Here is a 56,331-nt window from a genome sequence, read left to right as displayed (position 1 = left end):
CGCCGTCCCTCGACACCCAGCGATAGCTGACCTCCGCAGGCAACCGCCCCACGGTGAACGTCGCCGTGAAGGCGGGCGCTTGGCTCTGCGGCGGCGGACAGGCGCCGGAGTACTCGGTGTTCGCGCCCGCCAGCGTCACCCGCACGGACTGCGGCGCCGGAGCGGTCGTACGGCTCTTGCTCGGGCTGGGCGTCGGGCTGGTGGCCTCGTCGGTCTCCTTGTCGCTCGGCGTGGGTGACGTCTGCGCGCCCGTCTGACTCGTGGTGTCCCCCGAGCCCGCCTCCCGGTCGTTGTCCCCGCGGTTGAGCAGGGCGTACGTCAGTCCCGCCACGGCCAGGGCGAGGGCGGCGATGCCCGCGACCAGCGCCAGGGCGGCGCGGCGGTTGCGGGCGGGGCGGACGGGAGCCGTGGTCGAGGCGGGGGTGCCACTGCCGCTGCCGGTGACGGGCCGGGTCGGTGCGGGCGGCGGGACCGGGGCCGTCGGGGCGGTGTGCGACGGTGCCGGGAACGCCGCGACGGTCGGGGCGTACGGGCCCGTCTGCACGGCGTCCGCGCGAGGCGTGCCTCCCGCCCCGATGATCCGCAGGTCCTGCTCGGCCCGGTCGGCCGGCAGGCGCTCGGCCGGGTCCTTGCGCAGCAGCCCCTCGATGACGGGGGCGAGGGGACCCGCCCGGTGCGGCGGAGGGAGCTCGTCGTCCACGATGGCGCGCAGGGTGCTCAGCGGGGTGTCCTGGCGGAACGGGGAGTTGCCCTCCACGGCCGCGTAGAGGAGCACGCCGAGCGACCACAGGTCGGACTCCGGTCCGGGCGTGCGGCCCAGCGCCCGCTCCGGGGCCAGGAACTCCGGGGAACCGATCACCTCGCCGGTCATCGTCAGCGCGGAGCTGCCCTCGACCATGGCGATGCCGAAGTCCGTCAGGACGACCCGGCCGTCGTTCGACATCAGCACGTTGGCCGGCTTCACGTCCCGGTGCAGCACCCCCGCCTCGTGCGCGGCCCGCAACGCGGCCAGCACCTCGGCACCGACGTGCGCCGCGCGCTGCGGGCTCAGCGGGCCCTCGGCGTCCAGCAGCTCGGCCAGCGAGATGCCGCGGACCAGCTCCATGACGATCCAGGGCCGGCCGTCCTGCGTGGCCACGTCGTACACCGTGACGACATTGCGGTTGGCGACCCGCGCCGCCGCCCATGCCTCGCGCTCCAGCCGGGCGTACATCCGCTCGACCTCCGGCAGTGGCAGCCCGTGCGGGGCGCGCACCTCCTTGACGGCGACCTCGCGGTGCAGCAGCTCGTCGCGGGCCCGCCACACGGTGCCCATGCCGCCCTCGCCGAGCGGGGACAGGAGGCGGTAGCGGCCCGCGATCACACGTTCACTGCCGTGTTCTTCGGACACGGGCGTCCCCCATTCGCATCCGTGCGCATTCTCCACAAAAGTAGCTCAGCCGAGTGCGGATGCCGCCCCCTGGAGAACCAATCCGGCCCCGATCAGGACGACGAGCACCGCGGATGCCAGGGGCGTCGTCCTGCGGACGAAGGCCGCCATGGGGTGGGCCGTCCAGCGGGGACGTCGTTCCAGCACCCGGGTTACTCCTGTACCCAGCCGCACCACGGCGAACCCGGCCGCGGTGAGGGTGAGGGCGAGCCCGACGCCGTACGCCACGACGAGCAACAGCCCGAACCACGCCTTGCCGAGTGCCGCCGCGCCGACGAGCACGACGACCGCGGAGGGACTGGGCACGAGACCGCCGGCGAAGCCGAGGAGGATCGTGCCGCGGAGGGTGGGGGCGGTGGGGTGGGTGTGGGTGACGCCGCCGTGGGTGTGGGTGTGACTGTGACTGTGACTGTGACTGTGTGGCTGGCTGTGGTCGTGGCCGTGGTGGTGGTCTGCGGGCGCGGGGGCGGTGGAGGTGGGGGATTCCGTCACGGTGTGGGTGTGTGCCGAGACCAGGACCGGTTGGCGCTCGAGGTCGTCGCCGCTTTCGTGAGTGTGGGTGTGCCCGTGCGTATGCCCGTGCCCGCGGCCGTGCCAGGCCCGGCGTACGAGCGTCGCGCCCGCCAGGATCACCAGGGCGCCGCTCGCGATGCCCAGCCAGGTGATCACTGACGGTGCCGCCGCCGAGCCGGCCGTGACCAGGAGACCCAGGGCGACCACGCCCAAGGTGTGGGTGACCGTCACCGAGGCGGCCAGGGGCATGACGTCCTTGAGGCGTGCCTGCCCGCCGCGTGCCGTCGCGACCGCGGCCATGATGGTCTTGCCGTGGCCCGGGGCGAGCGCGTGCATCGCGCCGAGGAAGACGGCGACGACCAGAGCGAGGGCGGCGAAGCCGAGGGTGAGGTCGTGCCGGGCGACCAGGCCGTCCAGGGCACGCGTCCAGCGGTCGGCGCCGCGCGGCAGGACGGAGGAGGCGGGCGCGTCCCGCTCCGCCTCGGCGAGGGCCGGCCCGCCGGAGCGCACACGCAGGGACGCGGCGTCGGTGTCGGCCGGGGAGGAGAGCAACTCCTGGGGATACTCGGTCAGTTCGCGGGAGACCGACTCCTCGGACACGTCCGAGGCGGTGAGTGTCATACGGTCGCCGCGCGCCGTGATCTCCCGCCAGCCGGGGCCGGACTCCGCGCCCGCGCCGCGGAAGCCGAGGGCGAGGGTGGAGTCCTCGGAGCGCTCGGGGAGCGGTGCCGTCAGCCGGCACTCCACGCGGAGCGTGTCCAGCCCCGCCTGACCGGGCCGCACGCGCGCGTGGCTGCTGTTCAGCGTCAGCTCGACCGTACGGCCGTCGACGGTGACCTCGCTGCCCTGCGCGGCCTCCTCGCAGCGCTGCCGGGCCCACTGGGTCATGCCCGCCTTCTCGATGTCCGGCTTCGCCTGCGTCGCCGGGATCTCGGCGAGGTCCTCCACATGGTGGACGCGCAGTTCGCCGGGAGCGGCGACCAGGCCGTCGTAGCGGTTGACGGTGAAGTTGCCGAGGGGGTGCGCGCTCGCGGACGACGAGGGGAACAGTGCGAGCGCGCAGGCCGCCGTGAGGACGGCGGCGGACGAGGCGAACAGCCGACGGGGGGTCACTTGGCCGCCTCCAGGTCCTTGAGTGCCGTACGGGCTTCCCGCGCGCCCAGCGGTGAGAAGCCGGGGTTCAGCTTCAGTGCGGCTCGCAGGTGCTCACGGGCGTCCTCGGCATGGCCTGTGGCGCGCTCGATGACTCCGCGGTGGTAGAGGAACGCCGCGCTGCGGTAGCCGGTGGCCGTGGCCCTGCGGGCGTAGGGCAGGGCTTCCTCGTCCTTGCCGTTCACGTGCAGCGCCCAGGCGAGCGCGTCCGCGGTGTGCACGGTGTGGCGGCGGTTCCACTCGGCGCGGGCGGCGCGCAGGGCGGAGGCCTTGTCGCCGTGGTCGGCGGCGGCGAGGGCGGTGTCCAGGTCGGCGTTGACGCCGTTGGCGCGGGCGAGGGCCGTCCAGGCGTCGACGAGGGCGTACTGGTCGTCGGCCTTCGCCCGGTCGCCGGCCGCCTCGTACAGCTCGCCCAGCTCGACGAGCGGGCCGGGGAGCGGGTACCGGGCGACGACGTCCGCCAGGCCCTTCGTCGCGGCGCCCCGTTCTCCGCTCGCGGCCTGGGCGCGGGCGCGCCCTTCGAGGGCGGGGAGGTAGGTGTCGTCGGCGGCGAGCGCGCGGGCGTAGTGGGTGAGGGCCGTGTCGTAGTCGCCCTGGTTCCACGCGAGGTGGCCGAGCTGGGTGGCGACGTAGGCGATGTCGCCGGGGGTCACCGCGGAGGAGAGGGCCCGTTCCAGTACCCGCTGGGCCGTCCGTACGTCGCCGCGCAGCTCGCGTACGTACGCGTACCGCGTGAAGACCGGGATGCCCGGGCGGCGGTCGTCGGCGGTGTCGGCGGCCTTGGCGGCGTCGGCGTAGCGGCCGAGTTCGACGAGGGCGTCGATGCGGGTGCACAGGGCGCGTTCGCTGTACGGGTTCACCTTCAGGGCCTGGTCGGCGTACTTCAGGGCGTCCTCGAAGTCGTGCCGGGCGGCGGCGAGGGCGGCGCGGCCGGCGAGGGCCTGGTCGTTGTCGGCCTTCAGTGCGAGCGATCGCTTGAAGGCCTGCTCGGCCTGGGGGTAGCGGGAGGGGTCGCCCTTGGTGCGGGCCTGTTCGACGTAGGCGAGGCCGAGGGTGGCCCAGCCGGTGAAGTCCCTCGGCTGGGTGCGGAGGTGGGACTGGAGGGAGGAGATGCCCGCGTCCAGGTCGCCGGTTGCGAGGAGGCCCGGGGAGACGGCGGCTGACGCGGGGGTGACGGCTGTGGGGCCGTTGTCGCGTGCGGCGCCGAGTGCTATGGATCCGGCGGTGAGTGCTACGGCCAGGAGGGCGGCGCAGCCGGCGAGGTGGAGGGCGCGGCTGCGGTGTGCGGCAGCGGCGGCGCGGCGTACGGCGGCGATGCGCTGGTCGCCGGTTTCCTCGCCCCCGCCGCCCCTACCCTTCCCGTCCTCCAGGGGCTCCGCCCCTTCGACCCCGCTGGGGGCTGCCGCCCCCAGACCCCCGCTTCGGCCCTGAAGGGGCCTCGTCCTCAAGCGCCGGACGGGCTGGATGCCGCGCACCCGCCTCACAGCCGCAACGCGGTCGTTCTCCGGTGCGTCGTCGTTCGTACGCGGGGCCATGCCTCTCCTCAGTCGGATTCTCGCGGCGAAAGTAGGGGGCGGGGGGCGGCGCGGCCCGCGCCGTGGGGGATGAGTACTGCGCGGGCCGCGCCAGTCAGGGGCGGTTCAGCAACGTCCTTAGGGGCGCGGGGAACTGCGCGACCAGCCACGACCGACCCGCAGACGATCGACGGCATATCGCGGCAGCCCCCGCGCAGCGCCTAGTACGCCCGTTCCCGCGTCCGGCGCCACCAGGCCAGGGCCGCGCCGATCAGCAGGACTCCGATCGCGCCGGCGCCCGCCGACCCGGCGATCAGGGTGGTGTTGTCGGTGCCGCCGGAGGCGCCGGCCGGCTGCAGGGCGTCGCCGAGCTGGCTGCGGACGTCGGTCTGGCCGTCCGTGCCCTTGGCGAGCGGGCCGCGGGAACCCTCGGTCGGCAGGGCGACGTACGGGAAGGCCTTCTCGAAGTCCTTGTCGTTCTTGTCGACCGCGTCGCCCAAGTCGTTCTTCGCGCCGAGGAGTTCACCCTCGACGACCTGCAGCGAGGCGTCGATCACGTCGTCGGTGAGGCGACGGCCGTTCGGGAAGCCCGCGGTGTCGCCGTCGAGGACGCCGAGCCGCTTGGGTTCGGCGGCCGGCTTGATCGACGTGTTCAGGCGCAGCTGCTCCGACGGGGTCACGTGCGGCGGCTGGTTGAGGTCCTTGACGCCCTTGAGGAAGACGTCGACGAGATCGTTGCGGGGCTCCTTGGGCGCCGGGATCTTGTAGATCGCCTCGATGAGCTTCGGCAGCTCGGGGTTGGTGACGTTCTTCAGGAACTGGGCGTCGTCCCAGGGCGAGGACGCGTTGAACTTGTCCTTGTCCTTGAGGGGGTTGACTACCTCGTTGACCAGGGGGCTGCCCAGGCGCGAGACCTGTTCGTAGTAGCCCTTGGCGTTCTGCCGCTGGGTCGTCGACCAGATCCCGACGATCGGCTGGTGGGCCGACTCCGTGATCATGTGGGTCGGCACCTGGAGGGCTATGGAGTTGACGTTGTAGCCCTTGAGCGTGTCGTTGCCGACCTCGGAGAGGTTCCCGCCGTACAGCAGGTCGAAGACGCGCAGGTCCAGGAAGAACGGGTCGTCGGCCTGGCCGGCGAACGTCGTCGTGCCGCCGTACAGCTTGTGGACGGCCTGGTCGCGCAGCTTGGCGTAGTCCGGCATCGACGCCTTGCCGACGTTCGAGGGCGCCACCGGCACGTCGTTGGCGATCTTCGTCTTCGACACCAGCTTCTGGTGCTTCAGCTTGATCAGCTCGATGTCGTACGTCTGCGTGACGTTGAGGTCGGGGTCGTCGAGGCTCTCGACCGGGCCCGTGTTGTACAGGAACGTCTTCTTGTTCTTGGTGTGCGTGTCGAACGTGAAGCGGTAGAGCAGCTCGCCCTGCGCGTCGCCGTTGTTGTCGATGTGGATGTCGTACTGCGCGTCCTCGGCGAACGGGAAGAAGTTCGGGCCGCCGGCCGGCTCCTCGAACGGGATCCAGTTCGCGATGATCGTCGTCGTGTCCGGCTTGTCCGGGCTGACGAACGCGTACACGTCCGTGTTGTCGTACTGCGGCGTCCCCGAGATCAGCGGGGCCTCCCGGTGGCTGGAGGCGGAGGCCGCCCCCGGCTCCAGCGCGGCGACGCCGGCGGCTGCGAGCCCCCCGGCGGCCAGCGCACCACATACGAGGGTCGCGAGGCCCCTGCGTCCCGCACCGCTCCTGGAATTAGGTGTCATGCCGTCCGTCCTCAGTGCCAACTTGCCTGACGAACCCGATTCGGAGCCGTCGCCAGGGTGGATTGGTTCGAATCCCAAGCGTTCTTACGGCGGAACCGGAAAGTTGTTTCATCGGCCGGCCACCCGCGTTTTCGGCGCGCTGATCCGTAACCCCATCCGGAGGTGGGTTCGTTGCGAATGCCTCGTGGGACAAGACGGCCGCGCTGCGGTCTGGCCGGAGGGGGAGACGAGTTGGAGGCGGACGAGCTGCTGGTGCTCGTGGCGGGCGGTGACCAGAAGGCGTTCGAAGATCTGTACGGGCTGGTCTCCGGGCCGGTGTACGGGCTGGTACGACGCGTGGTGCGCGACCCCGCCCAGTCCGAGGAGGTGGCCCAGGAAGTGCTGCTCGAACTGTGGCGGTCCGCCGCGAGGTTCGACCCCGGCCGGGGCAGCGCCCTGTCCTGGGTCCTCACGCTGGCCCACCGCCGCGCCGTCGACCGGGTGCGCAGCGCCCGCGCGGCCGGCGAGCGCGAGCAGCGCGAGGCGATGCGCGCGAACCACCCGGCCTTCGACCATGTCGCCGAGGAGGTCGAGGCAGGCCTCGAGCGGGAGTGGGTGCGCCGCTGCCTCGACCGCCTCACCGCGCTGCAGCGCCAGTCCGTCACCCTCGCCTACTACGAGGGCTACACGTACCGTGAAGTGGCCGAGCGGCTCTCCCTGCCGCTGGGCACGGTCAAGACCCGTATGCGCGACGGACTCACCCAGCTGCGCAAGTGTCTGGGAGGTGTGGCGTGAGCTTCGTCGACCGTCTGCTGCGGCGCGGGGACCTGCACTCCCTTGCCGCGCCCTACGCCCTCGACGCCCTGGAACCCGCCGAGCGGATCCGCTTCGAGAAGCATCTGAAGACCTGTGACGGCTGTGCCGCCGAGGTGCGGGCCCTGTCGGAGGACGCCGTCCGCCTCGCCTGGTCGACCGCCGCCCCGGCACCGGCCGCGATGCGCGACCGGGTCCTGGCCGCCGTACGGACGACTGCGCAGGAGCCCGCCGGGCGGGAGGCGGCACACGCACGTGCGCCGCAGTTGCCGCCGCATGTGTGGGGCACCCAGCCGCCGCCGCGTTCCCGGGCGACGAGGCCGCGCCCGCTGCTGGTGCCGTTCGCCACGGCCACGGCCGCCGCGGCCCTCGTCGTCGCCTCCCTCTTCGCCGTCCAGGCGAACAAGACGCAGGATCAGCTGGACGCCCAGCGGGACCGGTCACGTGAGATCGCTAACGTTCTGGCGGCACCCGACGCCCGGGCGACCGCCGGCGAGGACGCTCAGGGCCGCACCATCGGAGTGGTCGCCTCCGTTTCGGAGGGGCGCGCCGTCGTCACTCTGAGCGGATACGACGAGCTGCCGAGCGGCCGAGTGCACCAGCTCTGGGCCATGCGCCCCGACGTGCAACCGCGCTCCCTCGGGCTTTTCGACGGCGACACGCCCTTGGTCGCGTCCGATCTCGACAAGTCGGCGACGTCACTGGCTGTGACCGTCGAGCCGGACGGGGGCTCACCGCAGCCCACCAGCCAGCCCGTTGTCCAACTCGCCCTGAAATCGGTTGGATTCGGAGAGTAATCGCGGACGAGTCGTCAACACCCTTACGGGGAAGGTGAATCCTGTGACCGCGATACACGCGTGCCCCACCGGGGCGATAGGGTTAACCTGCCCGGGCCGGGTGGACTCGTACGGGTGGGGAGTGACATGGATCAGATAACAGTGCGCAGCAGGGCCAGGGTCCCTGCGATCACCTGCGGGAGCAGCGCGACCAGTTCGCGCCTCGACCGCCATCTCTCGGTGCTGGCAGGCCCCGCCGTACCGCAGACGGAGGCGGCCGAAGCGACCTCGCTGATGCGTGAACTGACCACTCGTGACACCACGCACGAGCGCAGCGACCGCGGTGCCCGCGTTCGCCGCGTCTCGCTCTTCGCCCCGCTGCGTCGGCTCCGCCGTTCGCTGTTCGGCGGGCGCTGACTCGTACCGGCGTTCTTCGAACGACTTCCAGGCCCGCGCCCGTCAGCTCTCACCGTCTCCGGCGCCGTACCGCGTCGCCGCCGCCGTCATCCCCACGGCACGCGGCGGCGCCGCGGAGTGCTACCCGGGCGCGGGCACGTCCCCCAACTCCCGTCGGCCTTCCGGCTTCACCGCTCGCCGCGCGCGTACCGCCGTACGGCGAGCGGTGCGAACACCGCCAGCAGTACCACGCACCACGCCAGCGACCCGGCGACCGGGTGGGCGACCGGCCAGGCGGCCCCGTCCGGCACGGGTGCGTTGCCGAAGAGGTCCCGCAGGGCCGTGGTGACCGCGCTGATCGGATTCCACTCGGCGAGCGTGCGCAGCCAGCCCGGCAGACCGTCGGTCGGGATGTACGCGTTGGACAGCAGCGGCAGCATGAAGGTCGCCCCGCCCAGCTGACCGGCTGCCTCCTCGTTGCGGGTGAGCAGCCCGAGGAAGATCCCGACCCAGGCCGTCGCGAACCGGAACAGCAGCAACAGGCCCAAGGCGCCCGCCGCTTCGAGCACGGACCCCTCCATCCGCCAGCCCACCGCGAGCCCCACCAGCAGGAACGGCACCGTACCCGCGGCCGTCACCACCAGGTCGGCGGCCGCCTGCCCCAGCGGTACGGCGGCCCGGCTCATCGGCAGCGTCCGGAAGCGGTCCGTCACACCCCGGTGCGTGTCCTGGGCGGCCTGGAACATGCCGGTCATGAGCCCGTTGGCGGCGGTCGCCACCAGTAGCCCGGGGACGAGGAAGGAGCGGTACTCCGTGCCGGGCATCGCCAGCGCGCTGCCGAAGACATAGCCGAAGAACAGCAGCATGGTGATCGGCATGGTCTGGGTCAGGATGAGCAGCCCCGGGTTGTTCCGGATGCGTCGCAGCTGCCGGCCCAGCATCGCCCCGCCGTCGTACGCCAGCGCGTTCATGCCGCACGCTCCTCGGTGAGTCGCAGGAACACATCGTCGAGAGACGGTGGTTCGAGTCGTACGTCGAGCAACGGCACGCCCGCCGCGTCGAGTTCGCGCACCAGGCGGGGGAGGGTGAGCGTCAGGTCCCGGGTGACCGCGCCCACGGCGTGCCGCTCATGGTCGAACGACGGTTCGGCGCCGGTGAGTTGATCGAGTACGGCCGCCGCCTTCGCCATGACGTCGGCGTCGGTGACGACGACCTCGACATGCGCGCCGATCACCGCCTTGAACTGGCTGGGCGACCCCGTGTGCGCGACCCGGCCCCGGTCCACCAGCGCGATGCTGTCGGCGAGTTGGTCGGCCTCCTCCAGATACTGCGTGGTCAGCAGCACGGTCGTGCCGTCGGCGGTCAGCTCCCGTACGGCGTCCCAGATCCGGTTGCGGCTGGCCGGGTCGAGGCCGGTGGTGGGCTCGTCCAGGAACAGCACGTCGGGGCGGCGGACGAGGCTCGCCGCGAGGTCGAGGCGGCGCCGCATCCCGCCCGAGTACGTGGACGCCGGCCGGTCGGCCGCCTCGGTCAGCCCGAAGCGGTCCAGCAGCTCGCCGGCCCGCTCGGCCGGCCCGCGCACCCGGTGCAGCCGGGCGAACAGCCGGAGGTTCTCGCGGCCGGTGAGATCGCCGTCGACGGAGGCGTACTGACCGGTGACGCCGATGCGGCGGCGGACGGCGGCCGGCTCCCGCAGCAGGTCGTGCCCGGCGATGCGGGCCGAGCCGGCGTCCGGGCGCAGCAGGGTCGTCAGCAGGCGTACGGCCGTCGTCTTGCCCGCGCCATTGGGGCCGAGGAGCCCGCAGACGGTGCCCTGTGCGACGGCCAGATCCAGCCCGCGCAGGGCGCGGACCTCGCCGAAGCGCTTCTCCAGACCTTCACTAAGTACAGCGTACGTAGAAGTCATGGGTCGACCATAGCGCACTACGTACGCTGTACGTAACTAGGATGGTGGCCGAGGTGATGATCGATGGCGGGCAAGGCGGCCGAACCCCAAGTGATCTGGGCGCGTCCCGAGCGGACCGGGCGGGGTCCCAGGCCCGCGTTCACGCGTGCGGACATCGCGGCCGCGGCGGTGCGCGTCGCCGACGCCGGCGGGCTGGACGCCGTGTCCATGCGTCATGTCGCGGCCGAGCTGGGCTGCGGGACCATGTCGCTGTACAACTACGTCCCCCGCAAGGAGGACCTGTACGAGCTGATGATCGACGCGGTGGGCGCCGAGCACGAGATCCGCGAACCCTCGGGTGACTGGCGCGCCGACATGGTCCGCAACGCGCTGGAGACCCGCGCCATCATGCACCGGCACACCTGGGTGCCGAGGCTGATGTCAGGGGTGTACGGCTTCAGCCCCAACACCCTGCGCTACCTGGAGCACTGCCTGGCCTGTCTCGAACCGCTCGACGTGCCGTACAGCGTGAAGATGGAGCTGGTCGCGCTGCTCAACGGCGTCGTGACGACGTACACCGCGAACGAGATCGCCACCGCCGAGCGCACCCGTTCCATGCCCTGGTCCGAGGAGGAGGAGAACGCGGTCCGCATCGCCTACCTCGGCAGCCAGGTCGCCACCGGCGCCTATCCGCGACTGGCCGCGGCCTTCATGGAGAACAGCGGGCCGATCGATCTGGAGGCGGTGTTCCGGCGGGCGCTCGAAAGGGTGCTGGACGCCTTCGACCCGGACCGGCGTTGAATCGGGGGCGCGTTGCGCCTCAGATCAGCGCGAGCTGCCCTTCCGGCCCCTCCTCGTGCCCGTCCAGCACCGAGGCCGGCCTGCGGGCCGACTCCGGGACCGGCAGAACCCCGGCCTTTCGGAGGTCGGCGGCCGTGATGGCGGACGTCAACTGCTGGTCGAACGGCTGGAGTTCCGCCAGCAAGGCCAGGACCGTGATCAGCTCCAGCAGTTCCGAGGTCCATGCCTGCGGCCAGGTCGCCGGGCGGATCGCCGCGAGGGTGCCCGGCTCGGGCTCCGTGACGCGGGCGGTGAACCACTGCTGAAGGACCCGAACGCCGGCCACCTCGAAGTCCCAGGCCTGAGGCGGGACCGGTGAGATGCGGCCCTCGCCCAGCAGCAGGGCTTCCTCGTCGCGGTCGTAGTCGAGGGTGAGCGGACGGGAGGGGAGGGGTGCGCGGACGTACGGGCGGCGGCCGCCGGGCAGCTTCGGGCGGTCGCCGTTGCGCCGCATCAGCCACAGGGTGCGGTGGCCCGACTCCACGCCGCGGGACCAGAGTCCGGGGTCGGCGGTGAGGGGGACGGTGAGGTCCGGGCGTACGGCCGTCAGCGTCCAGGCGAGGACGTCCAGCGGCTCGACGGGTGTGCCCAGCCGGTCGCGGAGGTGCTCCAGGAGGCCCGGCGCCAGGTTGGGCTCCGTGCCGCCCGGGCGGCGGTACAGCGGGCGGACGCGGCCCGGCCGGACCAGCGGGAGCAGTGAGGTCGCCAGCAGGGGGGACTCCGGCGCCTCCAGGACGAAGACCTGGTGCTCGTCCGCCACCCGCCACAGCTCGGGGCGGGCCGCGTCGATCAGGCGGTGGTCCGGGATCAGCCACTGTTCGTCGAAGGGGGCGTGCAGGACGCGTACCGGATCGGGGCAGGGGCCCGAGGCGCGGACCAGCTTCTCCGTGCCGGTCGACCGGCCGGGCAGCTGGCCGACCGCCGAGTGCAGCGTGCGGGAGCGCGTCGGCTCCAGCAGGGCCTCCCGGTCCGGGCCCTCGGCCTTCACGAAGGCGTCCCAGCGGGCCTTCAGGGACGCCGCGTCGGGGCCCGTCGGCCACCCCCGGCCGAGCCGCGGCGGTGCGACGGACCACGGCATGAGGTCCGCCAGCAGCGGAGCGTCGTCGTGCGTCACGCTGGGCATCGTACGACCTGGTGACGACAGCCGGGTCAGTTGGCCTCCAGCGTCACCGTGAAGGAGAAACGGTCGCCCCGGTAGTGGATGACCACCGCGTCCAGCACCCGCCCCTCCATGTCGTACGTCACACCCGTGTAGTGCAGGATCGGGCTCAGCAGCGGGACTTGGAGCAGCCGTGCCGTCTCCGGATCCGCCAGGCGCGCCTCCACCGTGTCCGTGATGCGGCTGATGTCCGCCCCGACGACATCCCGCAGCACCTTGGTCATCGGCCAGCGGACCAGGTCGTCCAGGTCGATGCGGGCGGCGAGTTCGGGCCGGACGTGGTTGCGGGCGTGGTTGGTCGGCTCGCCGGTCTTCTCGTCGCTGCGCAGGCGGTGGTACGTCGCCACCTCGTCGAGGTCCGGGAAGTACTCGGTGAGTTCGGCCGGGACCGGTGCGTGGCCGTGGTCCAGCAGCTCGGTCGTCATGCCGGACTGCTGGGCCACGATCGCGTCCACCGAGCCGAGCAGCCGCACGGGGGCGCCCCGGCGGGCGTCCGGCTCGATGAACGTGCCGCGTCTGCGGTGGCGCGTGATCAGGCCCTCGTCCTCCAGCTCCTTCAGCGCCTGCCGCATGGTCAGCACGCTCACGCCGTAGTGCCCGGCCAGCTGCTCCTCGGTGGGCAGGCGCAGCGGGTCCTGCGGCCGGCGGCCCAGTATCGAGGCGCGCAGCGACTGCGACACCTGGTACCAGAGCGGCAGCTTGCGGTTCAGGACGATCGAGTCCGGGGCGAAGGAGGTCACGGGCCATCCGTACCTGTCAGGAATCTTCAGTGCAAGGGGCGGAAGTGCCGCTCCAGGCCCTGCCAGACGTCGTCGTAGCCCTGTTGCAGGTGCTCGGCGCGGGCCGCGTGCGGCGTCAGCGTCACCGGCCAGCGCGTCTCGAACATGAACGCCAGGCCGTCGTCGATCTTCTGCGGCCTCAGCTCGGCGGCGCTCGCCCTGTCGAACGTCTCCCGGTCCGGGCCGTGCGCCGACATCATGTTGTGCAGCGAGCCGCCGCCCGGCACGAAGCCCTCCGCCTTGGCGTCGTAGGCGCCCTCGATGAGGCCCATGTACTCGCTCATCACATTCCGGTGGAAGTACGGCGGCCGGAACGTGTCCTCGCCCACCAGCCAGCGGGGCGCGAAGACCACGAAGTCGACGCCCGCCAGGCCCGGGGTGTCCGACGGGGACGTCAGCACCGTGAAGATCGACGGGTCGGGGTGGTCGTAGGAGATGGTGCCGATCACATTGAAACGGCGCAGATCGTAGACGTACGGCACATGGTTGCCGTGCCAGGCGACCACGTCGAGGGGGGAGTGGTCATAGGTGGCCGTCCACAGGTTGCCGCAGAACTTGTTCACCACCTCCACGGGGCCTTCGGTGTCCTCGTACGCGGCGACCGGCGCCATGAAGTCCCGGGCGTTCGCGAGACCGTTGGCGCCGATCGGGCCGAGGTCGGGGAGGTGGAAGGGCGCCCCGTAGTTCTCGCACACATAACCCCGGGCGGAGTCATCCAACAGCTCCACACGGAAGCGCACCCCACGAGGAATCAGCGCCACATATGAGGGCTCCACATGCAGCAGTCCGAACTCCGTACGCAGCAGCAGCCCGCCGCGCTCCGGCACGATCAGCAGCTCTCCGTCCGCGTCGCTGAAGACGCGGTCCATGGAGGCGTTGGCGTGGTACAGGTGCACGGCCATTCCGGTGCGCTGCGTGGCGTCGCCGTTGCCGCCCAGGGTCCACAGGCCGGCGAGGAAGTCGGTCCCGGGTGCGGGTTCGGGCAGGGGGTTCCAGCGCAGGCGGTTCGGGTCCGGCACGGACTCCGTGAAGGGGGCCGTGCGGATCGCGCCGTTGTCCGTGCGGGTGAACGCCGGGTGGGCGGCCGACGGGCGGATGCGGTACAGCCACGAGCGCCGGTTGTGGGCCCGCGGCTCGGTGAACGCCGTACCGCTCAGCTGCTCCGCGTACAGCCCCAGCGGGGCGCGCTGGGGTGAGTTGCGGCCCTCGGGCAGGGCGCCGGGCACCGCCTCCGAGCTGTGCTCGTTGCCGAAACCGGAGAGGTAGGTCAGCCCCTCGGCGGTCTTGCGTGCTCCCCCACGCTCGAACACGCTCGCGCGGGAGGTACCCCCATCGCTCATGATCGCTCCCTCGATATCTGATTCCTATGCTTCACCGTAGGATTGCGGTTGTCCGCACGCAAGAGAGCGGCCGGATCTCCTCTGCGGGGACGACCCGGAACCAGACTTCAGGGGGATCCGGCTGTCGGACCGGTGTTCTAGTCTCCCGGGCATGTCGTGGATGCGGAGCCTGCTCGCCGCGCTCGCGGTCTGTGTCCTGCTGCTGACCGGAACCGCGGGCTGCGGCTCCGATGGTGCGCGGCAACAGGGCGAGGACGGGCTGTCGCCCTCCCCGGTGGGCAAGGTCCTCGACGACACCGACGGCGAGGGGCGGCACTACCGCGAGGTGGACGAGGACGACGCCCCCGGGGTCGGCATCGAGGTGCAGCCGGACCCGGACGGCGACGGCAGCTGGGACGTGACGCTGACCCTGCGCGACTTCCGCTTCTCGCCCGCGGGCAGCAAGGCGCAGGCGGTGGCCGGCCGCGGACTCGCGCACCTCTTCGTGGACGAGCGTCTCGTCACCAGGCTCCGCACCCCCGCCTACCGCCTCGCTCCCGGCCTCGTCCCGCGCGGCACGCACCAGGTCACCGTCCGGCTGTACGCCGACGACGGCACGGTGTGGGCGGTGGACGGCCAACCCGTCGAGAGCACGGCCGCCATCACGGCATCGGAGGCGGAGACGACCCGGACGCCGACGCCGACACCGTCCTCCCCGGCACTGAGCGCCCCGGGTGCCGGCTTCCGTACAGGGGGTCAAGGTTCACCGGACCGAGCCGGAAAGGCATCATGAAGACCGTGCCCCATCCCGCATCGCTCCGCCGGGCGCCCGTGCAGCGGCGCAGCGCCGAACGGCTCACCAGGATTCTCGACGCGTGCGCCGACCTCCTCGACGAGGTCGGCTACGACGACCTGAGCACCCGGGCCGTGGCCCAGCGTGCCGGCGTCCCCATCGGCTCCGTCTACCGCTTCTTCGGCAACAAGCGGGAGATGGCCGACGCCCTCGCCCAGCGCAACCTCGAGCGCTACACCGCCCGGATCGCCGAGCGCCTCAAGGGGGCCGAGGACGGAGGCTGGCGCACGGCCATGGACGCCGTGCTCGACGAGTACCTCGCCATGAAGCGCACCGCGCCCGGCTTCTCGCTCGTCGACTTCGGCAACCAGATCCCGGTCGGCACCCGCGCCGAGCCCAACCACCGCGTCGCCGACCGCCTCACCGAGCTTCTCTCCGGCTACCTCGACCGGGAGCCGGACGACGATCTGCGCCGCGTCTTCCTGATCGCCGTCGAGACCGCCGACACCCTGGTCCACCTGGCCTTCCGGGTCGCGCCGGAGGGGGACGAGCGGATCATCGAGGAGGCCCGGGAGATGCTGCGGGCGTATCTGGCGCGCGTTCTCGACTGACGGGCTCGACTGACGGGCTCGACTGACGGCCCGCGAATTTCCGACCTCGTCCCCGGCAGGGACTCCCCTCCGTGCATACCGGTCGGTATGCTCGGCCGAGTCCGCGCGTCAACGCCGTCGCCATCCCGGGAGGACCCGTGTCCCGCACCGCACTGCGCATCTGCCCCCTGTGCGAGGCCACCTGCGGCCTGACCCTCACCATCGAGGGAACCGAGGTCACCGGCGCCCGCGGCGACCGCGACGACGTGTTCAGCAAGGGGTTCATCTGCCCCAAGGGTGCCTCCTTCGGCGCCGTCGACGGCGACCCCGACCGGCTGCGCACGCCGCTCGTCCGCAAGGACGGCGAGCTGCGCGAGGCCACCTGGGAGGAGGCCTTCGACGCGGTCGCCGCCGGGATCCGCCCGGTCGTCGAGCGGTACGGGCCGAACGCCGTCGGTGTCGTCCTGGGCAACCCCAACGTCCACACCATGGCCGGCGCCCTGTACCCGCCGGTCCTGATCGCCGGCCTCGGCACCCGCAGCCTCTTCACCGCGTCCACGGTCGACCAGATGCCCAAGCACGTCTCCAGCGGACTGCTCTACGGCGACGCCAACGCGATCCCCGTACCGGACCTCGACCACACCGACCACCTGCTGCTGATCGGCGCCAACCCGCTGGAGTCCAACGGCAGCCTGTGCACCGCGCCCGACTTCCCCGGCAAGCTGAAGGCGCTCAAGGCCCGCGGCGGCACCCTCACCGTCATCGACCCGCGCCGCACCCGCACCGCCAGGCTCGCCGACCGGCACCTCGCGATCCGGCCCGGCACCGATGCGCTGCTGCTCGCCGCGATGGCGTACGTCCTGTTCGAGGAAGACCTCGTGGCGCCGGGCGAGCTGACCCCGCACCTGAAGGGGCTGGACGAACTCCGGGACGCGGTACGGGACTTCACCCCCGAGGCCGTCGCCGGGGCCTGTGACGTCGAGGCCGCCCTGATCCGCACCCTCGCCCGCGAGCTCGCCGCCGCGCCCACGGCTGCGGTCTACGCCCGTATCGGCAGCTGCACCGTCCCGCACGGCACCCTCGCCAGCTGGCTGGTCGACGTACTGAACATCCTGACCGGCAACCTCGACCGCCCCGGCGGCGCCCTCTTCCCGCAGGCGGCCACCGACAGGACGCCCCGCCCGGCCGGACCCGGGCACGGCTTCGCGCTGGGGCGCTGGCACTCCCGGGTGAGCAAGCACCCCGAGGCCAAGGGCGAGCTGCCGATCTCCGCGCTCGCCGAGGAGATCGACACCGCGACCGAGGGGGGCGAGCCGATCCGGGCGGTGATCGCCGTCGCCGCCAACCCCGTGCTGTCGGTGCCCGACGGCGACCGGCTCGACAAGGCGCTCGGCTCGCTCGACTTCATGGTCAGCGTCGACCCCTACCTCAACGAGACCTCGCGCCACGCCCACGTCGTACTGCCGCCGCCCCCGCCGTCGCAGAGCCCGCACCACGACTTCGCCTTCAACACCCTCGCCGTACGCAACCAGGTCCGCTACAGCCGCCCCGCCGTCCCGCTGGAGCCCGGCCGCAGGGCCGAGACCGAGATCCTGGCCCGGCTCGTCCTGGCGGCCACCGGCATGCACGGCGCGGACCCGGCCGCCGTCGACACGCTGGTCGTCGATCAGACCCTCGGCAAGGCGGTCAAGGAGCCGCACTCCCCGGTGCACGGCCGCGACCCGAAGGAACTCGCCGCACAGCTCACCGGTGACACCGGCCCCGAGCGGCGTCTCGACATGATGCTGCGCCTGGGCCCGTACGGCGACGGCTTCGGCGCCCGACCCGACGGACTGACCCTCCAGAAGCTGCTCGCGCATCCGCACGGCATCGACCTCGGCCCGCTCGCCCGTCGGCTGCCGCAGCCGCTGAAGACGGCCAGCGGCAAGGTCGAACTGCTGCCGCAGCCGATCGCGGACGACCTTCCGCGCCTGAGGCAGGCCCTGCACGAGCGTCCCGACGGGATCGTCCTCGTGGGCCGCCGGCATCTGCGCTCCAACAACAGCTGGATGCACAACGTGCCCGCCCTCACCGGCGGGACCAACCGCTGCACCCTGCACATCCACCCGGACGACGCCGAACGGCTCGGCGTGCGGGACGGGGCGCCCGTGCGGGTCAAGGGCGCCGGGGGAGAGGTCACCGCCCCCGCCGAGGTCACCGACAGCGTGCGTCCGGGCGTCGTCAGCCTGCCGCACGGCTGGGGGCACGACCGGCCGGGCACCCGGCTGAGCCATGCGCGGAAAGAGCCCGGCGTCAACGTCAACCAGCTCCTCGACGGCAGCCTGCTCGACCCCCTGTCGGGCAACGCGGTCCTCAACGGCATACCGGTAAATCTCGCCATCGCGTCGGCCCTGTGAGCAGCGCAAAGCTCTGACCAGCAGTTTTGCGCTTATTGCTCGCACGTCAACGTCTTGTTAACGCCACTTAAAGAGACCTAACGTCATCGCACCCCCGGCCCCCGTTGGGATGTTCAAGGGCGAACGTTAGGTATCCACTCATGCTGACCATTCTCGGCTTCGCCATGATCGCGACCTTCCTGGTCCTGATCATGATGAAGAAGATGTCGCCGATCGCGGCGCTCGTGCTGATCCCCGCACTTTTCTGTGTGTTCGTCGGCAAGGGCGCCAAGCTCGGTGACTACGTCATCGACGGAGTCACCAGTCTCGCGCCCACCGCGGCGATGCTGATGTTCGCGATCGTCTACTTCGGTGTGATGATCGATGTCGGCCTCTTCGACCCGATCGTTCGAGGCATCCTGAAGTTCTGCAAGGCCGACCCGCTGCGCATCGTCGTCGGCACCGCCGTCCTCGCGGCCATCGTGTCGCTCGACGGCGACGGCTCGACCACCTTCATGATCACCGTCTCGGCGATGTACCCCCTGTACAAGCGCCTGAAGATGAGCCTGGTCGTGATGACCGGTGTCGCCGCCATGGCCAACGGCGTGATGAACACCCTGCCCTGGGGCGGTCCGACCGCCCGTGCCGCCACCGCGCTGAAGCTGGACGCCAGCGACATCTTCGTGCCGATGATCCCGGCCCTCGCCGTCGGCCTGCTGTTCGTCTTCGCGCTCTCGTACGTCCTCGGCCGCCGCGAGCGCAAGCGGCTCGGTGTGCTGACGCTGGACGAGGTCCTGGTGGAGGAGGCCGAGGAGACGGAGTCCGAGACGGTCCTGGTCGGTGCCGGTGCCGGCGGCTCCGGTGACGGCAAGGTCTCCATGCGCAAGGGCGCCACGGGCGGCGCGGGCTCCGGCACCGACGCCCCCGAGGCGGAGGACGAGCCCGAGGAGGGCATGCAGGTCCTCGACCCGAACCGGCCGACCCTGCGCCCCAGGCTCTACTGGTTCAACGCGCTGCTCACGGTCGCCCTGCTCACCGCCATGATCATGGAGTGGCTGCCGATCCCGGTGCTGTTCCTGCTCGGCGCGGCCCTGGCGCTCACCGTCAACTTCCCGCACATGCCCGACCAGAAGGCCCGCCTCGGCGCCCACGCCGAGAACGTCCTCAACGTCTCCGGCATGGTCTTCGCCGCCGCGGTCTTCACCGGCGTCCTGCAGGGCACCGGCATGGTCGACCACATGGCCAAGTGGGTCGTGGGCAACATCCCCGACGGCATGGGCCCGCACATGGCGCTCACGACCGGTCTGCTGAGCATCCCCTTCACGTACTTCATGTCCAACGACGGCTTCTACTTCGGCATCCTCCCGGTGCTCGCCGAAGCCGGCCACGCCCACGGCGTCTCCTCGCTGGAGATCGCCCGCGCCTCGCTCATCGGCCAGCCGCTGCACATGTCGAGCCCGCTCGTGCCGGCCGTCTACGTCCTGGTGGGCATGGCGAAGGTCGAGTTCGGCGACCACACGAAGTTCGTGGTCAAGTGGGCCGCGCTCACATCCCTGGTGGTCCTCGGGGCAGGGATTCTCTTCGGCATCATCTGACCTTGATCATCCGGTCTTGATCATCCGAACCCTCGAAGGAGGTCACCTCCATGAGGCCCGGTGGGAACCGCGGCTGGCTGCTCCGCCTCGTCATCGCCTTCAGCTTCGCGCAGGGGGCGGTGTCGATGGCCCGGCCCGCCGTGTCCTACCGGGCCCTCGCGCTGGGCGCGGACGAGCGGGCGGTCGGCGTGATCGCGGGTGTGTACGCCCTGCTCCCGCTCTTCGTCGCCGTCCCGCTGGGCCGCCGCACCGACCACGGCCGGTGCGCTCCCCTCCTGCCCGCCGGAGTCGTGCTGATCTCCGGTGGCTGCGCGATGAGCGGTGTGGCGGACTCCCTGTGGGCGATGGCCGTCTGGAGCGGCGTGATGGGCCTCGGCCACCTCTGCTTCGTCATCGGCGCCCAGTCGCTCGTCGCCCGCCAGTCCGCCCCGCACGAACAGGACCGCAACTTCGGCCACTTCACCATCGGTGCCTCCCTCGGTCAGCTGGTCGGCCCGATCGCCGCGGGCGCGCTGATCGGCGGCCGGGACATGGCGGGCACCAGCGCCCTCGCCCTGCTGGTGGCGGGCGCGGGCGGGGCGGTCGCGCTCACCTCGCTGTGGCGCATAGAGAGCCGTACGACGGCCAAGTCCCGTCAGGAGCAGGGCGAACGGGTCCCCGTACGGCGCATCCTGCGGGCCCGAGGCGTGCCCGCCGGCATCCTCATCAGCCTCGCCGTGCTGTCCGCGACCGACATCCTCACCGCCTACCTCCCGGTGGTCGGCGAGCACCGGGGCATCGCCCCGTCCGTCATCGGCCTCCTGCTGAGCCTGCGCGCGGCGGCCACCATCGCGTGCCGCCTGGTCCTGACGCCCCTGCTGCGGCTGCTCGGCCGCACCCTGCTGCTGACGGTGACCTGTCTGCTGGCGGCCCTGCTGTGCGCCGGGATCGCGCTGCCGGTGCCGGTGTGGGTGCTGGCCCTGATGCTGGCGGTGCTGGGGTTCTGCCTCGGCGTCGGCCAGCCGCTGTCCATGACGACGGTCGTCCAGGCGGCCCCCGAGGGCGCCCGCTCCACCGCCCTCGCCCTGCGGCTGACCGGCAATCGTCTGGGCCAGGTCGCCGCGCCGGCGTCGGCGGGCCTGGTCGCGGGACTCGCGGGGGTGGCGGCGCCGTTCCTGATGCTGGGGGCGTTGCTGCTGGTGTCGGCGGGCGTCGCCGTACGGACGCCGAAGCGGCCGGAAGGACCCGGAACGGGCGCGCGGGAGCGGCCGAAGCGCTCGCGGTTCCGCCGGACGAGCGAACTTTGACGACGCGCCGGGCCTCGGTACGGCGAGTCGCAGTGCGTGTGACGGAGAGTCAGGCGAAAGAACGATTTGTATGAAAATCGTCTGAATCAGAGGAGCGCGCATGCCGACCCTGACACCCTCACGTACGTTCCGCGCCCGTGCGGGCGCCACCGTCGTCCTCACGGCCCTCGTCGCGGCGGGCGCGTCGTGGGTGGCGGCGCCGACCGCGACGGCCCAGGCGAACGGCGACATCAGGATCCACGGCGAGGGAATGCCCTACGGAACCCCGGACGACGAGGCGGTGGTCTGCCGGTTCTACCTCGACGCCGTCAACTTCGACTCCCTCACCACGATCGAGTACACCATCACGCCGCAGCCTCCGCTGCCCAGCGCCGCCACCGTCACCGGCACCATCCAGCTCGCCGGGGGGGCCGGGCACACCGACCTGCTGGGCCTGGCGGACGGGCAGTACATGATCACCTGGACCGTGGACGTCACCAACACCAAGCGAAAGCTCTTCCGCGTCAAGTGCGGAGACAAGCGCGAGGGAAGGCACGGTCCTGAGGGGCGCATCGAGGACCACGGGGACAACGACGAGGGCTGGGGACGCGGCGACCACGGTCCGCGGGGAGGCGTGCACGCGGGCGGTGGCGGCCTCATCGACACCGCGGCCGCGTACGCACCGGTCGCGGGCGCGGGGGTGGTGGGCCTGACGGCCGTCGGCGGCGCCGTGTACGTCCGGAGGAACCGCCGGCAGCCCGATGGTGCCGCGTAGGCGCAGACGCAGGCCCTGGTACCGGACCCGCGCCTACCGCCTCACCAGGACGGCGCTGCTGGTCACCCTGGTGACGGTGGTGGTCCGGTGCGAGGGGCACCGTGACGCGATCGCACCGGCCGGACCCCACGGCCCGGACACCGTGGCCGCCGGCCGGGCCCACTCCGCCGAGCCCACCCCTCCGCCCCGCCCGCTGCCGCGATCCCGTCCGACGTCCGTACGCATCCCGTCGCTGGGCATCGACGCCCCGATCACCGGCATCGGACTCACGGGGGAAGGGGAGCTGGAGACCCCGCCGGTCGACGACCCGAAGATCATCGGCTGGTACCGGAACGGCCCCACGCCCGGCGAACCCGGCGCCGCGATCGCCGTGGGCCACCGCGACACCCGGATCGGCCCGGCCGTCTTCGCCGGGCTCGCCTCGGTGAAGCGCGGCAAGAAGATCGAGGCACGGCGCGCGGACGGCCGTACCGCCGTCTACACCGTGGACCGGGTCAAGGTCTTCGACAAGGCGAACTTCCCCGACAAGGAGGTCTACGGCCCCACCCGGCGCCCCGAACTGCGCGTGATCACCTGCGGCGGCCTCTTCGACCGGCGGACCGGGTACACCAGCAACGTGGTGGTCTTCGCCCATCTGACCGCGACGAAGTGACCGAGGACCGCGACGAAGTGACCGAGGACCGAGACGAAGTGACGGATGACCCTGACGAAGTGACCGATGTCTTCCCCACCCCCGGCACTTTCCGTTAACTTCCGTGACTCACGGACCCCGTACGACCCGCACGGGGTCTTCGGACACACGGAGCAGCGGCGCTCCGGAGGCCCCCGGGGGCAGCAGTCATGACACGCGCCATCTCCCTGCACGACGTGAGCAAGTCCTACACCCGAGGCGTCCGCGTGGTGGACCGCCTCTCGCTGGACATCGAAGCCGGCGAGTTCCTGGTCCTCCTCGGGCCGTCCGGCTGCGGCAAGTCCACCGTCCTCAGAATGATCGCCGGTCTGGAGGAGATCGACGAGGGGGAGCTGCTGCTGGACGGCGAGTACGCCAACGACCTGCTGCCCGCCGGACGGCACATGGCCATGGTCTTCCAGAACTTCGCCCTCTACCCGAGCATGACCAGCCGCGACAACATCGGCTTCCCGCTGCGCATCGAGGCACCCGGCGCGGACCCGGGCCCCCGCGTGGACGCCACCGCCCGCATGCTGGGCATCGAGGACCTCCTCGACCGCTTCCCCGCGCAGCTGTCCGGCGGCGAACGCCAGCGCGTCGCCATGGGCCGGGCCATCGCCCGCCACCCCACCGCGTTCCTGATGGACGAGCCGCTGTCCAACCTCGACGCCAAGCTCCGCAACCACCTGCGCGCCGAGATCTCCGGACTCACCCGGAAGCTGGGTGTCACCACGGTCTACGTCACCCACGACCAGGCCGAGGCGATGTCGCTCGGCGACCGGGTGGCCGTCCTGCGCGGCGGCGTCCTCCAGCAGGTCGGCACCCCGCGCTCGGTGTACGCGCTGCCCCGCAACGTCTTCGTCGCCGCCTTCATCGGCACACCCCGCATCAACCTCCTGCGCGGCGTCGTCCGCGCCCCGCTCGACGGGGCGATGACCATCAGCCTCGGCAAGCAGTACCTCCGGCTGCCCGAACCCCTGTCGCTGGACCATCAGTTGCTCCGTGTGCAGCAGGGCCGCGAGGTCATCGTGGGCCTGCGCTCGGAGGCGGTCCGCATCGCCGAGCGCTCCGCCGCCCGTCCCGGCGAGGTGCACATCACCGGCCTGGTCGAGCATGTGGAGTTCCAGGGGCACGAGGTCCTCGTCCACTTCAACACCGGCTCCAGCCCGGCCGTCGTCCCCGATCTGGAGGCCCCGCGCCCCGTCCCCCGCGCCCGGCGCCGCCGCCGTGACAGCGGGACGGTGCTGGACCGGCTCCGCAGCCGCGCGGGCGCCCTGCGTGCCGGGCCGGTGGTGACGCTGGAGCATGGGGCCGACGCCGCGCCCGACCCGGCCCCGCCCGAGGGCCGCCTGCCCGGCGACCTCATCGTGCGCACCACGCCCGACTTCGAACTCCGGCACGGCATGCACGTCCCGCTCCTCGTGGACCTCGCCCACCTGTTCGTCTTCGACCAGCACGGCGAGCGTATTTGCCCGGCTCCGGCGAGGCTTCCGGACCTGGACGACGACGCTCCGCCGGGAGGGCCGTGAGGGGGTAGCGCCGCGGTGGGTCGTCTTTCGGGTGCGGCGCCGTTGGGGCTGTTCGCGCAGTTCGCCGCGCCTCTATAGGGCGCTGCCCAGCCGCACGTGCTTCTGATCTCATGGGTGGCGTCTGGCGCACAAAAACTAACACCGCTAGTTTGTGAATCGGACGACGACAGCCGGACGCCCGCCGCGGAGGGAACGCACCATGAAGGCACACGACGGCATGTACATCGACGGCGCGTGGCGCCCCGCCGCGGGCGGGGACGTGATCGAGGTCGTGAACCCGGCCGACGAGCAGGTCATCGGCCGGGTCCCGGCCGGCACCGCCCTCGACATCGACACGGCCGTACGGGCCGCCCGCGCCGCCCTCCCGGGCTGGGCCGCGACGCCGCCCGCCGAGCGGGCCGATCGCCTGGACGCCCTGCGGGACGCCCTCGTGGCCCGCAAGGACGAGATCGCCGAGACGGTCACCGCCGAACTCGGCTCGCCGCTGAAGTTCTCGGAGGCGGTCCACGCGGCGGTGCCCATCGCCGTCGCGGGTTCGTACGCCGAGCTGGCCGCGACGTACGCCTTCGAGGAGAAGGTCGGCAACTCGACCGTTCATCACGAGCCCATCGGCGTGGTCGGTGCCATCACGCCCTGGAACTACCCGCTCCACCAGGTCGTCGCCAAGGCCGCCCCGGCGCTGGCCGCCGGCTGCACGGTCGTCCTGAAGCCCGCCGAGGACACCCCGCTCGTCGCCCAGCTCTTCGCCGAGGCCGTGCACGAAGCGGGCGTCCCGGCGGGCGTCTTCAACCTGGTCACGGGTCTCGGCCCGGTCGCGGGCCAGGCGCTCGCCGAGCACCCCGGCGTCGACCTGGTCTCCTTCACCGGTTCCACGGCCGTCGGCCGGCAGATCGGCGCGGTCGCCGGGGCGGCGATCAAGAAGGTCGCCCTGGAGCTCGGCGGCAAGTCCGCCAACGTCATCCTGCCGAGCGCCGACCTGGCCAAGGCGGTGGGCGTCGGCGTCGCCAACGTCATGTCCAACTCCGGGCAGACGTGCAGCGCCTGGACGCGGATGCTGGTGCACCGCGACCAGTACGACGAGGCGGTGGAGCTGGCCGCGGCCGCCGCCGCGAAGTACGGCGAGCGCATCGGCCCGGTGGTGAGCGCCAGGCAGCAGGAACGGGTGCGCGGCTACATCGAGAAGGGTGTGGCCGAGGGGGCGCGTCTCGTCGCGGGCGGCCCGGAGGCGCCCCGTGAGGGGGGCTACTTCGTCAGCCCCACCGTCTTCGCCGACGTGACGCCCGAGATGGCCATCGCCCAGGAGGAGATCTTCGGCCCGGTCCTGTCGATCCTGCGGTACGAGGACGAGGCGGACGCCCTGCGGATCGCCAACGGCACGGTCTACGGCCTCGCGGGCGCCGTGTGGGCGGGGGACGAGACGGAGGCGGTGGCCTTCGCCCGCCGGATGGACACGGGGCAGGTCGACATCAACGGCGGCCGCTTCAACCCGCTCGCCCCCTTCGGCGGCTACAAGCAGTCGGGCGTCGGCCGCGAACTCGGCACGCACGGCCTGACCGAGTACCTCCAGACCAAGTCCCTCCAGTTCTAGGGGAGTTTCATCCATCATGGCTGTCCGCGCCGCCGTCCTGCCCGCCATCGGCTCCCCCCTGGAGATCACCGGGATCGACCTGCCCGACCCCGGCCCCGGCCAGGTCCGCGTCCGCCTCGCGGCCGCCGGCGTCTGCCACTCCGACCTGTCCCTGTCCAACGGCACCATGCGCGTCCCGGTCCCCGCGGTCCTCGGTCATGAGGGCGCGGGCACCGTGGTGGCCGTGGGGGAGGGGGTCACGCATCTCGCGCCGGGCGCCGGTGTGGTCCTCAACTGGGCGCCGTCCTGCGGGAGTTGCCACGCCTGCTCGCTCCGCGAGGTCTGGCTGTGCGCCAACGCGCTCAACGGCGCCGCCGACGTGTACGCAAGGACGACGTCCGGAACCGACCTCCACCCCGGCCTGAACGTCGCCGCGTTCGCCGAGGAGACGGTGGTCTCCGCGTCCTGCGTCCTGCCGGTCCCCGACGGCGTCCCGCTCACCGACGCCGCCCTGCTGGGCTGCGCCGTCCTCACCGGCTACGGCGCCGTCCACCACTCCGCGCGGGTGCGGGCGGGCGAGAGCGTCGCGGTGTTCGGCGTCGGCGGCGTGGGGCTGGCCGCCCTCCAGTCGGCCCGGATCGCGGGCGCGGCGAAGATCGTCGCGGTCGACGTCTCCCCGGAGAAGGAGGAGCTGGCCCGCGCGGCGGGAGCCACCGACTACGTGATCGCCTCCGAGAACACCGCCCGGGAGATCCGGGGCCTGACGGACAAACAGGGTGTCGACGTGGCCGTCGAGTGCGTGGGCCGCGCGACCACCATCCGCACGGCCTGGGACTCGACCCGCCGCGGCGGCCGCACCACGGTCGTCGGCATCGGCGGCAAGGACCAGCAGGTCACCTTCAACGCCCTGGAGATCTTCCACTGGGGCCGGACCCTCTCCGGCTGCGTCTACGGCAACTCCGACCCGGCGCGGGACCTGCCGGTCCTGGCCGAGCACGTGCGGGCGGGCCGGCTGGACCTGGGCGCGCTGGTGACGGAACGGATCGGGCTGGAGGGGATTCCGGCGGCGTTCGAGAACATGCTGGCGGGCAAGGGCGGCAGGGCGCTGGTGGTGTTCTGAGACCCCTGGTTGCCCGGAGCGCTCATGTGCTCCGGGCAACCTTCGTGCACACCCGTTGACCCCATACCGTCCAGTCAGTATGTTCCCGGGAACGTCCCCACCGCACCCACCGGAGTGTGCACGCATGGACACGTCCCCTTCCGCTCCCCCCGCCCCCACCTCGACCGCTCCGCCCACGGTCAACCGCCGCCGCGTCGCCACCGCCGCAGCCCTCGCCTCGGCCGTCGAGTGGTACGACTACTTCGTCTTCGGCATCGCCGCCGCGCTCGTCCTCGGCGACCTGTACTTCCCGGCCGGCAGCTCCACCGCGGGAGTCCTCGCCTCCTTCGCCACCTTCGCCGTCGGCTTCCTGGCCCGCCCCCTCGGTGGCATCGTCGCCGGTCAGCTGGGCGACAAGCGCGGCCGCAAGCCGATGCTCGTCCTCGCACTCACCCTCATGGGCCTCGCCACCACCGGCATCGGCCTGCTCCCGACGTACGACACGATCGGCGTCGCCGCCCCGATCCTGCTGGTCGCCCTCCGCGTGCTGCAGGGCATCGCCGTCGGCGCACAGTGGGGCGGCGCGATGCTGATGGCCACCGAGTACGCCCCCGAGGGCAAGCGCGGTGTCTACGGCAGCTTCGTGCAGCTCGGCGTCCCGATCGGCGTGGTGACCGCCAACACGGTGTTCCTGCTGGCCGGAGCGTTCCTGTCCGACTCCGCGTTCGCGGCCTGGGGCTGGCGCGTGCCGTTCCTCGTCGGCCTGTTCGTCCTGCTGCTCGCCTGGTACATCCACACGCGCGTCGAGGAGACCCCCGAATTCCGGGAGGCGGAGAAGAAGCTGGCCGAGCAGGAGAAGGCCGAGCAGTCCTCCCCGCTGCGCACCGTCCTGCGCGGCCACCTCGGCACGGTGCTCCTCGCCGGAGGCTCCTTCGCCGTGAACACCGCGACCTTCTACATCATCATCACCGGCGTCCTCGACTACACGACCCGCGAGCTCGGCATGAAGAAGAGCGCCGTCCTCATGGTCTCGCTCTGCATCAGCCTCACCCAGCTGGTGCTGATCCCGGCCGCCGCCGCGCTCTCCGACAGGATCGGCCGTATCCGCATCTACGCGATCGGCGCGGCCGGCATCGCCCTGTGGGCCGTACCGCTGTTCCTGCTGATCGACACCGGATCGCTGCTCTGGCTGGCCGTCGGCACGTTCGTCGCCAGCTGCTTCCTCAGCATCATGTACGGCCCCCAGGCCGCCCTGTTCGCCGAACTGTTCACGCCCGAGATGCGCTACACGGGCGCCTCCCTCGGCTACCAGATCGCGGCCGTGCTCGGTGGCGGCCTCGCCCCGTTCATCATGGTGCTGCTGCTGGAGGCCACGGGCACCTCGATGGCGGTGTCCGGCTACATCATCGGCCTCGCGGTGATCGCGCTGCTGTCCATCAAGGTCCTTGCGGACAGGGCGCGTTCACGCTGACTCACGCCGATTAACGGGCCTGCTCGGGTTGTGGCGAGGCCGCCACGACCCGAGCGGACCGCGCCCGGGACCGCGACACGGCGACCCCCGCCAGACACAGCGCCCCGCCCGCCAGCGTGAGCGGCCCCGGCACCTCGCCCAGCGCCAGCCACGACATCAGCACGACCAGCGCGGGCACCGCGTACGTGGTCGCGCCCATGCGGCTCGCGGTCGTACGGGCCAGGGCGTACGCCCAGGTGGTGAAGGCGAGCGCCAGCGGGAAGACGCCGAGGTAGATCATGTTGAGCGTGGCGGAGACGGGCGCGTCGGCCGCCTCGCCGACCAACTGCCCGGTGAAGGGCAGACAGACGACCGCACCGATCAGACACCCGAAGGTCGTCACCTGGAGCGCGCTCGCATGACCGAGCGCCGGCTTCTGCGCCACGACGCCGCCCGCGTACCCGACCGCCGCGAGCAGACACAGCACCACCCCGAGCACCGAGGAACCGCCCCCGCCCGACATCGACAGACCCACGGTCACCGCACCCGCGAACGACACCGCCATCCCCGCCAGCAGCCGCGGCGGCATCGGGTCACCGAGCAGCCGGGCGCCCAGCAGCGCGATGAGGATGGGTCCGATGTTCACGACGAGCGCCGCCGTACCGGCGTCCACCTGCTGCTCGCCCCAGTTCAGTACGACGCTGTAGAAGCCGAACCACAGCAGGCCGGATATGGCGATCCCGGGCCAGGCCGCGCGCGGGGGCAGCCCCTCACGCCGGACGAGGCAGATGACCCCCAGCACCAGGGACCCGGCGAGCAGTCGGCCCAGCGCGAGCGCGCCGGGTGAGTACTCGTCGCCGGCGCTGCGGATGGAGACGAAGGCGGAGGCCCAGAGGATGACGGTGACGGTGGCTGCGCCGGCGGCGAGGAGGGCGGGGCGGCGGGCGGGGCGGGCAGGGGCGGTGCTCATCATGCTCCAGAGGCTAGGGAAGGTCAGGGGGCCGGTGCTCGCGGATTTCGGACGGGACGCTGAGGTTCAGCGCAGCACCTCCACCTCGATCCCGAGCAGCTCGAACAGTGCTCGCTCGCCGGTGTCCGTCACCTTCACAGCTCGCTCCGAACCGATGCGTACGCACCAGCCCTCGTCGAAGGCGTGCCGGCACAGTGCCGCGCCCGCGGTGCCGGCGAGGTGCGGGCGACGCTCGGTCCAGTCGAGGCAGGCGCGGGCGAGCGGCCGGCGGCCTGTGCGGTCGAGGGAGATGCCGGTGTGCTCGAACCACCGCAGTCCCGCATCCGTAAGCGCGAATCCCGTGTCCTGCCTGAGCAGCCCGCGCACGGTCAGCGCATCCGTGACCGCGATACCGAGCCGCCCGGCGAGATGGTCGTAGCAGGTACGCCCCCGCGCCATCGCGGACCTCGCGCCGGCCTCCCGCAGATTGCGCGGCCGTACCACCGCGTCCGGCGACACCTGCGCGGCCAGGTCCTCCACCAGCTGGGCGACCCGCGCGTCCGCGAGCCGCACGTACCGGTGCCGCCCCTGCCGCTCCTCGGCGAGCAGTCCGCCCGCGACGAGCTTGCCCAGATGCTCGCTCAGTGTCGACGCGGCGACCCCGGCGTGCCGCGCCAGTTCACCGGCGGTCCAGGCCCGACCGTCGAGCAGCGCCAGCAGACAGGCGGCCCGGGTCTCGTCGGCGATCAGGCCTGCGAGCCGGGCCAGCCGGTGCGCCTGCGGGTCCCTGGTGGTCATGGCTCCCAGCATGCGGCACGGACACTTCGGCGTCCGCCGAAATATGCCTAGGCGGCCGGCCCGACCTGGTCGTACTGCCGAGCCAGCCCGTCGAGCAGCGCCGCGAGGCCCGTCTCGAAGGCCCGCTCGTCGATCTTCTCCTGCTGCTCGGCGAGGAGGTGCGCCTGCCCGAGGTGGGGATAGTCGGCGGGGTCGTAGGCGCTCGCGTCGTCCACGAAGCCCCGGGCGAACGAGCCCAGCGCCGACCCCATGATGAAGTACCGCATCAGCGCGCCGATGGACGTGGCCTGCGCGGGCGGCCACCCGGCCTCGACCATCGCGCCGTAGACGGCGTCGGCGAGCCGCAGCGCGGCCGGGCGACGGCCGGGGCCGCGGGCCAGGACGGGAACGATGTTGGGGTGGTCGCGCAGGGCGGCCCGGTAGGAGACGGCCCAGTCGTGCAGCGCGGTCCGCCAGTCCCGGCCGTCCTCGAACATCGACAGATCGACCTGGGCGCTCACCGAGTCGGCGACCGCCTCCAGGATCTCGTCCTTCGTGCGGAAGTGGTTGTAGAGGGAGGGCCCGCTCACGCCCAGCTCGGCGGCGAGCCGGCGCGTGGAGACGGCCGAAAGACCCTCCGTGTCCACGAGTTCACGTGCCGTCTCGACGATCCGGTCGTAGCTGAGGAGGGGCTTGCGCGGTCGGGCCATGGCGCACATAGTAGGGCTGCCGAATGGAAACTAGCAGTGCTAATTTAAATGTACGGCTTTCAATGTGTGGCCGTCGACGTCCGTTCTCTGTGGGGTGACTCGGCATGAATCTGGAGCTCAGCGAGGAGCAGACCGCCGTCCGGCAGCTGGCCCGGGACTTCGTGGACCGCGAGATCGCCCCGCACGTCGTGGCATGGGACCGGGCGGAGGAAGTGGACCGTTCCATCGTCAAGAAGCTCGGCGAGGTCGGCTTCCTGGGGCTGACGATCGACGAGGAGTACGGCGGCTCGGGCGGCGACCATCTCGCGTACTGCCTGGTCACGGAGGAGCTGGGGCGCGGGGACTCGTCCGTGCGCGGCATCGTCTCCGTCTCGCTCGGCCTGGTCGCCAAGACCATCGCCGCCTGGGGGAGCGAGGAGCACAAGCGCCGCTGGCTGCCCGGGCTCACCGCGGGCGAGCTGGTCGGCTGCTTCGGCCTCACCGAACCGGGCACCGGCTCCGACGCGGGCAACCTCTCCACGCGGGCGGTCCGGGACGGCGACGACTACGTCCTCAACGGCACGAAGATGTTCATCACGAACGGCACCTGGGCCGACGTCGTCCTCCTCTTCGCCCGCTCCACGGACGCCCCCGGCCACAAGGGCGTCTCCGCCTTCCTGGTGCCCACCGACACCCCCGGTCTGACCCGCCGCACCATCCACGGCAAACTCGGCCTGCGCGGCCAGGCCACCGCCGAACTGGTGCTTCAGGACGTACGGGTGCCCGCGACGGCCCTGCTGGGGGAGGAGGGCAAGGGCTTCTCGGTCGCGATGTCGGCCCTGGCGAAGGGCCGGATGTCGGTGGCCGCGGGCTGCGTCGGCATTGCGCAGGCCGCACTCGACGCGGCCGTCCGGTACGCGGGTGAGCGCGAGCAGTTCGGCAGGTCCATCGCCCATCACCAGCTGGTCCAGGAACTGATCAGCGACATCGCCGTCGACGTGGACGCGGCCCGGCTGCTGACCTGGCGGGTCGCGGACCTGATCGACCGCGGGCTGCCCTTCACCGTCGAGTCCTCCAAGGCCAAGCTCTTCGCCTCCGAGGCCGCCGTGCGCGCCGCCAACAACGCCCTTCAGGTCTTCGGCGGTTACGGCTACATCGACGAGTACCCGGCGGGCAAGCTGCTGCGCGACGCCCGCGTGATGACCCTCTACGAGGGCACGAGCCAGATCCAGAAGCTGCTCATCGGGCGGGCACTGACGGGAGTCTCGGCGTTCTGAGTACCTGGCTGAGTACCTCGGCGGATGTGGCCGGTGCCACCGTCGCCGATTCTCTTGCCCATGAGTGAGACACCGGTCAAGCAGCAGAGCACGGCCGCCTTCTACGGGCAGGCCGTGGCCTCCTTCGCGGTCGCCATGGCCGCCACGGCCGTCGGCATCTACCAGCTGAACGCCGACGCCTGGGTGCGCGGCTTCCTCGCGATCGCGGTTCTCTATCTGGTGACCTCGGCGTTCACCCTCGCCAAGGTGATCCGGGACCGTCAGGAGGCCGGACAGATCGTGAGCCGGGTGGACCAGGCCCGGCTGGAGAAGCTCCTGGCGGAACACGACCCCTTCGAAAAGATCTGACATCGCCGGTGGCTCCGAACGGCCACGCTAAGCGCCCGCTCACCTTCAGCGGTATGGTGGTTCCTCTGTCAGCGAGAGGGGCGAGTGAGCGATGAGTACGGCGGAGGACACGGCCGGCGGCGAGACGTCGGCGTGGGGTGAGGTCACGCCCGACGCGGCCCGGCGGCTGCTGATCGCCGCTGTGGAGGCCTTCGCCGAGCGCGGCTACCACGCCACCACGACCCGTGACATCGCGGGCCGCGCCGGCATGAGCCCGGCCGCGCTCTACATCCACTACAAGACCAAGGAAGAGCTCCTCCACCGCATCAGCAGGATCGGCCACGAAAAGGCGCTCGAGATTCTGCGGACGGCGGCGCGCCGCGAGGGCACGGCGGCCGAGCGGCTCGCCGACGCCGTGAGCTCCTTCGTCCGCTGGCACGCCGGGGGGCGCACCACCGCGCGGGTGGTGCAGTACGAGCTGGACTCGCTCGGCCCGGACGCCCGCGCCGAGATCCTCGCGTTGCGGCGGCAGTGCGACGCCGAGGTGCGCGGCATCATCGAGGACGGCGTCGCGGCCGGTGACTTCGACGTACTGGACGTGAAGGGCACGACCCTCGCCGTCCTGTCGCTCTGCATCGACGTGGCCCGCTGGTTCAGTGTCGACGGCCCGTGGACGCCGGACGAGGTCGGCGCGCTGTACGCCGACCTCGTACTGCGGATGGTGGGGGTCAAGTAGCCCCCGGGCCCCTCAGGCGTAGCCCGGGCCCTCAGTCGTAGAGGCGGGTAGGTGTGTCAGACGTAGAAGCGGGCCACCGACTCCGCCACGCAGACCGGCTTGTCGCCGCCCTCGCGCTCCACGGTGTACGCGACGGTCAGCTGGGCGCCGCCGGGCACGTCCTCGACGTTGCTGATCCTCGCGGTCGCGCGCAGCCGCGAGCCGACCGGCACGGGGGCGGGGAAGCGGACCTTGTTGGTGCCGTAGTTGACGCCCATCTTCACGCCCTCGACCGTCATCAGCTGGGGTCCGAAGAGGGGCAGCAGCGACAGGGTCAGGTACCCGTGCGCGATGGTGGTCCCGAAGGGTCCGGCGGCCGCCTTCTCCGGGTCGATGTGGATCCACTGGTGGTCGCCGGTGGCCTCGGCGAACAGGTCGATCCGCTTCTGGTCGATCTCCAGCCAGTCGGTGTACCCCAGCTGCTCGCCCACCGCCGCCTTCAGGTCGTCGACGGACGTGAAGATCCTCGGCTCTGCCATGTTCCCGGCCTCTCGCGTCGCAGTCCCGCAATGTCTAAGCGACTGCTTAGCATGGTCGGGTCCGAGGCTTATGTCAACGGAACGGGCGTGCGACGGGATCGGTAGGCTCTGAGGAGTGCCCCAGATCCCCGAGAAGATCCACGAGCTGACCGTCGGCCAGCTGTCGGCGCGCAGCGGCGCCGCCGTCTCCGCCCTGCACTTCTACGAGTCCAAGGGCCTGATCAGCAGCCGCCGCACCTCCGGCAACCAGCGCCGCTACACCCGTGACACCCTCCGCCGGGTCGCCTTCGTCCGGGCCGCGCAACGCGTGGGCATCCCGCTCGCCACGATCCGCGACGCCCTCGCCGAACTTCCCGAGGAACGCACCCCCACCCATGAGGACTGGGCCCGCCTGTCGGAGGCCTGGCGCTCGGAACTCGACGAACGCATCAAGCAACTCAACCGCCTCCGCGACCACTTGACCGACTGCATCGGCTGCGGCTGCCTGTCCCTGGACACGTGCGTCCTGTCCAACCCCGGCGATGTGTTCGGCGAACGGCTCACGGGGTCGCGGCTGATGGTGGAGCAAGGGGGAGGCCGGGGGAAGGGGAACTCGGGCAAGGGCGGGAAGCGGGAGCAGGAGACCGAGGACTGCTGCTAGTGCCGTCCGTCCTGGGCAGGCGGGGAAGCCCGGCGTGGCAGTACCGGCTCCTGTCCACCGGGCCAGGAGAGTCGGATCCGGTGGTGAGCCGGTCGGCTCGCTGATCCGTGTGGGAGAGCCTGGACCAGCTCGGGGCGGTGCGTAAGCGCTGCTGTGGTGCCGGGGCCGGAGTCCCCTGTGGGTCGTGCGGCGCCGGCCCTCCGCAGGGCCAGGCCCAGCCGAACCCAGGATCTCGCTCGACCCCGGTTCGCCCTGGGACGCGGGCCGGCCGTGTGGTGGGGCCGGGTCGTTTGCCGTCCGGCACGGCGGTGCCGTCTAGGTGTTGGACGGAGCGGCGTCGCAGGTCAGAGTGCGGCACTCCGGGAAAATCGCTCGGCGCGGCACCCGTCACGAGAGCTACCGCCCTCGGCGCTGCAGGAAGTCCTTTGCCGTCAGCGCCGGACACCGACCAGACGTGGTTCAGGGCTCCGGCCAGCCGGTGTGCCGGCTCCAGAGCGACCGTGGTCCTGCCGGAGCCGCCCATGCCCGCCGGCAGCCATGACCTCGCCGCAGGACGTCGCGGCCATCGCCGCCCAGGTCCGCGTCCGCCGGGACCCGGGCCGACCAACGCCGGCCCGCTCACCTTGCCGACCGGCTACCGGACCCCGGCGGCCGTCCGCCGATTCGGCGCCAAGCGACACCACCTCGGCCTGCCCGGCGAGAACACCCGTCCCCCAAGAGAGCGGCACCCGGCGGGCGCCGGTGAGCGATCCACCCCCCGGCACCAGCACGGGTCCCGCTCAATCCCGGTCACTCGTACTCGGTCCCACCCTTCCGTGTCAGATACGCCGGGCTCACCGCCTTCGCGATCGCCCGTCCCCCGGTCACCGCGCTGTACCGCTCGACAACCGGCCGTATCACCACACCCTCGCGCAGATGCAGCTCCCGCCCGGACACCGTCTCCCGTCCGCTCGCGACCTCCAGCACCCGCTCGATGTCGTAGGGCCCCTCGAACAGCCGTGGGACCAGCGGCAGTTCACCGTCCAGCACCTGCGCCGCGTCCAGCCACCGGACCTGCCCGTCCACCTCGACGGACACGTCGAACACCGCGTATCCCAGCGTGTCCCGCCGTCCGTCCGCCCCGTACGTCAGGTCCTGTACGCCCGCCCCGTACACCTCGCCGAAGATGCCCACCCGGCGTGCCCCCAACCGCTCGGCCACCCGAGCCGCGACCTCGGCGACGCCGTGCCCCCGCACCGCCCGCCAGTACAGATTCCGCGGATCCTCCCTCAGCGCCAGCGACTTGGCGCCGAAGCCCTTGGAGGACACGTGCACCCGGTCCTCGCCGGCGACATACGTCAGCAGGCACGCCGACCCGTGCAGCTTCTCGGTCAGCACGACCGGCTCGCCCGGCGTGAGGATGTCCGGGTACCGCTGGATGTTCTCGATGTCGACCCACGGCAGCAGATCCGGCGCCGACTCCACCTCCCCGGACATCGTCGGCGGGATGGGCGGCACCCACTTGGTGATGCCGAGCAGCTCGGCGAAGTCGGTGCCGTCCGCCGCCGCCCGCGCCAGATCGACGTCGGCCAGCGCCTTCGGTCGGCACACGATGCCCTGCGACAGCTCACCACGCAGCCGTACCGCCTTGACCCGGTCGGACCTGCTCCCCGCCAGCCGCCCGGTCAGCCCCAGCTCCTCGATCAGCCCGGCAGGCAGCACGGACTGCTCGGGGATGTACACCGCGGCCTCGCCGGTGCGATACGCGCCCTTGGCGACGACGGCCCGGTACAGGCCCACCTGGGCGAGCTCCAGCGCATCGGCGTTGGGATGCTCGTGGACGGTCAGCACTTCGGCGGTGACGCGCAGCGTCGACATCGGGGACTCCTCGGTCTTCCTCAGGTGTGTTTCATCGCCCCCAACTGTCCGGACGGGAAAGCTCTGGAGCGACCGGATTAGCAGCTGGTATCGTCGCGATCTTCGGCCGGCGGCTGCGGTACCGCGCCGTGCACGGAGTCCTGACGGGTCGACCTCCCATGCCCTCACCTGCCCTCGCCGCCGCCGTTGCGGACATAGAGACGGTTTTCAACGGCTTCGCGAGCCCCACCGAGACCGGTTGTGAACACTGCTTCCACCCGGACGACATCGTGTATCTGCGCACGCCGTACACCCGGGTCCCCGCCGATCTGCTGCGCATCTTCGCCTTCAAGGACCCCCTTCACTTCGAGGACCACGCCGCCGTCATGCGGCGCCTGCTGCCGCAGACCGCGCGGGCGATGGCCGACGGCAGTTTCGACGGAGTCGGCTGGGGCGCCCATGGTCTGAGCCGGGTGGACTGGCGCGCCTGGCCCGCCGGTCAGGCGGCTGCCGTCGAGGCGTTCGTGCACGCGTGGTGGCAGGACGTCCTCACGACACCCGAGCCGTCGTACCCCGTCCATGACGTGTTCGAGACGTGCGCCACGATCCTGCGCAGCATGACCCCCTTGCTCGACCGGTTCGAAGCGCACCCCATGGCGGACATCCACCTCGTGAGCTGCGCGAAGGAGTGGCTGTACCACCTGGATCTCGACGACTCGCCGCTGGGCTGGTGGTACCACGGCGACGAGGACGCCGTCGTCGCCGAACTCCAGGCCTGGCTCACCCGGCACGCCCCCGCCCGTCTCCGTGCCCAAGGCGAGCCCGACCTCGCCACACGCGCCGAACTGCTCGCCCTGCCCTACGACGAACGCTGGGCCCACCCGTACTGGACCAACCCCTCGGCCACCAACTGAGCGTTGGACACCGCCCGTTCCCCGTCCGGCAGGACCAGCGTGTCCTCCAGGCCGATGCGCGTCGCCAGCCCCAGCCGCCCCGCCAGCCGCAGCACCGGCCACGCACCCCCGTCCTCGCCGTGCAGCAGCACGGGGCGGGGGAGCGCCGGCCCGAGGTCGGCCAGGAGCGCACGCGCGGAGTCCTCGGCCGTCTCCGCCGACGTGTCCGTCACTTCCGCGAGCACGCGCAGCACTCTCGGACCCAGTGGCGAGGCGGCGAACCGCGCCGCCCCGTCGGTGCCGGACCAGATGCCCGCCTCCACGCCGATGCCCCGCTCCATCAGCGCGGCCGCCACCTCCTCGGCGCCCGGCTCGTGCCAGTTGACCGAGGCATGGTCCGGCAGCGTCGTCCAGCTCCGAACACGCTCCAGCCGGGCCGCGGGATCAGGCTCCGCCCATGCGCCCGTGGTCACACCGACCGGCACCGACACCCTGGCCCGTATCGCATCGAGCACCGGGGCGAGCACACGCGGCGACAGACTGTCCCGTCCGCAGGGGGTCTTGGGGTGGACATGGATGTCCGTGGCCCCGGCCGCGACGGCCTCGGCGGCGGACTCGGCCATGGCCTCCGGTGAAAGGGGCACCATCGCCCCGTCGGCGCTTCCCCGGGGCCCGTTCAGACAGACCTGGATCATGTCTCGATGGTGCCGGACACCACTGACAAGAGGGGGTGCGGCATCCCCGGCGCACCCCCGTCGTACTAGGCGGACACGAGCAGTCGCCGTTCGCGCCGCGACACCGCCAGCGCTTCGGGCGTGAGAACCGGACGCGGCACCACGATTCCGCAGCCCGTGCAGACCGGGCCCGACGACGGTTCATGGGCCAGGTCGTACTTCCAGATCAGCTGCTCCCCGCCGCACACCGGGCACTCCGCACCCGGTTCGCGCTCCAGCGCGGAGATCAGCCGGCGCAGCACCTCGGCCAGCGGTTCATGCGGGTGGACCCCGGGGTCGTCGCACCAGGCCACGCCGAAACCGCCCCAGGTCAGCCGGTGCCAGTCATCCACACTGCCCGGCCTGCGCAGTCCGTCGTGCTTCTCCTTCTTGCGCCGCTCGGCGAACTCGACCTCATAGGCCAGCCAGACCGAACGCGCCTCCTCCAGCTCGTCCAACGCGGCCACGAGCCGCGCCGGATCGGGGGACCGGTCCTCCGGACCGAACCCTGCCCGGGAGCACAAGTGGTCCCAGGTCGCCCTGTGCCCGTAAGGAGCGAACCGCTCAAGGCACTTACGCAGTGAGTAGCGCCGCAGCGCGAGATCGCACCGCGGATCGCGCACCTGTCTCGCCAGACTCCGGAAACCGGCCATCGCCCTGCACCTCCGTCACACCTGCACCTGTACTTCGGTCACTTCGGCGTCACCACACGGACTTCGCGCGGCGTTGACGAATAGACGTATCGACAAGCGATTCGGCTCCATCCGATTTCCGATGACCTCCATCGCGGATCTTGGTGACTCCAAAAAGTGACGCATGTTCATCTTCAATCCCGGGGATACCGCCGGTAACATCCCGGCTCACCCTCGTCGGTAGGAGCTGCCATGCCACGGCGTACCCCCCGCAACGCCCCAGCCGGACTGAGAACTCCCGGCAGATTCCACGGGTTCCTGAAGACCGCATCCGTATGCGCACTGATTGCCGGTCTTTTGTCGCCACTTTCCCAAGCGGTGGCCGCGCCCGCGACAGCGGTGGCCGAGGCGACGGCCGCCAACGACCACTGCGGCAACCAGTGCTCCGACATCCTGCCGCCGGGCCAGAACGGCAACGCCACCCTCGCCCAGATCCTGCTCAACCAGGCCTTCGGCAGCATGCCCGAGCACGCCTCGGACCAGCTGGGCCCCTACGCGAACCTGGCCAAGGGCTACTCCGGGCTCACCAATGCCACGATCAACAACTTCTTCAACGACGCCTCGTTCGGCGTCCCCTCCGACCAAGTCGCCTCCACCGTGAAGCCCGCGGGCCGCAGCGACGTGACGATCGTCCGTGACAAGAAGACGGGCGTACCGCACATCACCGGTACCACCAGATACGGCACGGAGTTCGGCGCGGGCTATGCCGCCGCCCAGGACCGGCTGTGGCTGATGGACGTCTTCCGGCACGTCGGCCGCGGCCGGCTGACCTCCTTCGCGGGCGGCGCGCCCTCCAACCAGGGCCTGGAGCAGCAGTTCTGGCGCAACGCGCCCTACACCGAGGCCGATCTGCAGGCCCAGATCGACAACGCCGTCGCCTCCAACGGCGAGCGCGGCCAACTGGCCATCGCCGACGCCAAGGCCTATCTCGACGGCATCAACGCCTACATAGACGCCTCCGACAGCGGCCGCTACTTCCCCGGCGAATACGTCCTGACCGGCCACAAGGACTCCATCACCAACGCCGGTACGATCGAGCACTTCAAGATCACCGACCTGGTGGCGCTCGGCTCGGTCATCGGCGCGCTGTTCGGCTCCGGAGGCGGCGGCGAGGTCAACAACGCGATCTCCCTGCTGGCCGCGCAGGAGAAGTACGGCGTGGCCGAGGGAACGAAGCTCTGGGAGTCGTTCCGTGAGCGCAACGACCCCGAGGCCGTCGTCACCGTCCACGACAAGAGCTTCCCGTACGCGACCAAGCCCGCCGACCCGCAGGGCGGGGCCTTGCCCGACGCCGGCTCGGTCAGCGAGGAACAACTCGTCTACGACCGTACGGGCAGCGCGGCAGGCTCAGCCGCGACCGGCGCCTCGCGCACGGCGGCCAAGACCGCCACGACCTCCGCCAAGCGGGGCATGTCCAACGCCCTGGTGGTGAGCGGCAAGCACACCGCCAGCGGCCACCCGGTCGCCGTCTTCGGCCCGCAGACCGGCTACTTCGCGCCCCAGCTCCTCCTGCTCCAGGAGATCCAGGGCCCGGGCATCAGCGCCCGCGGTGCCTCCTTCGCCGGGCTGAGCATGTACGTCGAGCTGGGCCGCGGCCAGGACTACTCGTGGAGCGCCACCACCTCCGGCCAGGACATCGTCGACACCTACGCCGTCGAGCTGTGCCAGGACGACTACCACTACCTCTACCGCGGCACCTGCACGGCGATGGACAAGGTCGAGCAGAAGAACGCCTGGAAGCCGACGACCGCCGACAGCACCCCCGAGGGCTCGTACACGATGCGGGTCTGGCGTACGAAGTACGGTCCCGTCACGCATCGCGCGACCGTCGGCGGCAAGAAGGTCGCCTACACCACCCTGCGCTCGTCCTACCTGCACGAGGCCGACTCGATCATCGGCTTCCAGATGCTGAACGACCCGGACTACGTCAAGGGCCCGGAGGACTTCCAGAAGGCGGTCCAGCACATCAACTACACCTTCAACTGGTTCTACGCCGACTCCCAGCACACCGCCTACTACAACAGCGGCGACAACCCGGTACGGGCGACCGGCGTGGACGCGGAGTTCCCGGTGTGGGCGCAGCCGGCGTACGAGTGGCGCGGCTGGGACCCGGCGACGAACACCGCGCAGTACACCCCGCCCTCGGCCCACCCCAACTCCATCGACCAGGACTACTACATCTCCTGGAACAACAAGCAGGCCAAGGAGTACACGACCGCGCCCTGGGGCGACGGCTCGGTCCACCGCGGCAACCTGCTGGAGAACCGGGTGAGGAAACTGGTCGCCGCGGGCGGCGTGACCCGGGCCTCGCTGGTGAAGGCCATGGCGGACGCGGGGCTGGCCGACCTGCGGGCCGAGGACGTGTTGCCGGACCTGCTGAAGGTCGTCAACAGCTCCCCGGTGACCGACACCACGGCCGCCGCGGCGGTGGGCAAGCTCCAGTCCTGGGTGGCCGCGGGCGGCAAGCGCACCGAGACGTCGGCCGGGTCGAAGACGTACGCCGACGCCGACGCGGTCCGCATCCTGGACGCCTGGTGGCCGCTGCTGGTCAAGGCCGAGTTCGAACCGGGTCTCGGCAGCGAGCTGTACGCCGCGATGACCGCCAACCTGCCCGTCGACGAGTCCCCGTCGGCCGCACACGGCCCGACCGGCTCGCACGCCGGTAGCTCCTTCCAGTACGGCTGGTGGAGCTATGTCGACAAGGACATGCGGGCCGTGCTCGGGGAGTCGGTGCAGGGCCCGCTCGACCGCGAGTACTGCGGCGGCGGCAGCCTCAGCGCCTGCCGGGACATCCTGATCAGCACCCTGAAGGAGGCGGCCGGCCAGACCGCGGCCCAGGTCTACCCCGGCGACGACCAGTGCTCGGCGGGCGACCAGTGGTGCGCCGACTCGATCGTCCAGCGCACCCTGGGCGGCATCAAGCACGGCAGGATCAGCTGGCAGAACCGGCCGACGTATCAGCAGGTCGTGGAGTTCACGTCACACAGGTGACGAGTGCCGGGTAAGTGGTCGGCGGCGGGTCACCCGATGCGGCCCGCCGCCAGCACCACCTGCGCCAGCTCCCGGTGCACGATGTCGCTGTGCGCCCCCGCCGGCGGCCCGCCACGCCGTACGACGCCTGCCGCGTCGACGTTCACGCACCCCGACGTCGGCAGAGGCGCCCCGAGTGCGTCGGCCAGCTTCAGCGACCGCGTCCCCGGGACCGCCTGCACCCCGTCGTGCCCCATCGCACCCCACTTGGCCCCCAGCATCCGGCCGATGGCGAGGGGCGCGACCCCGCGCGCGTCCCCCGCCATGCGGGAGGCCAGCGGATACATCGTGGACAGCGCCGCGTCATGCCGCGAATAGCAGCACACCAGCGGTCCGTCGATCCGGTTGTGCTGGCCCTCCAGCACACCGCCCGCCCGGGCGTCGTGCGGCAGCCGCGACGCGAACGCGTAGTGCGAGAAGGCGCCTTGGAGCAGCGTCACGGACTTCACCGCGCGCACGCCCTTCGGCAGGCCCCGCAACGCGAAGGACACCAGCCGCGCACCGAAACTGTGCCCGACCAGATGCACCCGCACCTCGGACTCCCGCGCGGCCAGCTGCCCGATCACCCGGCCGAGCCCGCGCTCACCGACCGTGCCCGCGCGGCGCTTCATGGCGTAGTACGTCGCCTGCCGCAGCAGTTCGTGCGCGCCCTCCCACGGGTTCGGCAACGAGAACGAGGCCGCACCGTCCGGCGCGCCGTCGGGCGACTCCAGATGCGTCAGCGCCTGCGCGAACTCCTCGCACACGGCGGCCGTGGCCCCCGAGAACATGTCCGGCGAGCTCTGCGGCACCCCCTCCGCCAGCGTGTCCGCCGCGAACAGCACCTGCGGCCCCGGCGGCACTACGTCCACGAGCAGCCGCACCAGCCGCCCGAACTCCTCCAACTCCGCCTCCTCGCGCGGCTGCTGGTCCAGCATCCGCGCTATCTGGTCGATCACGGTGGCCCGCCCCGGGAACGTCTCCAGCAGGGCGTGCCGGGTGTCCTTGTCCAGCGCCGGCCGCGGCGGCAGTTCGGCCGCCACGGCCCGCGGAAAGTCCGGGATCGGCTCGTCCGAGAACCGCATCGACGGCCAGACCACGCCGACGTACCCGATCTTCGCCGCCGGAGCGAGCTGTGGGATCGGCGCGAAGAAGCGGTCGTAGAGCCGGGTCGCGCCCGAGCGGTCGTTGTTCCAGCCGTGCGCGAAGACGATCAGGTCACGGACGTGGTGCTGTGTCACTCCGGCCAGCAGCCGGTCCCGCTTCCCGGCGTCCGGATCGCCGTCCGCGTCGAAGGTCAGCTCCCAGTAAGGAGTCACGCTCACTGCCGGATCCGCCATGACAGGCCCCCTCGTCCCCCGAAGTGGTGCGATACGGCCGCATCGTCCTGCTAACGGGCGTGATTGGCCATACGTCGTCACTCATCCGGGGTGCGGATTCGCGGCGGTCATTTGTACAGCAGGTACTCCTTGCGCATCCGCCGGAACGCCGCCAGCTCCTGCTGCCAGCCCGCCACCACCTCGCCGGTGCTCGCGCCCGCGTCGATCATCGTGCGCACCCGCGTGGAGCCGGTGAGCTTGTCGATCCAGTTGTCGGAGCGCCAAGCGAAGCCGTTCCAGGCCTTCTTGGCGCTCACCAGCAGGGCGATTCCGGTGCGGACGGGGTCGTACGCGGCGCGGTCGTGCACATGGATCTGTACGCCGCCGACGGTCTTTCCCTGGAACTTGGAGAACGTGGGCGCGAAGTAGGCCTCCCTGAAGTGCACCCCGGGAAGGCCGAGTTCGTTCGCGGCCGCCGCCCAGCGGCCGTCGATGCCTTCCGCGCCGAGCAGTTCGAAGGGGCGGGTGGTGCCGCGTCCCTCCGACAGGTTCGTGCCCTCGAAGAGGCAGGTGCCCGCGTACACGAGGGCGGTGTCCGGGGTCGGCATGTTCGGGCTCGGCGGCACCCAGGGCAGTCCGGAGGCGTCGTAGAAGTCGGACCGCCGCCAGCCCGTCATCCGTACGGTCTCCAGCGGCACGGGGGTGCCGAGGAACTCCCCGTTGAAGAGGTGGGCCAGTTCCGCGACCGTCATTCCGTGCGCCTGCGAGATCGGTTGCCGGCCGACGAAGGTCGCGAACTCCTTGTGGAGGACGGGGCCTTGCGCCGCCCGTCCGGTCACCGGGTTCGGGCGGTCCAGCACGACGAAGCGCTTGCCCGCCAGCTGGGCCGCCTCCATGCAGTCGTAGAGGGTCCAGATGTACGTGTAGAAGCGTGCGCCGACGTCCTGGATGTCGAAGACGACCGTGTCGACGCCGGACGCGGTGAAGATGTCGGCGAGGGGGCGGCCGCTCTTGAGGTACGTGTCGTAGACCGGGAGCCCGGTCGCCGGGTCGTCGTAGCGGCCCTCCGAGCCGCCGGCCTGGGCGGTGCCTCTGAAGCCGTGCTCGGGGCCGAAGACGGCGATGAGGTTCACCCGGTCGTCGGCATGCATGACGTCGACGATGTGGCGGACGTCGCGGGTCACGCCGGTGGGGTTCGTGACGATTCCGACGCGCCGGCCGTCGAGGAGTGCGTAGCCTTCGGCGGAGAGACGCTCGAAGCCGGTGCGTGGTTGTCTGCGGGGCTCGGCTGCGGAGGCTGGGGGTGCCGAAGTCAGGGTTGCTGCTGCCGTTGTCGCTGCGAGGAGAGCTCGTCTGGATAGGCGCATGGGGGGCACGGTATTGCTCCCGCAGGTTGTGGGAAAGGTGCCGGTGGTTCGTGGCTTGTCGCGCAGTTCCCCGCGCCCCTTACGGCGTTGCAGTCGCCCCTTTCCAGTTACATACCGACCGGTTAGTCTGGCCTCGCAGTGGAGCCGCGTCGAAGGAGACCGATGGTGGAAGCCTTGCAGGATGCCGGAGTGGTCGTCACCGGGGCGGGAGGCGGGATCGGCGCAGCCCTTGCTCGGCGGTTCGCCGCTGAAGGAGCCCGGGTCGTTGTCAATGATCTGGACGCCGACAAGGCGAAGGCCGTCGCCGGCGAGATCGGCGGCATCGCGGTCCCCGGCGACGCCTCCGCCATCGTCGACGCCGCTCGTGACGCCCTCGGCGGTACCGTCGACGTCTACTGCGCCAACGCCGGGGTCGCCTTCGGCGGCCCGGGCATCGATGATCTCGCCGACGACAAGGCCTGGTCGCTGTCCTGGGACGTCAACGTCATGGCACACGTGCGTGCAGCCCATGAGCTGCTCCCCGCCTGGCTGGAGCGCGGCAGTGGGCGGTTCGTCTCCACCGTCTCCGCCGCCGGACTGCTCACCATGATCGGGGCCGCGCCCTACGCCGTCACCAAGCACGGTGCCTATGCCTTCGCCGAGTACCTCTCCCTGACGTACCGCCATCGCGGCCTGAAGGTGCACGCCATCTGCCCGCAGGGTGTGCGCACCGACATGCTCGACGCCACCGGCAGTGCAGGCGACCTCGTGCTCAAGCCCACCGCCATCGCGCCGGAGGACGTCGCGGACGCCCTGTTCAAGGGCATGGCGGAGGACCGCTTCCTGATCCTGCCGCATCCCGAGGTCGCCGGCTACTACCAGGCGCGGGCCGCCGAGCCCGACCGCTGGCTGGCCGGTATGAACCACATCCAGCAGAAGTGGGAGGAGACCCTGTGACCGGCTCCCGATACGCGGCCAAGCCCTGGCTGGCCCTCCTCAGCGACCCCCAGCGCGCCCCCATCCAGCCCGAGGACTCCCTCGTGCACGCCCTGCGCCGGGCCGCCGCCGAGCATCCGGACCGCACGTTCCTCGCCTATTTCGACGGCCGGCTCTCCTACCGCGAGGTCGACGAGCTCAGCGACTCCGTCGCCGGGCACCTCGCCGCCCGCGGCCTGGAGCGCGGCGACCGCGTGGCGATCCTGCTGCAGAACTCCCCGCACTTCGTGCTCGCCCTGCTCGGCGCCTGGAAGGCCGGGGCGATCGTCGTGCCCGTCAACCCGATGTACAAGTCGGGGGAGGTGGCGCACGTCCTGCGGGACGGCGAGGTGGCCGCGCTGATCTGCTCCGACCGGGCCTGGGAGTCGTATCTGCGCGAGACGGCGGCCGGCTCGCCGGTGCGGATCGTGCTCACCGGGTGCGAGCTGGACTTCCAGACGCGCAACGACGCGCGCGTGCTGACCTTCGAGCGGCTGCCGCAGGCCGATGACGCCGACGACCTGACGGGCGTCGCGCGTGCCGGCCACAAGGCGCCGCAGGGGCGCGACGCGGAGCCGTCCGACATCGCGCTGATCAGCTACACCTCGGGCACCAGCGGCACCCCGAAGGGCGCCACCAACACGCACGGCAACATCATGTACAACGCCGAGCGGCAGCGGACCGGCCTGGAACTGCCCGACCCGCCCGTCTACTTCGCGCTGGCGCCCCTGTTCCACATCACCGGCATGGTCTGCCAGCTCGGCGCCTGCCTCGACAGCGCGGGGACGCTCGTGCTGGCGTACCGCTTCGAGGCCGGGGTGCTGCTCGACGCGTTCGCCGAGCACGGGCCGCACTACACCGTCGGCCCGTCGACCGCCTTCATGGCGCTCGCCGCGCACCCGGCCGTCACCCGGGACCACTTCACCTCCTTCCGGATGATCTCCTCCGGCGGCGCCCCGCTGCCGCCCGCCCTGGTGGAGAAGTTCCGGGCCGGCTTCGGGCCGTACATCCGCAACGGCTACGGCCTCACCGAGTGCACCGCCCCCTGCGCCTCCGTCCCGCCGGGCCTGGAGGCCCCCGTCGACCCGGTCTCCGGGACGCTCGCCGTGGGCCTGCCGGGGCCCGACACGGTCGTACGGATCGTCGACGAGCAGGGCGCGGAAGTGCCGTTCGGCGAACAGGGCGAGATCGTCGTACGGGGGCCGCAGGTCGTCCCGGGCTACTGGCGGCGCCCGGACGCCACCGCCGAGACCTTCCCGGACGGCGAGCTGCGCACCGGTGACATCGGCTTCATGGACGAGCAGGGCTGGCTGTACGTCGTCGACCGCAAGAAGGACATGATCAACGCGTCCGGCTTCAAGGTGTGGCCGCGCGAGGTCGAGGACGTGCTCTACACGCACCCGGCGGTGCGCGAGGCGGCCGTCGTCGGGGTGCCCGACGGGTACCGCGGGGAGACCGTCAAGGCGTACATCAGCCTCCGTCCGGGTGCGGAAACGGACCCCGACGCACTCGCCGCGTACTGCAAGGAGAGACTGGCCGCCTACAAATATCCGCGCCAGGTGGAGATCCTGCCCGACTTGCCCAAGACGGCAAGTGGGAAGATCCTCCGTCGGGAGCTTCGTTCCCGTGGCAACGACGGCTAGACGAACGACTGCCGGACAACAAGCAGACATCTCGGAAGGGCAGGTGGCGGCACAGTGGCCAGGACGACGGACGGAGACGGTACGCCCGTCCCGCAGCGGCTGCTCGCCGCCGCCACCCGGCTCTTCGCCGAGCAGGGGTACGACCGCACCTCGGTGCAGGAGATCGTCGAGGCGGCGGGCGTCACCAAGGGGGCGCTGTACCACTACTTCGGCTCCAAGGACGACCTGCTGCACGAGGTGTACGCGCGCGTGCTGCGCCTCCAGCAGGAGCGCCTGGACGCCTTCGCGCAGGCCGACGAGCCGGTCGAGAAGCGGCTGCGGGCCGCGGCGGCGGATGTCGTGGTGACGACCATCGACAACCTCGACGACGCGTCGATCTTCTGGCGGTCGATGCACCACCTGAGCCCGGAGAAGAACAAGCAGGTGCGCGCCGAGCGCCGGCGCTACCACGAACGCTTCCGTGCGCTCATCGAGGAGGGCCAGGAGGCGGGCGTCTTCTCCAAGGCGACCCCGGCCGACCTCGTGGTGGACTACCACTTCGGTTCCGTCCACCACCTGTCGACCTGGTACCGCCCCGACGGCCCGATGGGCCCCCAGGAGGTCGCCGACCACCTGGCCGACCTGCTGCTGCGGGCACTGCGGCCGTAACCGCCGCATACGTGGGCACGTGTAAGGGGCGACCGCCCATGGCGGTCGCCCCTTACACGTGGTCCCTCTAGAGGTACTTCTTCAGCTCCCGCCGCGCCAGCGACCGCTGATGCACCTCGTCCGGCCCGTCGGCGATCATCAGGGTCCGGGCGGCGGCGTACAGCTCGGCCAGCGGGAAGTCCTGGCTGACACCACCCGCGCCGTGCAACTGGATCGCCCGGTCGATGATGTCGACGACGGCCCGCGGAGTGGCGATCTTGATGGACTGGATCTCGGTGTGGGCGCCCTTGTTGCCGACGGTGTCCATCAGCCAGGCCGTCTTCAGCACCAGCAGCCGCAGCTGCTCGACCTGCACGCGCGCGTCCGCGATCCAGTTGTGCACCACGCCCTGCTGGGCCAGCGCCTTGCCGAAGGCCGTACGGGCCACGGCCCGCCTGCACATCAGCTCGATCGCCCGCTCGGCCATGCCGATCAGCCGCATGCAGTGGTGGATACGGCCGGGCCCGAGACGGGCCTGGGCGATGGCGAAGCCGCCGCCCTCCTCGCCGATCAGGTTGGTGACCGGCACGCGCGCGTGGTCGAAGATCACCTCGGCGTGGCCGCCGTGGTAGTGGTCCTCGTAGCCGAAGACCTGCATCGCGCGCTTGACCGTCACGCCCGGGGTGTCGCGGGGGACGAGGACCATGGACTGCTGGCGGCGGATGTCGTCGCCGTCCGGGTCCGTCTTGCCCATCACGATGAAGATCTTGCAGTCCGGGTTCATCGCCCCGGAGATGTACCACTTGCGGCCGGTGATGACGTACTCGTCGCCGTCCCGCTCGATGTGCGTGGTGATGTTGGTGGCGTCGGAGGAGGCCACCTCCGGCTCGGTCATGGCGAACGCCGAGCGGATCTCACCGGCCAGCAGCGGCTGAAGCCACTGCTTCTTCTGCTGCTCGTCACCGAACTGCGCCAGCACCTCCATGTTGCCCGTGTCGGGCGCCGCGCAGTTCAGCGCGGTGGGCGCCAGCTGCGGTGAGCGGCCGGTGATCTCGGCCAGCGGGGCGTACTGGAGGTTGGTGAGGCCGGCGCCGTGCTCGGCGTCGGGGAGGAAGAGGTTCCACAGGCCCTGCCTGCGCGCCTGAGCCTTGAGCTCCTCGACCACGGCCGGGGTGTCCCAGGGGGAGGCCAGTTCGGCCCGCTGTTCCTCCGCCACGGCCTCGGCCGGATAGACGTACTCGTCCATGAAGGCCAGCAGCTTGGCGCGCAGCTCCTCGGTGCGTGCGTCGAACGCGAAGTCCATGTCCCGTCAGCCTTCCTGGGTGCCTTCTCGAAGAGTGGTCAGACCGTGCTCGATGAAGACCGGGACGAGGTCGCCGATGCGGTCGAAGCCGTGGCCGACCGTCCGGCCGAGCGTGTAGCGGTAGTGGATGCCCTCCAGGATCACGGCGAGCTTGAACCAGGCGAACGCCGTGTACCAGGAGACCGCCGACACGTCGCGTCCCGAGCGCGCGGCGTACCGCTCGATCAGCTCGGCCGGGTCCGGGTGCCCCGGGGCCTGAGCCGTGGTGGAGACGGGGGAGTCCGGCATCTCGAGCGGCATGCTGTACATCACCAGCAGACCCAGGTCGGTGAGCGGGTCACCGAGCGTGGACATCTCCCAGTCGAGGATGGCCTTGATGCGGTCGTCCGCACCGATGAGCACGTTGTCGAGCCGGTAGTCGCCGTGCACGACCGCGGGAGCGGGGGAGGCGGGCAGCCGCCGTCCGAGCGTCGCGTGCAGCTCGTCGATGCCGGCCAGCTCACGGTTGCGGGAGGCGTCCAGCTGCTTGCCCCAGCGGCGCAGCTGCCGGTCCAGGAAGCCCTCGGGGCGGCCGAAGTCCTCCAGGCCCACGGACGCCGGCTCCACCGCGTGCAGCTCGACGAGCGTGTCCACCAGCGACAGCACCGCTCCCCGGGTGCGCTCCGGGCCGAGCGGGGCCAGCTGGTCGGCCGTGCGGTACGGGGTGCCCTCGACGAACTCCATGACGTAGAACGGCGCCCCGAGCACCTCCTCGTCCTCGCACAGCAGCACCGGCGTCGGCACCGGCACGTTCGTCGGGTGCAGCGCGCTGATGACCCGGTGTTCGCGCTTCATGTCGTGCGCGGTGGCGAGGACATGGCCGAGCGGGGGCCGCCGTACGACCCACTTCGAGGTGCCGTCGGAGACCGTGTAGGTGAGGTTGGACCGTCCGCCCTCGATCAGCCGGCCGGTCAGCGGACCCTGCACCAGGCCGGGCCGCTCCCGCTCGAGCAGGCCGCGCAGCCGGTCGAGATCGAGTCCGGGCGGATGGTCGGGGCTCATACGTCGCTCCTCAAGCAGGTGAACGGGACCTGACTCATGATGCCGACCAGTCGGTATGTAGTCCAGTGGGGGAGGCGAACGTGATCGGGCCCACGATAAGCCGACAGCTCCCCGCGCGGAGCGCCGGGGAGCTGTCGGGAATCCGTCGGGGTGGATTCTCGGCCGGTACAGCCGAGTCGGCGGGGCCTCGTGAGGGCTCAGTGGTCGTCCCAGTGGCCCTCGTGGGCGGCGTGCCGGTGGCCGTCGTGGAGGTAGTCGACGTGGTCGCCGTGCAGGACGCTCTCGTGGCCGCAGTCGGCGCCGTGCTGATGGGCGTGCTCCTCGTGCGTGACATGCCCGTCCGCCTCGCACTCGTCCCAGTGTCCGCCGTGCTCGCGGTGGAGGTGACCGTCGTGCGCGTAGTCGGTGTGGTCGTCGTGCGGCACCGGGGTGTGTCCGCAGTCGGGGCCGTGGGTGTGCGGGTGGGCGGGGTGCTCCACGTGCAGGGTGGTCATGGTGCTCACCTTCGTAGGTGCGGGTTGTGACGTCGACAGGCTGCCACGCGAACGGCGCATATCGGGCTATTCGGCTTGCGTGGCGCACGGCCACCCCGGAGGGTCGGACCCATGAAGGGCATCAGCTACTCAAGCTACGGCGGCCCCGAGGTGCTCGCGTACGGGGATGTGCGCGACCCGCGGGTCGGGCCCGACTCGGTGCTGGTCAAGGTACGGGCGGCGGCGGTCAACCCGGTCGACTGGAAGTGCCGTGAGGGCCACATGGACCGGATGCTCGAGCCGGTCTTCCCGGTGGTCCCCGGCTGGGACGTCTCCGGAGTCGTGGTCCAGCCGGGCGTGTCCGTCACGGAGTTCGGCGTCGGCGACGAGGTCATCGGCTACGTACGCGAGGACCTCCTCTCCCACGGCACCTTCGCCGAGTACGTCGCGGCCCCTGTGCGCACCCTCGCGCGCAAGCCCCGCAACCTCACCTGGGAGGAGGCGGCAGGCCTGCCGCTGGTGGGGCTGACCGCCTATCAGGTCCTGCTCAAGGTGCTCCAGGTCAAGCGTGACGAAACCGTCCTCGTGCACGCCGCGGCCGGCGGCGTGGGCTCGATGGCCGTCCAGCTCGCCCGCCATCTGGGCGCCCGGGTGATCGGTACGGCGAGCGCGCACAACCACGACTACGTCCGCGGCCTCGGCGGCGAGCCGGTCGAGTACGGCGACGGGCTGACCGAGCGGGTGCGCGGGCTGGCGCCCGAAGGCGTGGACGCGGCCTTCGACACGGTCGGCGGGGAGGCGCTGAAGGCCTCGACCAACCTCCTCGCGCCCGAGGGCCGTCTGGTGTCGATCGCCGACCCGGACGTCTTCGACTACGGCGGCCGCTACTACTTCGTCCGCCCCGACGCGGAGGACCTGCTGCGGCTGTCGGAACTGGCGGAGGAGGGCGTGGTGTCCATGCACGTCTCGGAGACGTTCCCGCTGGAACGGACGGCTGATGCCCACCGGCTCAACCAGGAGGGCCGCACACGGGGCAAGATCGTGGTGACGGTCGACTGGGAGACGGAGGAGGCGGCGGCGCCGGAGGGACTGTGGCAGGGGTCGGAGTAGCACGGGCCGACGGGCTCGACTGAAACGGGCCGGCTCCCGGGCTCCGGTGGCGTGGGCCGGCTCCCGGGCTCGGGTGGCGTGGGCCGGCTCCCGGGCTCCGGTGGTGTGGGTGGGCTTGCGGGGGTTTGGTGGTGTGGGTGGGCTCGCGGGGCTCCGGTGGTGTGGGTGGGCTCGCGGGGGTTCGGTGGCGAGCGCGCGCCCAGAGGTCCGGTGGCGAGCGTCGGCTCCCGATGATCCCGCGACGAGACCGTCGCCAGGAATCGGCCGACGAGCGCCGTTCGGGAGTCGAGGGCGGGCTCCCAGGGTCTGGTGTGACGGCGGGTCCCCACGGGTCTGGCGGTGACTCGGTGACGGCGGGTCCCCACGGGTCTGGCGGTGACTCGGTGACGGCGGGTTCGCACGGGTCTGGTGGTGGCGGGTTCGGACGGGTCTGGTGGTGAGTGTCGGCTTCCGGTGGTCCCGGGACGAGACCCGTTGCCAGGGATCGGTCGGCGGGCGTCGTTCGGGAGTCCGGCGGTGGCAGCCGGCGTGCAGGAGGCTGCCGGTGAGTGGCGGGCTCCCAGGGGTCTGGTGGTGACGGCAGGTTCACGGGTCTGATGTTGACGGCGGGTTCGCACGGGTCTGGTGGTGACGGCGGGCTCGCACGGATCCGGTGGTGAGTGCCGGCTCCGGTGGTCCCGGGACGAGACCCGTCGCCGGGGATCGGCCGGCGGGCGTCGTTCGGGAGCCCGGCGCGGTGGCAGCCGGCGTGCAGGAGGCTGCCGGTGAGGCGGGCTCCCAGGGGTCTGGTGGTGGCGGGTTCGGACGGGTCCGGTGGTGAGTGCCGGCTCCCGGTGGTCCCGGGACGAGACCCGTCGCCGGGGATCGGTCGGCGGGCGTCGTTCGGGAGCCCGGCGCGGTGGCAGCCGGCGTCCAGGAGGCTGTCGGTGAGGGGCGGCCGTCCTCAGAAGACCAGGGCGACGGCGCACACCGCCAGGGCCACGGTGACCAGGACCGTGGCCGTCGCATGCCGGGGGGCGAGCGAGGCGGGTTCGGTCGACGTGGCGAGGACGCGGATGCGGCGGTGGGCCAGGGCCAGGAAGCCCAGCCACAGTCCGAAGCACAGGGCACAGACGACCGTCCCGGCGAGCGAGACCCCGCCGTGCAGGGCGGTCTTCATGGCGAGTACGGCGGCCACGGTGCCGGACAGTGTCGTACGGCGCCACGCGAGACGCGTCCGCTCGGGCTGCAGTCCCGGATCCCGCACCGGCTCCGCGACCTCCCCCGGTCTCGAACATGCTCGACCCGGGAGACCCCCATCGGCGCTCATCCCTCCCACCCGACGAGCACGACGACGACCATCGCCACGGCCACCACCGCGACCACGAGACTCAGCACCGCCGGGAACCGCGACACCGGCAGGTCCTCACCCCGGCGCATCGCCCGCTCGCAGCGCACCCAGTGATTGACGGCGCGCAGCGAGCACAGCACGCCGGCCGCGAGCAACGCGAGCGCCAGCCCGACGCGCCACCCCCAGCGCAGGTCCGGCAGGAACTGGTCCACCGCGAAGCCGCCGCCGATGAGCGCGAGCGCGGTGCGCAGCCAGGCCAGGAAGGTGCGCTCGTTCGCCAGCGAGAACCGGTAGTCGGGGGTGCCGCCCTCCTGCCGGACCTGCTGCGGTTCGAACCACAGTCTGACGTTTCGTACGAACTCGATCACATGAACGAGCCTATCCGGGCGGTCGCCGGGGAACGTTGTGAGCCGATGGGTCAGCCGGTCGCCGTCCGATGGGCCCTGAGCCGCTCGTACGCCGCGAGCCCGTCCGGTACCCACGCCCACTCCGCCAGCCGTCGCTCCACCTCGGCCTCGGGGAGGAAGTCGTGCCAGGCGACCTCCTCCACCTGGGGGCGCACGGGCAGCTCGCAGCGCACCTCGTACACCGCCGACCACCAGGTCTGGCCCGCGCCGTCGTCGTACAGGAACTTGAAGAGGTACGACGGGCGGGGCAGGCCGCTCACGCCGAGTTCCTCCTCGGCCTCCCGCAGAGCCGCCTCGTCGTACGACTCGCCCGCGCCGACCACTCCGCCGACGAACATGTCGTAGCGCGAGGGGAACACCAGCTTGGTGGGCGTGCGGCGGTGCACGAAGAGACGGCCCTGGGCGTCCCGGGCCTCGATGAAGACACAGCGGTGACGCAGGCCCTTGGCGTAGGCCTCGCCGCGCGGGGACTGTCCGATGACCCGGTCCTGTTCATCGACGATGTCGAGGATCTCGTCAGCAGCACTCATGGGGCCATCCAAGCAGGTGGCTCCCGCGGGGTGGTGTCACCGTCCGGACCGTGGCGCTCGACGCGCGCCGGGACGTCCCGCGGAGCGGCAGGGGCACCCGGCGTCAGCGCGGACTTCCGCCTGCCTCAGCCGGTTCGCGCGACCCCCGTCACGCGGCGGCCTGCAGCACCGCCGACCGCTCCGGCTCTCTCGCCCCGCACGGCATCGCGGAATGCGTTCCCAGCAGGATGATGCCCACCACGATCCCGGCGAGCCCGGCCGCCTCCCACGCCAGTGCGCCCGCGTCGGCGCGCAGGCGGTCGCCGAGGAAGCCCACGCCGCAGGCGATGCCGGCCAGCGGCTGGGCCGCGGTCAGGGCAGGCAGGGACATGCGCAGCGACGCTGTCTCGAAGGCGCTCTGGACCAGGACCAGCCCGGTGAGGCCGAGCGCCACCACCGCATACGGCTGCCAGCCGGTCAGCACCTCCGTGAGGCCGCCCCCGGCGAAACGCTCGCCCGTCACCCGGGTCAGCGCGTCCTGCACGCCGTACAGCAGACCGGCGGCCGTCGCCAGCAGCGCCGGACCCGAGCTGAGCCGGGAGCGCTTGGCGTACGCCGTGAGCAGCAGGGCCAGTCCGACCATGACGCCGATGATCAGCCAGTGCCGGAGCGGGTCGTCGGTCGCCGTTCCGCCGCGTGGCTGCCCGGCGACGATGAACGCCGTGACGCCGCCCGCGAGCAGAGCGAGGCCCGTCCAGCCCTGGCGGCCCAGCGGCTGTTTGGTCTGGCGGCGCGAGAGCACGAGCGCGAACAGCAGGTTCGTCGCCAGCAGTGGTTCCACCAGAGAGATCTCGCCCTGGCCGAGCGCCATCGCGCCCAGCGCCATGCCGACCACCATGAGCCCGATGCCGCCCAGCCAGCGCGGCACCTTCATCAGGTCGAGGAGGATGCGGGGGGAGAGGAAGTCGTTCAGCGGCGCCCGCCGGGCCGCGTTCTGCTGCAGTACGAAGCCGAAGCCCAGGCAGCACGCAGCGGTGACGGCGAGTATCAGAATCTGAAGCGACACGCTGCGTACCTCGATCATCCTGCCGGGGACGGGGTGCGTAAGGGCCGACTGTAGCGGCTCGGGCCCGGCATGCGCGTCCCGCAATCGTCCGGTGCCCGCGCCGACGACGCCATGACGTACGCCACACGCGCCGAACAATTCCGGCATTACAGGCAGGCGTTATGTCTCAACCGTCCCACCGGTAACGGAAGTTGACGCGTGTAACGCCACGGCGGCCCTTGACGTGAACCGTTGGCTGCCGGTTTGCTGTGCGTGATCATCCGATGACAGTCCACATTCTGCCCCCTACAGAACCCACAACGGTGCCCCCACCTCCGCCGCCCCCCTTCGGCCGCAGTCGTAAGCGCGCAGCGCACGCCTTCGACGCGGCCCTCGACGACGCCGAGCTCGCCGTGGCCCGCACCCAGCTCGCCCAGGGCAGGTGGCAGTCGGTCCGCTCGCTGCTGGCCCGGACCGGCGACGACTGGGACCGCCGAGGCCACCGCGTCACCGTCCTCGCCCGCGAGCCGCACTGCACGCCCTGGGTCCGCGACTGGCTGCTCGCCGAACCCGACTCCGCCGACGCCGCCGTCCTGCTCGCTCTCGCGCAGGTCCAGCGCGCCTTGCGCGGCAAGGAGAAGCCGGTCCGTGCCCGCGAGTCCTGCCACAGCGCCGCCGCGCTCGCACCCGCCGACCCCACCCCCTGGCTCGGACTGCTCATGCTGGAGTGCGCCCTCGGCGCCGAGGAGGAGGTGCGCCGCCTCTTCGCCGAGGTCCTGGCCCGGTACGCCGACCATCACCACGCGCACCACCTGATGGTCGCCCGGCTCGCCGAGCGCCACTCCGGTGCCGGTTCCGATCCGCTCCACGAGGTCTACGACTTCGCCAACCAGGCCGCCGAGCGCGCCCCCGCCGACTCCCCGCTCGCCATCCTCCCGGTCATCGCCCACGCCGAGCGCTACCGCGTCCTCGCGGGCGCCGGACATGAGCCCGGCGACGCGGCCGCCTCCGGGCACTGGACCGGCCGTCGGGCCCGTCAGGTGATGCGCGCCGCCTTCGACTGGTGGCTGGAGTGGGAGCAGGAAGGCCATCCGCGCCGCCTGATCGACCTGAACTTCCTCGCCCACGCCAAGGTCTGCGAGGGCCGGGGCGCCGAAGCCGCCGCGCTGTTCCACCGCATCGGCGAGCACGCAACCCCGTCCCCGTGGGCGTACCCCGACCGCGATCCGTACCCCGCCTTCCGCGCCGCACGCGACACCGCGCTCGGCATGGCATGACGGCACCGCCCCGACGTGACAACCGATCCGACCCGACCCGCACCCCCCGGCACCCCGACCCCGAAGGACGGTCACTCGATGACGACGGGCAGTTCCAGCACCGGTAGAGCCACCGCGGACGGCGGCGGCATCAGCACCTTCAAGGGCCAGGACCGCGCTTTGCGCGCCGACCGGCTGGGCACGACAGGCCTGCTGCTGTCCGTGCTCGCCGCCACGGCACCCCTGATGGTGGTCGCGGGTGTCATGCCCACGACCTTCGGAGTGATGGGTATCGCAGGGCAGCCGCTGCTCTTCGTGATCCTCGGCCTCGTCCTGGCGCTCTTCAGCGTCGGATACGCCGAGATGAGCCGCCACGTCCACAATGCCGGCGCCTTCTACGCGTACATCTCCCGCGGACTGGGCGGCACGGCCGGCGCCGGCGCCGCGATGCTCGCGCTCGTCGCCTACAGCGCACTCCAGGTCGGCATCTACGGCATCTTCGGCTTCGAGGTCTCCGGACTGTTCGCCACCTACCTCGACACCGAGGTCGCCTGGTGGATACCGGCGCTCCTGGCCGTGCTCCTCGTCGGAGCGCTCGGCTGGCTGAAGATCGACCTCAACGCGCGCGTGCTCGGCGTTCTGCTGGTCATCGAGGTCGCCCTGGTCGTCATCTTCGACGTCGCCGCGCTCGCCGACCCCGCCAAGGAGGGGCTCTCGCTGCACGCCTTCAACCCGGACACGCTCACCGGCGCGGGCATCGGCACGGCCCTGTGCTTCTGCGTCGCCGCCTTCCTCGGCTTCGAGCAGGCCCCCGTCTACGCCGAGGAGACCAGCCGCCCCCACGTCCTCGTGCCCCGCGTGATGTACCTGGC

General features: G+C 71.6%; 52 protein-coding genes (2 of these 52 running past the window's edge). 27 read left to right on the top strand and 25 right to left on the bottom strand.

Translation table 11 applies throughout. The features are described 5' to 3' along the window. The 4 genes from ACIBU0_RS36705 to ACIBU0_RS36690 form a co-directional block, all read right to left on the bottom strand. A protein-coding gene (locus tag ACIBU0_RS36705) for a protein kinase (protein ID WP_398827398.1) crosses the window boundary here: on the bottom strand, nt 1-1,390 show its 5' portion. The gene continues 239 nt to the left of window position 1, outside the view; only the first 1,390 of its 1,629 coding nucleotides appear in the window; it begins with the start codon at nt 1,388-1,390; its stop codon lies beyond the left edge, outside the window. 45 nt (nt 1,391-1,435) lie between these two features. Continuing rightward, nucleotides 1,436-3,055: a nickel transporter gene (locus tag ACIBU0_RS36700; RefSeq protein WP_398827396.1), complete on the bottom strand. Its 1,620-nt coding sequence runs from the start codon at nt 3,053-3,055 to the stop codon at nt 1,436-1,438. Continuing rightward, entirely contained in the window at nt 3,052-4,629 is a 1,578-nt protein-coding gene (locus ACIBU0_RS36695; protein WP_398827395.1) for a tetratricopeptide repeat protein, read from the bottom strand. The genes ACIBU0_RS36700 and ACIBU0_RS36695 overlap by 4 nt, the downstream gene beginning before the upstream one ends. Before the next feature lie 200 nt (nt 4,630-4,829). Beyond that, nucleotides 4,830-6,365 (bottom strand): DUF4331 domain-containing protein, encoded by a 1,536-nt coding sequence (locus tag ACIBU0_RS36690; RefSeq protein WP_398827393.1) that lies wholly within the window; start codon nt 6,363-6,365, stop codon nt 4,830-4,832. Between the two features lie 231 nt (nt 6,366-6,596). Between ACIBU0_RS36690 and ACIBU0_RS36685 the strand changes: the two genes are divergently transcribed. From ACIBU0_RS36685 to ACIBU0_RS36675, 3 genes are all read left to right on the top strand, one after another. Continuing rightward, nucleotides 6,597-7,139 carry a sigma-70 family RNA polymerase sigma factor gene (locus ACIBU0_RS36685; protein ID WP_398827391.1) on the top strand — a complete coding sequence of 181 codons (543 nt, stop codon included), beginning with the start codon at nt 6,597-6,599 and terminating at the stop codon, nt 7,137-7,139. Next, entirely contained in the window at nt 7,136-7,954 is an 819-nt protein-coding gene (locus tag ACIBU0_RS36680; protein WP_398827389.1) for an anti-sigma factor domain-containing protein, read from the top strand. The genes ACIBU0_RS36685 and ACIBU0_RS36680 overlap by 4 nt, the downstream gene beginning before the upstream one ends. 126 nt (nt 7,955-8,080) lie before the next feature. Further along, a complete protein-coding gene (locus tag ACIBU0_RS36675; RefSeq protein WP_398827387.1) occupies nt 8,081-8,350 on the top strand; it encodes a hypothetical protein in 270 nt (89 codons plus the stop codon). Nucleotides 8,351-8,517: 167 nt separating this feature from the next. On the opposite strand, the gene ACIBU0_RS36670 is transcribed toward ACIBU0_RS36675, so the two are convergent. Then, entirely contained in the window at nt 8,518-9,300 is a 783-nt protein-coding gene (locus tag ACIBU0_RS36670) for an ABC transporter permease (protein WP_398827385.1), read from the bottom strand. Further along, nucleotides 9,297-10,235, bottom strand: a complete 939-nt coding sequence (locus ACIBU0_RS36665) for an ATP-binding cassette domain-containing protein (protein WP_398827383.1) — start codon at nt 10,233-10,235, stop codon at nt 9,297-9,299. Before ACIBU0_RS36665 ends, ACIBU0_RS36670 begins: the two co-directional genes overlap by 4 nt. A gap of 63 nt (nt 10,236-10,298) precedes the next feature. Between ACIBU0_RS36665 and ACIBU0_RS36660 the strand changes: the two genes are divergently transcribed. Next, nucleotides 10,299-11,015 carry a TetR/AcrR family transcriptional regulator C-terminal domain-containing protein gene (locus ACIBU0_RS36660; RefSeq protein ID WP_398827381.1) on the top strand — a complete coding sequence of 239 codons (717 nt, stop codon included), beginning with the start codon at nt 10,299-10,301 and terminating at the stop codon, nt 11,013-11,015. A 19-nt stretch (nt 11,016-11,034) separates the two neighbouring features. On the opposite strand, the gene ACIBU0_RS36655 is transcribed toward ACIBU0_RS36660, so the two are convergent. Genes ACIBU0_RS36655 through hmgA form a run of 3 tightly spaced genes read right to left on the bottom strand, consistent with a single transcriptional unit; the run spans nt 11,035 to nt 14,332 of the window. Next, nucleotides 11,035-12,177, bottom strand: a complete 1,143-nt coding sequence (locus tag ACIBU0_RS36655; protein ID WP_398827379.1) for a type ISP restriction/modification enzyme — start codon at nt 12,175-12,177, stop codon at nt 11,035-11,037. Between the two features lie 26 nt (nt 12,178-12,203). Then, nucleotides 12,204-12,953, bottom strand: coding sequence for a GntR family transcriptional regulator (locus ACIBU0_RS36650; RefSeq protein WP_398827377.1), 750 nt, complete (start codon nt 12,951-12,953; stop codon nt 12,204-12,206). A 26-nt stretch (nt 12,954-12,979) separates the two neighbouring features. Beyond that, nucleotides 12,980-14,332, bottom strand: coding sequence for a homogentisate 1,2-dioxygenase (gene hmgA / locus ACIBU0_RS36645; RefSeq protein WP_398827375.1), 1,353 nt, complete (start codon nt 14,330-14,332; stop codon nt 12,980-12,982). A gap of 151 nt (nt 14,333-14,483) precedes the next feature. Between hmgA and ACIBU0_RS36640 the strand changes: the two genes are divergently transcribed. From ACIBU0_RS36640 to ACIBU0_RS36590, 11 genes are all read left to right on the top strand, one after another. Continuing rightward, nucleotides 14,484-15,104, top strand: a complete 621-nt coding sequence (locus ACIBU0_RS36640) for a hypothetical protein (protein ID WP_398827373.1) — start codon at nt 14,484-14,486, stop codon at nt 15,102-15,104. Then, nucleotides 15,101-15,715, top strand: a complete 615-nt coding sequence (locus ACIBU0_RS36635; RefSeq protein ID WP_398827372.1) for a TetR family transcriptional regulator — start codon at nt 15,101-15,103, stop codon at nt 15,713-15,715. Before ACIBU0_RS36640 ends, ACIBU0_RS36635 begins: the two co-directional genes overlap by 4 nt. Before the next feature lie 137 nt (nt 15,716-15,852). Next, a complete protein-coding gene (locus ACIBU0_RS36630; RefSeq protein WP_398827370.1) occupies nt 15,853-18,090 on the top strand; it encodes a molybdopterin oxidoreductase family protein in 2,238 nt (745 codons plus the stop codon). A gap of 140 nt (nt 18,091-18,230) precedes the next feature. Next, nucleotides 18,231-19,664: a CitMHS family transporter gene (locus ACIBU0_RS36625; protein WP_398827368.1), complete on the top strand. Its 1,434-nt coding sequence runs from the start codon at nt 18,231-18,233 to the stop codon at nt 19,662-19,664. 50 nt (nt 19,665-19,714) lie between these two features. Continuing rightward, nucleotides 19,715-20,950 (top strand): MFS transporter, encoded by a 1,236-nt coding sequence (locus ACIBU0_RS36620; RefSeq protein WP_398827366.1) that lies wholly within the window; start codon nt 19,715-19,717, stop codon nt 20,948-20,950. Nucleotides 20,951-21,050: 100 nt separating this feature from the next. Next, the gene (locus tag ACIBU0_RS36615) at nt 21,051-21,704 is read left to right on the top strand and encodes a hypothetical protein (protein ID WP_398827364.1); all 654 of its coding nucleotides are present in this window, start codon (nt 21,051-21,053) and stop codon (nt 21,702-21,704) included. Next, complete coding sequence (locus ACIBU0_RS36610) at nt 21,691-22,356, top strand: class F sortase (RefSeq protein ID WP_398827362.1); 666 nt, start codon at nt 21,691-21,693, stop codon at nt 22,354-22,356. The genes ACIBU0_RS36615 and ACIBU0_RS36610 overlap by 14 nt, the downstream gene beginning before the upstream one ends. A gap of 188 nt (nt 22,357-22,544) precedes the next feature. Next, complete coding sequence (locus ACIBU0_RS36605; RefSeq protein ID WP_398827360.1) at nt 22,545-23,903, top strand: ABC transporter ATP-binding protein; 1,359 nt, start codon at nt 22,545-22,547, stop codon at nt 23,901-23,903. Nucleotides 23,904-24,102: 199 nt separating this feature from the next. Beyond that, nucleotides 24,103-25,491, top strand: a complete 1,389-nt coding sequence (locus ACIBU0_RS36600; protein WP_398827358.1) for an aldehyde dehydrogenase family protein — start codon at nt 24,103-24,105, stop codon at nt 25,489-25,491. Nucleotides 25,492-25,507: 16 nt separating this feature from the next. Continuing rightward, nucleotides 25,508-26,590 (top strand): Zn-dependent alcohol dehydrogenase, encoded by a 1,083-nt coding sequence (locus ACIBU0_RS36595; RefSeq protein ID WP_398827356.1) that lies wholly within the window; start codon nt 25,508-25,510, stop codon nt 26,588-26,590. Between the two features lie 124 nt (nt 26,591-26,714). After that, nucleotides 26,715-28,040: an MFS transporter gene (locus tag ACIBU0_RS36590; RefSeq protein ID WP_398827354.1), complete on the top strand. Its 1,326-nt coding sequence runs from the start codon at nt 26,715-26,717 to the stop codon at nt 28,038-28,040. Between the two features lie 10 nt (nt 28,041-28,050). On the opposite strand, the gene ACIBU0_RS36585 is transcribed toward ACIBU0_RS36590, so the two are convergent. The 3 genes from ACIBU0_RS36585 to ACIBU0_RS36575 all read right to left on the bottom strand — a co-directional run bounded on the left by ACIBU0_RS36585 (nt 28,051) and on the right by ACIBU0_RS36575 (nt 30,455). Then, entirely contained in the window at nt 28,051-28,989 is a 939-nt protein-coding gene (locus ACIBU0_RS36585; protein ID WP_398827560.1) for a DMT family transporter, read from the bottom strand. Nucleotides 28,990-29,055: 66 nt separating this feature from the next. Further along, entirely contained in the window at nt 29,056-29,778 is a 723-nt protein-coding gene (locus ACIBU0_RS36580; RefSeq protein WP_398827352.1) for an ArsR/SmtB family transcription factor, read from the bottom strand. Between the two features lie 35 nt (nt 29,779-29,813). Continuing rightward, complete coding sequence (locus tag ACIBU0_RS36575; RefSeq protein WP_398827350.1) at nt 29,814-30,455, bottom strand: TetR/AcrR family transcriptional regulator; 642 nt, start codon at nt 30,453-30,455, stop codon at nt 29,814-29,816. 104 nt (nt 30,456-30,559) lie between these two features. Between ACIBU0_RS36575 and ACIBU0_RS36570 the strand changes: the two genes are divergently transcribed. From ACIBU0_RS36570 to ACIBU0_RS36560, 3 genes are all read left to right on the top strand, one after another. Further along, nucleotides 30,560-31,711 carry an acyl-CoA dehydrogenase family protein gene (locus ACIBU0_RS36570; RefSeq protein WP_398827348.1) on the top strand — a complete coding sequence of 384 codons (1,152 nt, stop codon included), beginning with the start codon at nt 30,560-30,562 and terminating at the stop codon, nt 31,709-31,711. A gap of 60 nt (nt 31,712-31,771) precedes the next feature. Then, complete coding sequence (locus ACIBU0_RS36565; RefSeq protein WP_398827346.1) at nt 31,772-32,059, top strand: YiaA/YiaB family inner membrane protein; 288 nt, start codon at nt 31,772-31,774, stop codon at nt 32,057-32,059. Nucleotides 32,060-32,150: 91 nt separating this feature from the next. After that, nucleotides 32,151-32,774 carry a TetR/AcrR family transcriptional regulator gene (locus ACIBU0_RS36560; RefSeq protein WP_398827344.1) on the top strand — a complete coding sequence of 208 codons (624 nt, stop codon included), beginning with the start codon at nt 32,151-32,153 and terminating at the stop codon, nt 32,772-32,774. Nucleotides 32,775-32,830: 56 nt separating this feature from the next. Here ACIBU0_RS36560 and ACIBU0_RS36555 read toward each other — a convergent pair whose 3' ends face one another. Next, nucleotides 32,831-33,292, bottom strand: coding sequence for a MaoC family dehydratase (locus tag ACIBU0_RS36555; RefSeq protein WP_398827342.1), 462 nt, complete (start codon nt 33,290-33,292; stop codon nt 32,831-32,833). 115 nt (nt 33,293-33,407) lie between these two features. Between ACIBU0_RS36555 and soxR the strand changes: the two genes are divergently transcribed. Continuing rightward, a complete protein-coding gene (soxR, locus tag ACIBU0_RS36550) occupies nt 33,408-33,932 on the top strand; it encodes a redox-sensitive transcriptional activator SoxR (protein WP_398827341.1) in 525 nt (174 codons plus the stop codon). Nucleotides 33,933-34,721: 789 nt separating this feature from the next. On the opposite strand, the gene ACIBU0_RS36545 is transcribed toward soxR, so the two are convergent. Next, nucleotides 34,722-35,789 carry an RNA ligase (ATP) gene (locus ACIBU0_RS36545; RefSeq protein ID WP_398827339.1) on the bottom strand — a complete coding sequence of 356 codons (1,068 nt, stop codon included), beginning with the start codon at nt 35,787-35,789 and terminating at the stop codon, nt 34,722-34,724. Between the two features lie 158 nt (nt 35,790-35,947). On the opposite strand from ACIBU0_RS36545, the gene ACIBU0_RS36540 reads away from it, so the two are divergent. Then, nucleotides 35,948-36,682: a hypothetical protein gene (locus ACIBU0_RS36540; RefSeq protein ID WP_398827337.1), complete on the top strand. Its 735-nt coding sequence runs from the start codon at nt 35,948-35,950 to the stop codon at nt 36,680-36,682. On the opposite strand, the gene ACIBU0_RS36535 is transcribed toward ACIBU0_RS36540, so the two are convergent. Further along, nucleotides 36,628-37,356 carry a 3-keto-5-aminohexanoate cleavage protein gene (locus ACIBU0_RS36535; protein ID WP_398827335.1) on the bottom strand — a complete coding sequence of 243 codons (729 nt, stop codon included), beginning with the start codon at nt 37,354-37,356 and terminating at the stop codon, nt 36,628-36,630. The genes ACIBU0_RS36540 and ACIBU0_RS36535 overlap by 55 nt on opposite strands. Nucleotides 37,357-37,421: 65 nt before the next feature. Next, the gene (locus tag ACIBU0_RS36530; RefSeq protein WP_398827333.1) at nt 37,422-38,027 is read right to left on the bottom strand and encodes a hypothetical protein; all 606 of its coding nucleotides are present in this window, start codon (nt 38,025-38,027) and stop codon (nt 37,422-37,424) included. Nucleotides 38,028-38,258: 231 nt separating this feature from the next. Here ACIBU0_RS36530 and ACIBU0_RS36525 point away from each other — a divergent pair, with 231 nt between their 5' ends. Further along, a complete protein-coding gene (locus ACIBU0_RS36525) occupies nt 38,259-41,057 on the top strand; it encodes a penicillin acylase family protein (RefSeq protein ID WP_398827331.1) in 2,799 nt (932 codons plus the stop codon). Nucleotides 41,058-41,086: 29 nt separating this feature from the next. On the opposite strand, the gene ACIBU0_RS36520 is transcribed toward ACIBU0_RS36525, so the two are convergent. Beyond that, entirely contained in the window at nt 41,087-42,415 is a 1,329-nt protein-coding gene (locus tag ACIBU0_RS36520; protein ID WP_398827329.1) for a serine-threonine protein kinase, read from the bottom strand. A 107-nt stretch (nt 42,416-42,522) separates the two neighbouring features. Beyond that, a complete protein-coding gene (locus tag ACIBU0_RS36515; RefSeq protein ID WP_398827327.1) occupies nt 42,523-43,761 on the bottom strand; it encodes an exo-beta-N-acetylmuramidase NamZ domain-containing protein in 1,239 nt (412 codons plus the stop codon). A 162-nt stretch (nt 43,762-43,923) separates the two neighbouring features. Here ACIBU0_RS36515 and ACIBU0_RS36510 point away from each other — a divergent pair, with 162 nt between their 5' ends. Genes ACIBU0_RS36510 through ACIBU0_RS36500 form a run of 3 tightly spaced genes read left to right on the top strand, consistent with a single transcriptional unit; the run spans nt 43,924 to nt 47,006 of the window. After that, nucleotides 43,924-44,697 carry an SDR family oxidoreductase gene (locus tag ACIBU0_RS36510; RefSeq protein WP_398827325.1) on the top strand — a complete coding sequence of 258 codons (774 nt, stop codon included), beginning with the start codon at nt 43,924-43,926 and terminating at the stop codon, nt 44,695-44,697. Next, entirely contained in the window at nt 44,694-46,358 is a 1,665-nt protein-coding gene (locus ACIBU0_RS36505) for a class I adenylate-forming enzyme family protein (protein ID WP_398827323.1), read from the top strand. The genes ACIBU0_RS36510 and ACIBU0_RS36505 overlap by 4 nt, the downstream gene beginning before the upstream one ends. Nucleotides 46,359-46,412: 54 nt before the next feature. Then, nucleotides 46,413-47,006, top strand: a complete 594-nt coding sequence (locus tag ACIBU0_RS36500; protein ID WP_398827321.1) for a TetR/AcrR family transcriptional regulator — start codon at nt 46,413-46,415, stop codon at nt 47,004-47,006. A gap of 67 nt (nt 47,007-47,073) precedes the next feature. Here ACIBU0_RS36500 and ACIBU0_RS36495 read toward each other — a convergent pair whose 3' ends face one another. From ACIBU0_RS36495 to ACIBU0_RS36485, 3 genes are all read right to left on the bottom strand, one after another. Further along, entirely contained in the window at nt 47,074-48,288 is a 1,215-nt protein-coding gene (locus ACIBU0_RS36495; protein WP_398827319.1) for an acyl-CoA dehydrogenase family protein, read from the bottom strand. Between the two features lie 6 nt (nt 48,289-48,294). Further along, nucleotides 48,295-49,329 carry a phosphotransferase family protein gene (locus ACIBU0_RS36490; protein ID WP_398827317.1) on the bottom strand — a complete coding sequence of 345 codons (1,035 nt, stop codon included), beginning with the start codon at nt 49,327-49,329 and terminating at the stop codon, nt 48,295-48,297. A gap of 197 nt (nt 49,330-49,526) precedes the next feature. Beyond that, nucleotides 49,527-49,823 (bottom strand): hypothetical protein, encoded by a 297-nt coding sequence (locus tag ACIBU0_RS36485; RefSeq protein WP_398827315.1) that lies wholly within the window; start codon nt 49,821-49,823, stop codon nt 49,527-49,529. Nucleotides 49,824-49,934: 111 nt separating this feature from the next. On the opposite strand from ACIBU0_RS36485, the gene ACIBU0_RS36480 reads away from it, so the two are divergent. Further along, nucleotides 49,935-50,912, top strand: coding sequence for an NADP-dependent oxidoreductase (locus tag ACIBU0_RS36480; RefSeq protein ID WP_398827313.1), 978 nt, complete (start codon nt 49,935-49,937; stop codon nt 50,910-50,912). Between the two features lie 943 nt (nt 50,913-51,855). Here the strand turns inward: ACIBU0_RS36480 and ACIBU0_RS36475 are convergent. The 4 genes from ACIBU0_RS36475 to ACIBU0_RS36460 all read right to left on the bottom strand — a co-directional run bounded on the left by ACIBU0_RS36475 (nt 51,856) and on the right by ACIBU0_RS36460 (nt 54,224). Further along, nucleotides 51,856-52,221 carry a DUF202 domain-containing protein gene (locus tag ACIBU0_RS36475; protein ID WP_398827311.1) on the bottom strand — a complete coding sequence of 122 codons (366 nt, stop codon included), beginning with the start codon at nt 52,219-52,221 and terminating at the stop codon, nt 51,856-51,858. Then, nucleotides 52,218-52,610, bottom strand: coding sequence for a YidH family protein (locus ACIBU0_RS36470; protein ID WP_398827309.1), 393 nt, complete (start codon nt 52,608-52,610; stop codon nt 52,218-52,220). The genes ACIBU0_RS36475 and ACIBU0_RS36470 overlap by 4 nt, the downstream gene beginning before the upstream one ends. Before the next feature lie 50 nt (nt 52,611-52,660). After that, a complete protein-coding gene (locus tag ACIBU0_RS36465) occupies nt 52,661-53,179 on the bottom strand; it encodes an NUDIX domain-containing protein (RefSeq protein ID WP_398827307.1) in 519 nt (172 codons plus the stop codon). 148 nt (nt 53,180-53,327) lie between these two features. Beyond that, nucleotides 53,328-54,224, bottom strand: a complete 897-nt coding sequence (locus tag ACIBU0_RS36460) for a DMT family transporter (RefSeq protein ID WP_398827305.1) — start codon at nt 54,222-54,224, stop codon at nt 53,328-53,330. 302 nt (nt 54,225-54,526) lie between these two features. On the opposite strand from ACIBU0_RS36460, the gene ACIBU0_RS36455 reads away from it, so the two are divergent. Both ACIBU0_RS36455 and ACIBU0_RS36450 read left to right on the top strand, forming a co-directional pair. After that, nucleotides 54,527-55,480: a hypothetical protein gene (locus tag ACIBU0_RS36455; RefSeq protein WP_398827303.1), complete on the top strand. Its 954-nt coding sequence runs from the start codon at nt 54,527-54,529 to the stop codon at nt 55,478-55,480. Between the two features lie 78 nt (nt 55,481-55,558). Beyond that, a protein-coding gene (locus ACIBU0_RS36450; protein ID WP_398827301.1) for an APC family permease crosses the window boundary here: on the top strand, nt 55,559-56,331 show its 5' portion. 772 nt of this gene lie beyond the right edge of the window; only the first 773 of its 1,545 coding nucleotides appear in the window; its start codon is at nt 55,559-55,561; the stop codon falls past the right edge of the window.

Source organism: Streptomyces sp. NPDC049627, from assembly GCF_044465645.1.
GTDB lineage: Bacteria > Actinomycetota > Actinomycetes > Streptomycetales > Streptomycetaceae > Streptomyces.
This window is presented reverse-complemented; position numbering and strand designations above follow the sequence as displayed.

Coding starts and splice junctions, on each gene's coding strand:
- ACIBU0_RS36545 (WP_398827339.1), bottom strand. CDS start 35,789: ATGTCGACGCTGCGCGTCACCGCCGAAGTGCTGACCGTCCACGAGCAT.
- ACIBU0_RS36530 (WP_398827333.1), bottom strand. CDS start 38,027: ATGGCCGGTTTCCGGAGTCTGGCGAGACAGGTGCGCGATCCGCGGTGC.
- ACIBU0_RS36590 (WP_398827354.1), top strand. CDS start 26,715: ATGGACACGTCCCCTTCCGCTCCCCCCGCCCCCACCTCGACCGCTCCG.
- ACIBU0_RS36565 (WP_398827346.1), top strand. CDS start 31,772: ATGAGTGAGACACCGGTCAAGCAGCAGAGCACGGCCGCCTTCTACGGG.
- ACIBU0_RS36475 (WP_398827311.1), bottom strand. CDS start 52,221: ATGAGCGCCGATGGGGGTCTCCCGGGTCGAGCATGTTCGAGACCGGGG.
- ACIBU0_RS36560 (WP_398827344.1), top strand. CDS start 32,151: ATGAGTACGGCGGAGGACACGGCCGGCGGCGAGACGTCGGCGTGGGGT.
- ACIBU0_RS36485 (WP_398827315.1), bottom strand. CDS start 49,823: ATGACCACCCTGCACGTGGAGCACCCCGCCCACCCGCACACCCACGGC.
- ACIBU0_RS36660 (WP_398827381.1), top strand. CDS start 10,299: ATGGCGGGCAAGGCGGCCGAACCCCAAGTGATCTGGGCGCGTCCCGAG.
- ACIBU0_RS36535 (WP_398827335.1), bottom strand. CDS start 37,356: ATGATCCAGGTCTGTCTGAACGGGCCCCGGGGAAGCGCCGACGGGGCG.
- ACIBU0_RS36575 (WP_398827350.1), bottom strand. CDS start 30,455: ATGGCCCGACCGCGCAAGCCCCTCCTCAGCTACGACCGGATCGTCGAG.
- ACIBU0_RS36610 (WP_398827362.1), top strand. CDS start 21,691: ATGGTGCCGCGTAGGCGCAGACGCAGGCCCTGGTACCGGACCCGCGCC.
- ACIBU0_RS36605 (WP_398827360.1), top strand. CDS start 22,545: ATGACACGCGCCATCTCCCTGCACGACGTGAGCAAGTCCTACACCCGA.
- ACIBU0_RS36520 (WP_398827329.1), bottom strand. CDS start 42,415: ATGGCGGATCCGGCAGTGAGCGTGACTCCTTACTGGGAGCTGACCTTC.
- ACIBU0_RS36580 (WP_398827352.1), bottom strand. CDS start 29,778: ATGCTGGGAGCCATGACCACCAGGGACCCGCAGGCGCACCGGCTGGCC.
- ACIBU0_RS36695 (WP_398827395.1), bottom strand. CDS start 4,629: ATGGCCCCGCGTACGAACGACGACGCACCGGAGAACGACCGCGTTGCG.
- ACIBU0_RS36620 (WP_398827366.1), top strand. CDS start 19,715: ATGAGGCCCGGTGGGAACCGCGGCTGGCTGCTCCGCCTCGTCATCGCC.
- ACIBU0_RS36465 (WP_398827307.1), bottom strand. CDS start 53,179: ATGAGTGCTGCTGACGAGATCCTCGACATCGTCGATGAACAGGACCGG.
- ACIBU0_RS36625 (WP_398827368.1), top strand. CDS start 18,231: ATGCTGACCATTCTCGGCTTCGCCATGATCGCGACCTTCCTGGTCCTG.
- ACIBU0_RS36675 (WP_398827387.1), top strand. CDS start 8,081: ATGGATCAGATAACAGTGCGCAGCAGGGCCAGGGTCCCTGCGATCACC.
- hmgA (WP_398827375.1), bottom strand. CDS start 14,332: ATGAGCGATGGGGGTACCTCCCGCGCGAGCGTGTTCGAGCGTGGGGGA.
- ACIBU0_RS36570 (WP_398827348.1), top strand. CDS start 30,560: ATGAATCTGGAGCTCAGCGAGGAGCAGACCGCCGTCCGGCAGCTGGCC.
- ACIBU0_RS36585 (WP_398827560.1), bottom strand. CDS start 28,989: ATGAGCACCGCCCCTGCCCGCCCCGCCCGCCGCCCCGCCCTCCTCGCC.
- ACIBU0_RS36595 (WP_398827356.1), top strand. CDS start 25,508: ATGGCTGTCCGCGCCGCCGTCCTGCCCGCCATCGGCTCCCCCCTGGAG.
- ACIBU0_RS36525 (WP_398827331.1), top strand. CDS start 38,259: ATGCCACGGCGTACCCCCCGCAACGCCCCAGCCGGACTGAGAACTCCC.
- ACIBU0_RS36670 (WP_398827385.1), bottom strand. CDS start 9,300: ATGAACGCGCTGGCGTACGACGGCGGGGCGATGCTGGGCCGGCAGCTG.
- ACIBU0_RS36635 (WP_398827372.1), top strand. CDS start 15,101: ATGAAGACCGTGCCCCATCCCGCATCGCTCCGCCGGGCGCCCGTGCAG.
- ACIBU0_RS36540 (WP_398827337.1), top strand. CDS start 35,948: ATGCCCTCACCTGCCCTCGCCGCCGCCGTTGCGGACATAGAGACGGTT.
- ACIBU0_RS36615 (WP_398827364.1), top strand. CDS start 21,051: ATGCCGACCCTGACACCCTCACGTACGTTCCGCGCCCGTGCGGGCGCC.
- ACIBU0_RS36665 (WP_398827383.1), bottom strand. CDS start 10,235: ATGACTTCTACGTACGCTGTACTTAGTGAAGGTCTGGAGAAGCGCTTC.
- ACIBU0_RS36640 (WP_398827373.1), top strand. CDS start 14,484: ATGTCGTGGATGCGGAGCCTGCTCGCCGCGCTCGCGGTCTGTGTCCTG.
- ACIBU0_RS36510 (WP_398827325.1), top strand. CDS start 43,924: ATGGTGGAAGCCTTGCAGGATGCCGGAGTGGTCGTCACCGGGGCGGGA.
- ACIBU0_RS36480 (WP_398827313.1), top strand. CDS start 49,935: ATGAAGGGCATCAGCTACTCAAGCTACGGCGGCCCCGAGGTGCTCGCG.
- ACIBU0_RS36495 (WP_398827319.1), bottom strand. CDS start 48,288: ATGGACTTCGCGTTCGACGCACGCACCGAGGAGCTGCGCGCCAAGCTG.
- ACIBU0_RS36600 (WP_398827358.1), top strand. CDS start 24,103: ATGAAGGCACACGACGGCATGTACATCGACGGCGCGTGGCGCCCCGCC.
- ACIBU0_RS36515 (WP_398827327.1), bottom strand. CDS start 43,761: ATGCGCCTATCCAGACGAGCTCTCCTCGCAGCGACAACGGCAGCAGCA.
- ACIBU0_RS36655 (WP_398827379.1), bottom strand. CDS start 12,177: ATGCCCAGCGTGACGCACGACGACGCTCCGCTGCTGGCGGACCTCATG.
- ACIBU0_RS36555 (WP_398827342.1), bottom strand. CDS start 33,292: ATGGCAGAGCCGAGGATCTTCACGTCCGTCGACGACCTGAAGGCGGCG.
- ACIBU0_RS36690 (WP_398827393.1), bottom strand. CDS start 6,365: ATGACACCTAATTCCAGGAGCGGTGCGGGACGCAGGGGCCTCGCGACC.
- ACIBU0_RS36490 (WP_398827317.1), bottom strand. CDS start 49,329: ATGAGCCCCGACCATCCGCCCGGACTCGATCTCGACCGGCTGCGCGGC.